A 57,671-nucleotide genomic window follows, 5' to 3' on the forward strand; every position below is an offset into this window, starting at 1 on the left:
AACGTATCCAGATAAAGATGGAAATTCTTTTATTGCTGTAAATTCTTCTCTTTCTAATTTAGGGATAAATTTCTTTTCAATTATATTAGGACGGAGAAGAGCCTTTGTTTCAGAAAGAAGAAGTTGGGGAAGAGTTTTTAAATCCCATGTATGATAATATCGTCCATTTCCCCATTGGGCTATATCTCGAAGAAGAGAATAATTAGCATCCTCGCCAATACCAATAGTTGATATGGTAATCTTATTTTTAGAAAGCCATTTTGTAATTCCATAGAAATCTCCCCCTTCTGTTTGTCCATCGGTAATAGCAATTATATGCTTGTTTTTGAAGGGTAATTTTATTAATTCTTCTCCTGCTGCTTTTAAAGGAGGATATAAAGAAGTTCCCCCTCCTGCCTCAATTCTTGAAATCAATTCCGAGACTTTTTCCTTATCCTTTAAAGGCTGTAATGGAACAACCCATTGGTAAGCATGATCAAAGGCAATAAGTCCGAAATAATCTTCTTCATTCAAAAAGTCTACAACTAAATGGGCGGATTCCTTTGCTAATTCTATTTTAGGTTCTCCTCCACTTAATGCTCCCATACTACCTGAAGCATCTATAACTAAAACTAAAGATACATTAGATCTTTTAAGAAACTGCTCAGGCCTTAAAGTTACAGGCAGAATATCTTCAAGGGGAGTTTGTTGATAATCTCCAGCAGAAAGACTCCTATCTCCTCCAAGAATTAAGAGAGTTCCTCCCTTTTCTAGGACGAAATTTTTTATGAGATTTATCTTAGTCCATGAAAGACTTTTTATTGGTATATTATCTAAGATTAAAACTTGATATTCCAGAAGTTTATTATCTAAGGAAGAATAAGGGTAATAATCATAGGAAAGATCCCAACCTTGAGCTTTAAGGGCTAAACCAAATATTGGTTGAAAATCCTCTCCTGCTAGATAGAGAATTTTAGGTTTTCCCTGTACATATACAAAATTTGTTCCTTTGTTGTTTTCTAAATATGTATCATGGGGGGAAGAGATTTGAACATTTATACTATTAAGTCCAGGATTATTTGCTTTTAAATCAAAAGAATAGAAGTTATCTTCATTTAAATTGTTAAGCATATATTTATAGGTTTTATTCTCCCAAGTTAATTCTAAGATTACTTCCTTAATTCCATAGCTTTTTATATAAACTTCTACAGAAAAATATTGTCCTTGATGTACGATACTAGGAGCTTGTATTTTCATTAAAGCAACTTCATTAAATCCTTTTACCTTTAAAGGATATATATCTATTTGAACTTTTTCTTCTTTTAATTTACTTAACATTTTTTCAGTATTTCCTACATTTTCTTGAAGATCGCTTATTAAGACAATTCTTAAAGGATCCTTCATTTCCCTGAGAGATAGTGCTGAAGAAATTGCAGATTCTATGTTTGTAAAATATGGTATTTCTATTCCTGAAATTTTATCAATATTTACTCTTTCTTTTAAACTTTCTTCAATATTCACATCTCCTGCGAAAGAAATTATTCCTACTTTGTCTTGAGGTTTCTTGAATTTTAAAGAAGAATCAATAAACTGAATGGCTTCTTCCTTTTCTTTTGATGAGATACTTAAAGACTGATCTAATAAAAAGATAACATTTATTTGAGAATATGGGGCAAAGAATTGAAGACCAGAGAGAGATAAAATAAGAAGTAGTAATTGAATATTTCTTAAAAAAGCTTTCTTTATCGAGAATTTTTTGGCGAGTAAAATTAAAAATATAATTAAAATTAAAAAATATGGCCTCTCGAAACCTATCACTTAAATTTTAGACCTCCTAGGAATATGATTATTTCAATTAAAAAAATAAAAAAGCAGAGAAATAAAAGATACGGAGTTAAAGACAGATTTATGAGACCTTTTTCTTTAATTTCAGTTTTTATATTATTATTCAACATAAACTTTGGTTTTATGTCTGATTCTTCTCTCGAAAACATGTTTACAGTAAATACTCTTTCTTTATTTCTGCTTTTAATTATATAAAATCCTAAGTCAAAAGTGTTATTGAACTCAATTATACCTATCTTATTTTCGTGTTCCCTTTCTTCTTTTGGGGTTTTAATAGTGTATATAGGACTACCATCTCTGATTAACACTGTTTCCCCAGCTGATATTTTAAAATTATAGGATAAAGCTTGTTTTATTATATTGTAGATGAAGATAGGAAAAGAATCATAAAGATACCAGTCAGTATCTAGTATTGAAAAAGGTAATATTACTGAGAAAATATCTTTTTTTTCATATATGAATCCAATTGGTCCCTTTTCACAATATAATAAAGGCTTAAAGTCTGAAGATTTTAGAATTAGTGAAGAAAATATATTTACATTTAAAGGATAGATAAGATTCATTATAGGAACGTCTTCCCAACTTATGATTTTTGTTTTTGTTATTTTACCTGTAACTTCAAAATCAAAATTTTTGGGGGCAGAACCGATAAAAAGATAATTTCCTGCAGGAACATATTCGGGAATTAGTCTATCAAATACTATAAAATCATAATCAAGAAAATCTTCCTGGGTAATATATCTTTTTATATCTATATAGGTATTAGGAATTGCTCTCAATGCCTTTTCTAAAAAGGGATTTCCTGGAGATACCAATAGAATTTTAAATTTAAATACAGGTAGAAATAGATAAGCATTATTATCCTCTTCTAATTGATCTTTAAGTCTTAACTTTATTAACAACTTTTGGCTAATATAAGGAACTTCAAAAATTAAGTTCTTTATCTCTTTAGGTTTAATAATTATTTTGGTTGTGGTCCATAGCTTATTGTCATTCCATATTTCCAATGGAAATTCCTTTAAATTTTCAGAAAAATTTGATATTTCGACAAAGAGTTCTGCAATTTTATTATTTTTAGGAATAATCTCTGCTCTTGTTATTCCTACATTATTTCCATCCTTTCCTATAATATGAACGTAATAATTATTTATTGAATTAGAAGGAAATGAAAATTTTGCATTACCATCAGAAAATATATGTATTTCTTTTGGGGTATTTGGAAGCAATGATTCACATAGTTCAATAGCGGATTCTATATTATTTCTTGTATACAATACCCTTAAGGCTTTTATATTTTTTTCAATCAGGTTATGTCTTATAGTAAAAGAAGAAACAATTTCTGGTTTCTTACCTATAATTATTAAGGCAACAGGTCTCCAGAATGGAATTTTCTTTAGAATTTTTAGTGCTTCAATTTTAACGTTTTCAAATCGAGAGGGGAGGATATCTCTAGAAGCTAAACTTGCAGAACAGTCTATTACTAAAATTACAGGTGAATTTATATCTCCTTTAAATATTATCTGAGGCTGAGCTAAAGAGAGAACTAGAAGGATAAGAGCTAAAATTTGAAGATAAAGAAGAATATTCTTAGGAAGCTTTTTAAACCACTTGCCTGTGGGATTTTCTTTAAATATTTTTTCCCATAGTATCAAAGAGGAAATAGTAACTGTAATTCTCCTTGGTCTTATAAGATGAAGAATAATGATTATGGAAACTAATGACAATAGCCATAGAAAATGAGGATTTGTAAAATTTATACTCATGTAAGCCATCCTCTTGATCTTAAATACTTTAGAAGAAGATCCTCTACGGGGAGAGAAGTTACTGTTCTTAAATACTCAATTCCATAATTTGATGTAAATTCCTCTAATTCTTTAAGAAATTTATCTAATTCTCGTTTATAGATTTCTATAAGATTTTCATCTACCAATACTTCTCTTTTTTCGTTAGTTTCACAATCTACTAATAATAAATCTCCTTTAAGTGGAGGATTTATCTCCTCTTCTCCTAAAATTTGAATAGCATAAATAGAAAATTTTTTATATTTTGCCAATGAAAGTCCTTCTTTATAACCTGTAGGAGAAAGGAAATCAGAGATAACTATTAATACCCCTTTTCTTTTTTGCCAACTCAAGTACTGTTTTAATACATTATTTATATCGGTAATACCACTAGGTTTTATAATTTTTAATACTCGAAATAGATTAAAAATGCTCTCTTTCTTTCTTTCTAATGATACAAGATTATTTATACTTTCTTGAAAGGAAGCAAATCTTATTTTTTCCCATGAAGAAAGGCCTAAATATGCAAAAGCTAAGGCTAATTCTTTTCCATATAATAATTTTGAGGGTTTTCCAAATTTCATAGATAAAGAAGAATCTAAGAGAATATGTATATCTAAATCTTCTTCTTCTTCAAAAAGTTTTATAAGAAATTTTTCTAATCTTGCGTAAATGTTCCAATCTATGTATCTTAGTTCATCTCCTATTTGGTAATTTCTATAATCTGCAAATTCGCTTCCTCTACCTACTTTTGGACTTTTTCTTTCACCAAAAGTTCCTGTGATTTTAATTTTTTTAGCAAAAAGTCTTAATTTTTCTAACTTTTCTATTAGAGATAAATCTAATTCTTCTTTCATCTTTCTATTTCAGGAATTTCTTCCAAAATTTCTCTTAAAATCTTTTCTACTGTAATACCCTCCGCCTCCCCCTCAAAGCTTAATATAATTCTATGCCTTAAGGCAGGAATTACAACTTTTTTAATATCTTTAAAACTTACATTACTCCTTCCTTCCCATAAAGCTAAAGCTTTTGCCCCTAATATTATTGCTTGAGCTCCACGTGGACTAGAGCCATATTTCACATATTTTTTAACTATTTGAGGAGATATTTCACTTTCAGGTTGAGTTGCAAGAACAATCCTTATAGCGTAGTCTTTGACCACATGAGAGATGGGAACCATTCTAACCATTTTTTTTAGTTCTTCAATTATAATATCATTAGCGACCTTATTTACCCGTGGCATTTCTATGTTGGTGGTTCTATCTATAATTTCTAAAAGCTCTTCTCTTCTAGGATAACTAAGTTCTAATTTAAAAAAGAATCTATCCATCTGAGCCTCAGGTAGAGGATAGGTTCCTTCCATTTCAATAGGGTTTTGAGTTGCTAATACAAAAAAGGGTTTCGGTAATGGATATACTCTTCCACCACTTGTTACATTTCCTTCTTGCATTGCTTCTAATAGTGCAGATTGAGTTTTGGGAGTTGCTCTATTTATCTCATCAGCTAATAAAATATTTGTGAATATAGGACCCTCTTGAAATTTGAATTGTTTTTGTTCCTTTTCATCAGTAATTATAATATTAGTACCTGTAATATCTGCAGGCATTAAGTCGGGTGTAAATTGTATTCTTGAAAATTTTAAATCTAAGACTTCACTTAAAGTTTTTACCATTAATGTTTTTCCTAAGCCTGGAACTCCTTCTAAAAGAACATGTCCTCCACAAAGTAAAGCAATTACTACATAAGTTATTATTTCTTGATATCCAACAATAATTTTATTTATTTCTTCTTGAATATTGTGAGTAATAGTTGCAAAATCCTCTAAAGTTAATTTCAAGACTAGTTCCCTCCTTCATTCTGAGAAATAAGATTTAATTATTTCTTGTAAGTCTTGGGGAATAATCCTAGGATAAGTGGCATACTCTCCTCTATTGGTCACAGATGGATTTATGGGAGTAATACTCTTATTTTTATCTTCTTTTAGAGAGGGAGCCTCAAAAAGATAAATTTTCTTTTTTGATTCATCCATTCCTTGAGAAGGAACATATATTTTCTCTGTTTCGACATTGAGACGGGGTGTAGGTTTTGAGCCAAGTTTTTCTTTTCTTTCCTCTATTCCTGGAAGAGATCCTCTTGATTCTTGGTTTTTTTCAGACTTATTGTACGAAGAATTAATATTTAAATCTTTAATTCCTTCTTCTTTTATTAAACCTTCTCCAGTTTCTTTATTTTCCATTCCTAAATTTTCTTGAAACTCTTTATTAGTAGTTTCGTTTAAAAAAGCACTCTTCTGATTTGCATAACTTTGAACTACTCCTTCCTGCTTTTTATTTTCTTCTTTAGTTTCAGAAGATATGTTTTTCTCAGAAGAAGTAATTCTTTTTTGTAAAAATTCTTCTATAACTTTTTCCTCTTCAAAGTTCCATTCTGATAGAAGTTTTTCTAAAATTTTATCTTCTCTCTTTTCTGCTACAGATTTTTCTTTTTCTCTTTCTTCTTCTGTGAGTTTTTCACCTTGTATATTCTTAGAGACCTGTATTTTAGAAGGAATATCTTCTTTCTCAGTATTGACTATGTTTTTGGGGATAGAATTATAGAAATTCATTAGATTTAAGATTATAAGGATAATCATTAAGATTGTAAGAATTAATAGAAATTTAGAGGGCTTCCATTTATAAGAGTTTCTTAAAGACTTACTGGAAAGTCTATTCTCAATGTCCGAGACAAGTCTTTCTATTAGCCCATAAGGTTCATTATATTCTCTATATTCCCAAAAAGTGATAAGCCTTTCCTCTAGATTAAAATATATGTCTGAATTTAATATAACTTTTTCGAAGTTAGGTCTTTTTCTTAAGTATTTATACAAAAAATAAGAAAGAATAAAAGCTAAGATTGAAATATAAGGATTACTTAAATTAATATAGTTCAGAAATAAAGTTGTATTTATAGAGAAAACCATAGAGATCAAGAAGCCTTCAAATAAATAGAAATAATTTACCTTTTTCCACAGTTCATTTATTTCTTGAAGAATTTTCATTATTTTTCCTCCATGATTTCAACTTTAGCTGAGAAATAAATAATAAAAGAAAAGAAAAAAATGAATAACTGAGGAGTACTATTAAGAAATGAGAAAGTTCAAAGGTTATATTTAAAGTAAGAAAATGCTGTGCCATTCCTGCCCAAAAGATATTATTTAAAGGAAGATAAGGACTAAGGAAAGGTATTAGAAAAGGAAGAAAGAGGAATAGTAAGTAACTTAACCAATGGGCAGTCCAATTTAATGTAGGATTATATATTGTAGACCATAAAATTCCTAGACTTATAAATATAAAGGAATCTAACAAAGTCAGAAATATAAAATAATGAAATCTAATTTCGAAAGGTGAAGACGCATAGTTTGCCAAAATATTAATGGGAAGAAATAGAAGCAATAAGATGAATATGTAAAAAAACACGCTTAGAAATTTACCTAAAATTATATTCCAGATTTTTTCAGGACCATATTTTACTAAATCAAAGATTTTAAATTCTCTTTCCGCTAGTAGATTTCCAGAAGCTATCAAAGATGAGAGGTAAAAGATAATTAAAGCTTGAATAACAAAATTAACAAGGGAGAGGTTAGCTATACTGAAAGTTTTTAAATTTAATATGGAATCTGGCCAAAAAACTACAAGGAGTAGTGTTAAAAATAGAAATATAGTTATTTCTATTTTAATATATCTTTTACTTTTTAATCTTAATTCTAATTCCTTTATCCACCATATAATCATTAACTATCCCTCTCCTACGAGAGGGGGAAAATAAATATATTCTCAGTTCTTAAGTTATATTTGACCTTATCGATATCTAATTTTACAAGAGACTCTTCAATTTTTCCCCAAAGAAAAATTTTTTTCTTTTTTATTATATCATTTTTAATCTTCCATTTAGAAATTATAGAGGGAAATAAACTTTCTCTCTCTGATCCTTCTAGTAGAATATTCCATGTTTTTGCTTTCCCTTTTTCTAAATCACCAAGGTAAAAATCTTTATTTTCGAAAGTAAAAACAAGATCTTTAATGTTATAATTTGAATTATTTTCTAATTTAATTTTTATGTCTTTATTTTTATGTTCATAGAATACTTTTATAGGAAAGATCAGAATAGATAAAACTTCAATATAACTTATTTTATTCTTTTCCATGGATAAAAATGCTTTTTGTTCTTCGATCCTTAGAGGTCCAATATTTCTCTGAGGTTGATAGAAAGGTTGATATAATTGTATCATATTAGGTTGAATTTGAAATATTAACTCTCTCTTATAAGGCGAGAAAAAGACAAGATGTGAATACAATTCTGCGATTTCTTTATCTGGCGTTAAATAAATTATTCCCTTTTCTCCTATTATTAAAGAATCTTGTCTAAATATAGAACCTATTAAGAAAGAAATAATAATTGTTAACAATAGAAGTATAGACATAGATAAAATTAAATATTTAAATTTTTTTATTAACTTTCTTAATAAATATAAAGAGATTAAATAAATACTAAGGAAGATTAAAATCTGAAACCTATTAGGATAAGAAAAAGATTGCATGTCTATTATTGAGAGATCAGGAGATTCTAGGAAAGAGGGAGGAAAGAATTGAACCTTTGAGGGCTCCAAATTAATTTGGGAAGAAAAATTTTTGATTTCTTCAATGAAGAAAGCTCTACCCTCAAATGCTCTAAATAACCTCAAAGCATTTTTCTTACTAGGGCTTAAGGTTTTCCAAAAATCATATTGAATAAAAATATAATCTGCAGAATCATAAGCTTTATAGTTTGTAGGAAGTTGTTTTTCATTTATTATATTGATAATTCGAGTTTTAGGAGGAAAAGAAAGAGGAATATTTCTTTCTTCTCCTAAAATGAGAACTAAGGGTAAAATTACTTTTTCTATGTTGAATTCTATTTTTTCGTTATATTTTAAATCACCATCCTTTGAAGTTGCTTTTATCTCTATGGGATATCTAAAGTCAAGAGGGGGAAGAAGAAGTTCAATAGTTCGTGTGGAAAGAGGAGGAATTTCAATACTCTGTTTATATATTGTTTTTGAGTTACCTGCAAATCTTAGTCCTTGGGTAAATATTACTTCTAAATCTAGATTTCTTTTTTCTCCGAGATTTTTAAAGTGGATAAATAAAGGACACCATTTATTTATTTTCCATTCGCCAGAAATTCCTAAAATACTTTTTACTTCTATTTCTCCAAAGCTCTTCGAGGAGAGAATTATTAAAAATATAACTAATATCAAAATAAATAAATAAAATTTTCTCATTTTTTCTAATTATAACCTTTATCTTGACACCTTGTATAGGTATTATATACTAATCAAACAATATAGAATTTCAAATTATTTGAGAGGAGGGATAATTTGTTAAAGAAACTGCCGTCGCTTATCAACTTTCCTCAGATGGAGGAAGAGATATTACAATTTTGGAAAAAGGAAGAGATCTTTAAGAAATCCTTAGAGGAAAGAAAAGGGAATCCTAGATTTAGTTTTTATGAAGGTCCTCCTACAGCTAACGGGAAGCCTCATGCAGGTCATGTTCTACCGAGAATTTATAAAGATTTTTTCCCTCGATATAAAACAATGTGTGGCTATTATGTTCCAAGAAAGGCCGGTTGGGATACTCATGGGCTTCCTGTGGAATTGGAAGTAGAAAAGGAGTTAGGAATAAATAGTAAACAAGAAATTGAAAGCTTTGGAATAGATAAATTTAATAAGTTCTGTAAAGAAAGTGTTTTTAGATATGAAAAGGAGTGGAGAAACTTTACTGAAAGAATTGGCTTCTGGATTGATATGGATAATCCTTATATCACTTTAAGTAATGAATATATCGAATCTGTTTGGTGGTTAATTAAAAAAATATGGGAAAAAGGTCTTTTATATAGAGGATATAAGATTGTCCCTTGGTGCCCAAGATGTGAAACTGCTTTGTCGGATCATGAGGTAGCTCAGGGATATGAAGAAGTAGAGGATCCTTCAGTATTTGTAAAATTTCCTCTTTTGGAGGAAGAGAATACTTATTTTTTAGCATGGACTACCACTCCCTGGACTTTAATATCTAATACTGCTTTAGCAGTAAATCCTAAAGAAGTGTATGCTAAGGTTTTATACAAAGGAGATTATTATATTCTTGCAGAGGAAAAGATAAAAGATTTATTTGATGAAGATAAATACGAAATCGTAGAGAAGTATAAAGGGGAAGATTTAGAAAGAAAAAAATATAAGCCATTATTTGAGTTTATACCTCCCGATAAACCATCTCATTATGTAGTTTTAGGAGATTTTGTAAGTTTGGAAGAGGGAACAGGAATTGTTCATATAGCTCCTGCTTTTGGACAAGAAGACTTTCAAGTAGGGAAATTGTATGATTTGCCATTGATTCAAGCAGTAGACCAAACAGGAAGGTTTGTATTTCAAGTAAAACCTTGGGCTGGTCTTTTTGTAAAGAAAGCAGATCCATTAATTATAGAAGATCTTAAAAATAGAAATTTAATATTTAAAGTTGGAACTTATATACATACTTATCCTTTTTGTTGGAGATGTGACTCACCCCTTTTATACTATGCTCGAGCTTCTTGGTATATAAAAACTACAGCAATGAAAGAAAATCTTCTCAAAAATAACGAAAAGATTAACTGGTATCCTGAATATATTAAACATGGAAGATTTGGAAATTGGCTTGCTAATAATGTAGATTGGGCATTAAGTAGAGAAAGATATTGGGGAACACCTTTACCTATCTGGATTTGTGATGATTGCGGATATGAATATTGTGTGGGAAGCTTCAAAGAATTAGGGATAGAAGATGAAAATTTCGACCCTCACAAGCCTTATATTGATAATATTACTATTAAATGTCCAAAATGTGGAGGGACAATGCATAGAGTTCCTGAAGTTATAGATTGTTGGTTTGACTCAGGAGCTATGCCCTATGCTCAATGGCATTATCCCTTTGAAAATGAGGAAGAATTTAAAAATTCCTTTCCTGCAGATTTTATATGCGAAGCTGTAGATCAAACTCGAGGGTGGTTTTACAGCTTATTAGCCATATCTACCCTAATATCTGATGAGCCAGCATATAAGAATGTTTTAGTAACGGAATTGGTTTTAGACGAAAAAGGAGAAAAGATGAGTAAACATAAGGGTAATGTCGTAGATCCTTGGGTTGTTCTTAATAAATATGGTGCAGATGCTCTTCGTTGGTATATATTTTCTGTAAGTCCACCCTGGATTCCATTAAGATTTTCTTCTGATGGAGTAAATGAATCCTTAAAGAAATTTCTTTTGACTCTCTGGAATACTGTTTCTTTCTTTTCTATTTATGGAGAAATAGATGGTTTTAATTTAAAAGAGCATTATGTTACTTTAGAGGAATTAGAAGATTCTTTAGATAAATGGATAATTTCTCGATTAAATTCTTTAATTAAAAAAGTAAGGGAAGAACTTGATAAATACAATGTAACTACCTCTGCAAGGGAAATTCAGAATTTTGTTATAGAAGATCTAAGTAATTGGTACATAAGATTAAATAGAAATCGCTTTTGGAAATCAGAAAAAGATAAAGATAAATGGTCTGCATATACTGTCGTTTACACTGTTATTAGAGAACTCACAAAACTTTTGGCTCCTTTTATTCCCTTTACTACAGAAAAAATCTATCAAGAAGTAGTAAGACCCTTAGAAGAATCATCTCCTATTAGTGTTCATCTTTGTTATTATCCTCAACACGAAGAAAAATTTATAAACGAAAAACTTGAAGAAGAGATGGAGTATATAAGAGAAATTGTAGCTCTAGGAAGAATGTTGAGAAATCAGGTAAACATTAAAATAAGGCAGCCTCTTTCAACTTTGTGGGTTAATTCTCCTACAAAGGATATTAAAGAATTAGCTAAGTATAAAGACTATGTATCTAAGGAACTTAATATTCAAGAGATTATCTTTGGAGAAATTCCTGAAGAAAAGAAAGAAGGTATAGTTTTTGCTGAGACTGACAATTTTGAATTAGCTTTAGATGTTAATTTAACTAAGGAACTTTTAGAAAAAGGAATTTTAAGAGAATTAGAACATAAAATTCAAATGCTTCGAAAAGAAGCAAAGCTGGATTATATTGATAGAATAGTTTTATATTATCAAGGTTCTGAAAAAATTAAAGATATCATAAGAAGAAACGAAAAAGAATTATCAGAAGAAATTTTAGCAGTCTCTATTAATGAAGGGGAAATTCCAGAACATATATTTAAGAAAAAGATAAATATTTATAACGAAGAAATTATTGTTGGATTTAGTAAGGTTTAAAAATTAAAAAGGAGGGAGTTTTCTTACTCCCTCCTAAATTTTTTTATTTAAAGAAGATTGGTAAGAAAACTAGTGAAATTACAGCCATAAGCTTAATTAAAATATTAATTGATGGTCCTGCTGTATCTTTAAAAGGATCTCCTACAGTATCTCCTACTACTGCAGACTTATGAGCATCAGATCCTTTTCCACCATATTTTCCATGCTCAATTAGTTTTTTGGCATTATCCCATGCTCCTCCAGCATTTGCCATAAATACTGCTAAAAGAACTCCAGAAAGCGTTGCCCCTACTAGCATTCCTCCTAAAGCCTCTTTTCCTAGAATAAAAGCCATTATAAATGGTGAACCGATCATAATAACACTTGGAAGAACCATTGCTCTTAATGCTCCTAGGGTGCTAATATCTACGCATTTTGCATAATCTGGGTCTGCTTTACCCTCTAATAATCCTTTAATTTCCCTAAATTGTCTTCGGACTTCTTCTACCATTTTTGTGGCTGCATTTCCTACCGCTCTAAGAGCTAAAGAAGCAAATAAAAATGGAAGCATAGCTCCTATAAGAGATCCTGCGATGACTTCTGCTTTTACTACATTTATTCCAGGAATTTTAGCCCACTCTGTAAAAGCTGCAAAAAGGGCAAGAGCAGTAAGGGCTGCAGAACCTATAGCAAAACCTTTACCCATAGCTGCTGTAGTATTCCCATATGCATCAAGAGAACTTGTAATTTCTCTTACCTTCTCTCCTTGATGGGCCATTTCTGCAATTCCGCTGGCATTATCTGCTACAGGACCATAAGCATCCACAGATAAGCTAATTCCAAGAGTTGCTAGCATTCCAACCCCAGCTAATGCAATTCCCCAAAGTCCCGCTGTCATATAGCTTAATACTATTCCAATTGCTAATATCAATACAGTTATAAAAGTACTTTCCATTCCTACTGCAATTCCTGATATAATATTTGTCGCGGATCCTGTGGTACTGGCATACGCGATATCCTCAATAGGTTTCTTGGATGTATAATATTCGCTAGTAAATCCAATTAAAATTCCTGCAACAAGTCCTATAAATGAAGCCCAAAAGGTTCCAAGATTATTAAGGTAGTATAATGAAAGTAGAAATGTTCCAATAGCAGTTAGAACTGCAGTCAATAAGGTTCCATTCATTAAAGCCTTTGAAGGATCGGAAGTCTTTTTTGTGGCAAGAATTTTCACGTATGCTATACCTATCATCGAAGCAAATAGGCCGACAGTTGCTACTAAGAAAGGATAGATCAAACCTTTTAAGTCTGCATAGGCAAAACCAAGTACTGCAGCTGCATGAATTGCTCCAACATAAGATTCATAAAGATCTGCCCCCATCCCAGCAATGTCTCCTACGTTGTCTCCTACGTTGTCTGCAATTACTGCAGGATTTCTAGGATCATCCTCTGGAATTCCTGCTTCAACTTTTCCAACAAGATCTGCACCCACATCTGCTGCTTTTGTATATATTCCTCCTCCTACACGAGCAAAAAGTGCAATAAAACTCGCTCCTAATGCATATCCACTAATAACTTCTAATTTTAGACGAGGATCAGGCATAAATCCGCTTAAAAGTAAATAAATTAAGCTACTTCCAAAAATTCCAAGACTTGCTTCGATCATTCCCATTACTGCTCCACCAGAAAAAGCAAGATCTAGAGCTTTTCCTGGTCCATATTTTGCTGCTGCATAGGTAGTTCTTCCGTTAGCACGGGTAGCAATTTTCATTCCCACATATCCAGAAGCCATAGAAAAAGTTGCACCGATAAGAAAAGCTAATCCAAGAAGAGGTTGAAGAACTACAGCCATTAAAATGGCAAAAGCTAATACAAAGATTGCTACGGTTTTAATTTCTCTGTTTAAAAAGGCATCTGCTCCTTGTTGGATAGCTCTCATAATTTTTTTGATTTCTTCGGGGCCTTCATCTTCTTTTAGAATTCCTCTTGCTATAAAATACGCGAAGATTAAACCAATAGCTCCTGAGAGGGGTACAATCCATAAGAGATTTTGCATCTTTTTACCTCCATTCTTTTAATTTTTTTTCTCTCTAAATTAATAAGAGGATTAACATAGTTATGTCAAGTTAAAGTTATTTTAAATAGATTCATTTAGTTGCTTTATTCTCTCAATGAAATTTTTTAAGATTTCTTGAGCTTCTATCAGAGATGAAGCCTCTGCATATATCTCAAATGCAGGTTCTTCAGGATGAGGAAGGATCAAAACCCATGCTTCTCCAAGAAATATTTTTATTCCATCAGTGTAATCTATAGATTTATCAATATTTTCTTCTATAATTTTTCTCATGATTTTGCCTTTATTTTCCATAGTACAATCTACTGTTCCTCTTACTTTATATAAATCAGGCAAACCTAAAAATAACTCATCTAAATTTAATTTTGTCTTTGCAATAAGTTCTAATGTTTTTATAAACCCAAAAATACCATCAAAGGATGGCTGAAATTCTGGATATATAATTCCGTCCTCACTGATACCCAAGGTCGCTCCAATTCTCATTGTAGTTTTCATAAACTCCGATGGGGAGGTTTTGCACCTATATACTTTTCCTCCTTCTGAATCTGCTATTTTTTCTACAATATGAGAAACAGTTACAGGCACAACAATTTGGCTTCCTGGAGAATTTTTAAAATTTAGCCAAGATAATACTCCTATAAGTAGATCCTTAGATATATAATTACCTTTCGGGGTTAGAATAGAGAAAATTTCCCCGTCATTGGTGAAAATAACTCCCATATCTGCACCTGAGCTTTGGACAAGTTTTCCTAGAGTCTCTAAATTATTTGAAGATATTTGTAAAGACTCTACTCCATATAGATTTAAAGATATAGGCTCAATTTTTAAGTGGGAAAGGATAGGAGATAAAACAAGAGATATGCTTCCTCCTTGATAATCAACGATTATCTTAAAATTTCCTTTTCTAATACTTTCCTCATCAATTTTTCTAAGTAGTCCCATAGTGTAATATTCAACAACATGAGGAGGGAATTTTATTTCTCCTACCTCTCTTGCGTAGTTTCTTCTAAATTCTTCTCTAAATATAATATTTTCAATTTTTCTTTCTAGGCCTTTGTCAAGAGCGATTCCTTTTTCATCAAAGAACTCAATAAGAATTTTTTCTCTGTCATATGGAGAGATTCTCACATGAACTCCTGCCTTTGCAAATAGATTTCCTACAGAATATTTGACTACAGGTATAGGTAATGTTCTAAGATCTAAGACATTAACTCCAGTAGAAAGAATACCAGTAAGTAAAGCTCTTTTTATCATTCTACTTGAGGGATCTGTATCTCTACTCATTACCACATTAGAAAATTTTGGAAGAATAGTTCCAAAAGAGGCACCAACCTTTGTAGCTAATTCTGGTGTAATTTCAATATTTATTAATCCAGATATTCCCCTTTGCCCAAAGAAGGTTCTCTTATAATGACTTCCCCAAATTATACTTGAATTAACAATACTTCCTGATTCTATGATTTTATTTGGCCATATCTTGACATTATTATTAACAAAAACTTTATTTCCAAGAATAGTATTATCTCCAATTATTGCTCCCTCTTCTATTTTTACGGAATCTTTAAGATTACACCTATTTCCAATTATGGTAGAGAAAATTGCAGTTCTTTTTCCTATATATGTATTATTAAAAATTACACTTCTTTGAATTTTACTATCATGATCTACATATACATTGTCTCCTAAAACTGCAGGACCAATAATTTGAGCGTTTCCTATAATTCTTGTAAATTGTCCAAGATAAACGGGAGGCCTAATATAAGAAGATGGAGATATTTCTGTTCCATCTCTTGTAAATATTCCTGGAAATATTTCTCTTCCAGGGATTTCTATTTTTATTTTTTTATAAAGAATATCAAAGTTTGCTTGTAAAAATTGATTTAAATCTCCTATATCACACCAATAACCATCTGCTTTATAACCATATAAGGGAGCATTTTTAGCTAACAAAAGAGGGAAGAGGTCTTTACTAAAATCGAAAGATGTATTCTCAGGTATAAAATCAAGAATATCAGGTTCTAATATATAAATTCCTGTATTTACATTATCACTAAATACCTCACCCCACCCTGGCTTCTCTAAGAATTTTAAGATTTTACCTTCTTCGTTAGTAATTACCACACCATATTCTAAAGGATTTTCTACGGATTTTAATATTATTGTTGCTAAAGCTTTCTTTTCTTCATGGAACTCAAGAGCTTTATTTAGATCAAAATCTGTCAAAGCGTCACCACTTATGATAAGAATTCTATCTTTTTCTTTATTCTTTAAAGCATATTTTACACTTCCTGCAGTTCCAAGTGGTGTTTCTTCTATAGAATAATCTATTTTTACATTCCACTGGGAACCATCATCGAAATACCCTTGGATTATTTCAGGAAGATAATAGAGAGTTGCAATAATATCTTTAAATCCTTGTCTTACTAAGAGTTCTACTATGTACTCCATAATAGGTTTTCCTACGACAGGAATCATTGGTTTAGGACGAGTTAAGGTTAAGGGTCTTAGTCTTGTTCCTTCTCCTCCTGCCATTATGATGACTTTCATAAATAACTCACCTCACATCCAATTTGATGAAAGATATTCTTTATATACTCTTTCATAAACTTTTAATGTCTTTTCAGAAATTTTATCCCAGGTATACATACTTTCAACTTTTTCTCTTGCTTTTTTTCCTATTGTGTTTGCGAAATTTTCATCTTTTAATAAAAACAATATCTTCTGCCCAAGGTCATAAATATCCCTTGGAGTAAAAAGAAGGCCGTCCTGTCCTGAGTCTATGATTTCTTTAAAACCACCAATATTAGAAGCAATTACAGGTTTTGATAAGGCCATTGCTTCTAAAGCAACTATTCCAAAGGGTTCATATATGCTTGGAAATACACAAATATCTGCAATATTTAATAGGGCATTTCTTAGAGAGTCATCAATAAATCCTGTAAAAACAACCTTATTTTGAAGTCCTAAGTTGTTAGCCTCTTCCTTTAAGGGATTTAATAAATCTCCTGTTCCTACAAAAATAAATTTAACATTTGGATATTGAGAAAGAACTAGGGGAGCAGATCTTAGTAAATACTCTGGGCCTTTTTGATAATACATTCTTCCTATATAAAGGACTATCTTTTCGCTGGGTAAAGCAAAATTTTTTCTAACATCCTTTAAATCTAGATTAGTTTTTAAATTTTCTATATTAACTCCGTTAGGAATTACATCTATTTTATCTTCAGGTAGATTAAAAAGATTTGTAATTTCCTCTTTCATAAAACTACTACATACAATTACTCTCCATGCCTCGTAAGTTAGCCACCATTCAACGCTGTGAATAAAGCTCTGTTCCTTAGTATATATCCCTTGATTTCTACCGTATTCTGTTGCATGAATAGTTGCTACTAAAGGTTTTTTAAAAGAGTGTTTTAAAACATAACCAGCAAAGGCAGATAGCCAATCATGAACATGAATAATATCAAATAAATTTTGTTTAAATAATTCTATACCTTTTATAATCATGGAAAAATTTAAAAAATATACCCAGTTAATAAAATCGGGAGTTTCGATGATTTTATGAGGAACTCTATGAATAGAAAGATTTTTTACATTCTCTTTTTCTTTTGCACCTTCTGAACAACATGTAATTATTGTAATATTTATGTTCTTTTCTGCTAGTGCGTAACTTAGGTCTGACACATGTCGACTTAAACCACCTATAATCCTAGGTGGAAATTCCCAAGTAAGCATCAATATATTCATTTCATTCTCCTTTTTAATAGAAGATCATAAGCTTTCTTTAAAATCTCTTTTTCTAAAGGAAAAGTTAAAATATTTATTGCATCTTCAAATTTTAAAAATTTCCCCTGATTAAATACTTTCTCTTCAACTTTAATATTTGTTGATAAAGCGTACATTAAAAACCAAAGAACCTTTTTATCTTCCTCAGGATGAAATTCTGTTGCAGGAGCATGATATTCTATTTCTCCTATATAATCGATAATCTTAGCCTTAATTCCTGCCTCTTCCTCCACTTCTCTTACAGCAGTATCTTCTATATTTTCATTATTTTCTACATGTCCCTTTGGAAGAACCCAGTTTCCATTTTTTCTTTGAAGGACTAATACTTGATCTTTGTAAAAAACTACTCCTCCTGCGGATATAGCTTTCATAAAACGATACTCCAGAAGTTTTTTACTAATATCTCTAATAATTCCTTTTCTACTCCTGTTCTTAACAGCTCTTCGTAAATTTCTTCTTTTGATTTTCCTTTGTCTTTTAAATTTTTAGAAATTTTTAGAAGAGTTTCATTAACTTCCCATGGGAAAATAATCCATGAAGAGGTTTCTTTTATGTAATAATCAGGTTTAATTATAGACCAAGGTTTATAATAAATTGTCGCTATTTTAACAATTGTTGCTCCACAATGTTCTAAGTGTTCTTTTGCAACTTTCAGACTTTTTCCACTATCCGCTACATCATCTGCTACTAAGACTCTTTTTCCTTCTACCCCTGTAGAAATAGTCTGAGTAATAACAGGTCTTTCTCTTGTTTCTCCAACACCTCTATAAAAATCGATCTTTATATTAGCAGTATAAGAATTCTCTAAAAGATCTGAAAGAATCCTTGCAGGAATCCAACCACCTCTTGCTACTCCTACAATGACTTCAGGTTTAAAGTTGTCATCTTTTATTTTTTTTGCAAGTTCTACACAGAGATTGTAGATTTCATTCCAATTTGGCGAAATATACTCCATATAAACCTCCATAGCCTTATTATGTTTTTTCTTTTATTTTAGCTTATTTCTCAGGCTTTTAAAAGAACTTTAAACAAGTTTTTAATACTTAATGTTATAATAGACATCGAGAATAGTTTAAGGAGGTGATTTTGTGCCAGCAATATTAGACGTAATTGGAAGGGAAGTGTTAGATTCTCGAGGAAATCCTACTGTTGAGGCAGAAGTTTATTTGGAGGATGGTTCTAGTGGGAGAGCTATTGTTCCATCAGGTGCTTCTACAGGGAGTAGAGAGGCTTTGGAATTAAGAGATAAAGATGAGAAAAGGTATAAAGGTAAAGGTGTGATTCAGGCAGTAAAAAACATTAATGAAGTAATTGCTCCTGAATTGATTGGTTTAGAAGCTTTCGATCAGTATATTATAGATAAAACTATGATTGAACTAGATGGGACTGAGAATAAATCAAGATTAGGAGCTAATGCTATTTTAGCAGTTTCCTTGGCAGTTGCAAGAGCAAGTGCAAATTCCTTAGGAGTTTCTCTTTACTCTTATCTTGGTGGAGTTCAAGCAAGGGAACTTCCTGTCCCATTAATGAATGTAATTAATGGAGGAAAACATGCAGATAATCCTTTAGATTTTCAAGAATATATGATTGTTCCCTTAGGACCTTCTTTCAAAGAATCTTTAAGATGGGCAGTAGAGGTATTTCATACTTTAAGAAGTATATTGAAGAATAGAAATTTAAATACTAATGTAGGAGATGAAGGTGGATTTGCTCCTTATATAGAAACTAATGAAGAACCCTTGTCAATTCTTGTTGAGGCTATAAAAAAATCTGGATTTGAACCAGGAAAAGATGTGGCTTTAGCTTTAGATCTTGCTGCAAGTGAATTTTACGAAGATGGAAAATATATCTTAAGGGCTGAAGGAAAAACCTTTTCTTCTGATGAGATGATTTCTTTCTTAGAATATTTAGTAAACAAGTATCCTATTGTGTCTATAGAAGACGGTTTATCAGAAAAAGACTGGGAAGGATGGCAAAAATTGACAGAGAAATTAGGTAAGAAAGTTCAATTAGTGGGTGATGATATTTTTGTAACAAATCCTAAGATTTTAAAAGAAGGAATAGAAAAGGGAATTGGTAATGCAATTTTGATTAAAGTTAATCAAATTGGAACTTTAACAGAAACTTTGGATACTATAAGATTAGCTCAGCAATCAGGATATAAAACTATTATCTCTCATCGCTCAGGAGAAACAGAGGATACATTTATTGCGGATTTATCAGTAGCAGTAAACAGTGGACAAATTAAGACAGGTTCAGCAAGTAGAACTGATAGAATTGCAAAATATAATCAATTATTGAGAATTGAAGAAGAATTAGGAGAATCTGCAGTATACAAAGGAATATTGAATTTTAAAAGGTAAAAAAACTTGGGGGTAGACTGTAGTCTACCCCCTTTTTATCCATGAAGAAAAGAGAAATTTTTATAATTTTCTTTATTTTTCTTTTAAGTATATTCCTTTGGATTTTAAATAAGAATTCATCTTTACCGTTATATATAGTTGTAGAAGTAAACAACAAGGAAATATCCAAGATAGATATAAATACTTTAAAATCAAGAAGAGAATTCTTAGTAAATGGAATATTAGGAAAAAGCTATTTTGAATATAACCCCCAAAAGGGTATAAAAATGATTTCTTCTCCATGTCCTGATAAAATATGTATAAAGCAGGGTTGGATAAATAAAATAGGAGAAACTATTGTTTGCTTACCTAATAGAGTAGTTCTGAGATTAGAAGGTAGAAAATGAGAATAATTTCTATAGAAGAAACTAGAGAACTAGAAAGAAGGATAATAGAAGAGTTTAATATTCCCTCATTACTTCTTATGGAAAATGCAGGGGTATTTACTTACCATTTTATAAGAGACAGATTTAAAAATATTAAAAATTTAAAAATAGCAATTCTTTGTGGACCAGGAAACAATGGTGGAGATGCTTTAGTAATAGCAAGATATCTTTATATCAATGGAAATAGACCTGTTATTCTAACATATGCTTGGGAAAAAGGAATTTCTTCCTTATGCCAAATACAATATGAGATTTTAAAAAAATCTGGGCTAAGATTTTTATCTTTAATAGAAAATTGGAATTTAGCCAAAGATGCAGAAATAATAATAGATGGACTCTTTGGAATTGGTTTGAAAAAACCTTTGGATGAAAATTTGAAAAAGATTATTAGGGAGCTTAATAATTTAAATAAACCTATAATTTCTATAGATGTTCCAACAGGAATTGATGCAGACTCGGGAGATATTCTTGGAGAAGCCATAAAAGCAGATACTACAATTACCATGTTTTTTCCTAAAATTGGTTTTTTTAATTTAAATGCTGTAGATTACATTGGTAAAATAGTTATAAACCCATTGGGTTTTTCTCAAGAATTTTTAGAAAAATTTATTTCTTCAAAGGTGTTTTTAGTAGAAGAAAAAGAAGTTAAGAATTTTATTCCTTCTTTCTCTTTAAATGTTCATAAAGGAAGTAAAGGAAAAGTTTTAATTATAGGTGGATCAGTTCAATACACAGGCGCGCCAATTCTATCTGCAAAAGCTTCTTTGAGATCATCTTGTGGAATAGTTTATCTTGCTTTACCAGAATCTATAAGTAATATTCATAGATCTACAAATCCTGAAATAATATTTATTCCTCTTAAGGAGGAAATGGGTTTTATCTCAGAAGATAATGTTACCTTTATCTTAGATAAAATTGCGGAACTTGGAATTGATGCAATTGGTTTAGGTCCTGGGATAGGACTTTCTGAAACAACTCAGAGATTTGTTAGAGAACTTTCATTAAAATTATCTATACCCTTAGTAATTGATGCGGATGGTCTAACTGCAATTAAACCAATTCTCCATCGACTTAATAAAGGGAATATAATTCTCACACCCCATTTAGGAGAGATGTCTCGATTACTAGATATTTCCCTAGAAGAGATTCAAAGGAATAGATTTAAAATTTCTCAGGATTTTTCTAAGCGATATAATATTAACCTAATATTGAAGGGCCCATACTCTTTGAGTTCTTTTCCTGATGGTGAGATATATGTGAATCCTTTTGCTTCTCCACTTTTAGCCACAGCAGGATCGGGAGATGTTTTGACAGGAATTATTGTTAGTCTTTTAGCTCAAAATTTAGATATCAAGAAAGCATGTATTTTGGGAAACTATTTGCATTCCTTATCTGCTCTAGTTTTTAAAGAGAAGTATGGGGAAAGGGGACTTATTGCAGGGGATATTTTAGAGAATATACCTTTAGCTTATTCTCTTCTTGTCAAACTTTATTAAATATAGTAGAATTCTTATGAAACTTAAATTTTATAAGAAACTTCATGATAGGGAGGAGAAATAATGTCTGGACATTCTAAGTGGGCTAATATAAAACATAGAAAAGCAGCAGCAGATGCAAAAAAAGGAAAACTTTTCTCAAATTTGAGTAAGGAGATTATTATTGCAGTAAAACAAGGTGGAGGAAATCCTGAAACAAACCCACGACTAAGAGCTGCTATAGAGAGAGCTAAAGAGGCAAATATGCCAAAAGAAAATATTGAAAGAGCAATAAAAAGAGGGACAGGAGAAATTCCTGGTGCAACTTACGAAGAAGTAGTATATGAGGGGTATGGGCCTGGTGGTGTAGCTATTATGGTGGAGGTTGTAACTGATAATAAAAATAGAACTGCATCAGAGATTAGAAGAATATTTACAAAGCATGGAGGAAACTTAGGAGAAGCGGGTTGCGTATCCTGGATTTTTGAGGAAAAGGGAAGTATATTCATTGATAAAGATAGTGTAAAAGATGAGGATCAACTATTAAGTGATGCTTTAGAAGCAGGAGCAGAAGACGTGAAGATTGATCCTGATTCTATTGAAATAGTAACTTCTCCTCAAGATTTTTCTTCTGTTAAAAATATTCTAATAGAAAAGGGGTACAAAATTAATAGTGCTGAAATAACTAAAATTCCTAAAAATGTTGTTCCTGTACAAGATGAAGATGCAGAAAAGGTCTTAAAACTTATGGAAGAATTAGAAGATCATGATGATGTCCAGAAAACTTATGCTAATTTTGATATACCTGATGAAATATTGCAGGCATTATCTTAAATGCTGATATTAGGTGTTGATCCAGGAACGGCAATAATAGGCTTTGGCTTAATTGAGTCTAAAAAAGAAAAATTAAAAGTTTTAGAATATGGATATATCGCTACTCCTAAAAATTGGGATGTAGGTAAGAGATTAGATTATTTATACCAGGAGCTTTCTAATCTTATAGAAAAATATATTCCTGATGTGGTAGTAATGGAGAAGCTGTTTTTTTATAAAAATCTTAAAACTGCTATAAATGTTGCTCAGGCTCAAGGTATTATTCTGCTTTCTTCCTATCAGCATAATATTAAGACTTATGCTTTTACACCTTTAGAAGTTAAACAAATTATTGTTGGATATGGAAGAGCAACAAAAGAACAGGTTCAAATCATGGTAATGGAACTTCTAAAGCTTCCTGAAATGCCTAAACCTGATGATGTAGCAGATGCTTTAGCTTTGAGTATATGTTATTCCTTACTTTATGGGGATCAGAATTGAGTTTTTTAAATCATATTCAAGGGAAAATAATAGATGTTTCCAATAATTTCTTAATTCTCTCCTTAGGAGATATAAGTTTCAGAATAAAGGGCTCTAAAGAATTCCTTGAAGCTTTAAAAAGCAAAATAGGAGAGGAAATTAAGATATATATAAGTGAAATATTAGAAGAAAAAGAAATAAGCTTAATTGGATTTATAGATAAGGAAAAAAGGGACTTTTTTGAAGAGTTACTAAGCTTATCAGGAGTTGGGGTTAAGCTAGCATTAAGAATTGTTGAAAATATAACCTTACAAGAATGGAGAGTATCTTTAGAAAGTGACAATTGGGAGATACTAACTATTGTTCCTGGCATAGGAAAAAAACTGGCTCAAAGAATATTTTTCTCTGCCAAAAAGAGTCTACCTATAGAAGAAAGAGAAGAAAAAGTAGACATAGTTATGGAAGCTTTAAATAAATTAGGATATTCGAAAAAACAAGTTAATAAAATTTCAAGGGAGCTTTTGAAAGAAAAAGAGAAATCTCCTGAAGAATTATTAAAAATAGCTTTAGAGAAGCTCAGAAAGGAACTTTAGTATGAAAAAAATAGCAAATTTCTCCCTGACTCAAAGAGAACCTATTTTGGAAAATCTTCTTCGACCTCGCTATTTTTCTGAGTTTATAGGTCAGAAGAAAATAATTGAAAGATTAAGTTTGATTCTAAGAGCGGCAAAAGAAAGAAGAGAAGCAATGGATCATATACTTTTCTGTGGGCCTCCAGGACTTGGAAAAACTACATTAGCTTTAATTCTTGCTTTGGAACAAGGGGTTGATATTAAGATTATTTCTGCACCAGCTTTACAGAAATCGGGTGATTTAGTAGGGATTTTGACGTCTATACCCGAAAGAGGAATTCTTTTTATAGATGAAATTCACAGACTTTCTCCATTTCTTGAGGAGATTTTATATTCCGTAATGGAGGATTCTATAATTAGTATAATTACTGGAAAGGGTCCCTCTGCAAGAGTTTTAAAATTAAAACTTCCACCTATTACTATTGTGGGAGCTACTACAAGACCAGGTTTACTTAGCAATCCTCTAAGGGATAGATTTGGTTTTATTGGAAATCTTGATTTTTATTCCGATGAGGAAATTATGCAAATTCTAGAAAGGTCTCAAAGAATTTTGAATTTAGATCTTTCTTCATCTATATTAATGGAAATAGCAAAAAGATCTCGTGGAACCCCAAGAATTGCGAATAGATTATTAAAAAGGGTAAGAGATTACATCCAAGTAGAAAATAAAGAAAAGTTAAATGAAAATGAGGTTAAAGAGATATTAAAATTTCTTGGAATAGATGAGAAGGGATTAGATGAGACTGATAGAAAAATATTACTCGCTTTGAGAGATATTTTTAATGGAGGTCCGGTAGGAATAAAGACTTTATCAGAATTTTTAAATGAATCTCCTGAAACCTTAGAGGTTGTATATGAACCTTATCTTTTGAGATTAGGATTTATACAAAGAACTCCAAGGGGAAGAATAATAACTCCTGTAGGATTGTTACATCTTATTGAAAATAAAATATGAAAAAAGAGATTCTTTTTCATATATGTTGTTCAGTTTGCCTTGCTTATCCTCTAAAAAAAATGAGAGAGGAGGGATATATTGTTAAAGGATTCTGGTATAATCCTAATATTCATCCTTTTCAAGAATATAAGTTAAGATTAGAAGCTTTAAAGACTTTCTCTGGGCTTCAAAATCTTGAAATTATTTATGAAGATGATTATGATTTAGAGGGGTTTATAAGAGAGGTGGTGTTTAGAGAAAAGAACAGATGTGCTGTATGTTACTACATAAGATTAAGAAAAACTGCCCAAAAGACAAAAGAATTAGGAATTAAGAGTTTTTCAACTACGTTATTGGTGAGTCCCTATCAAAATCATGAACTTATAAAGAATGTTAGTGACTTATTAGCAAAGGAATTTAATTTAGAATTCTTTTATAAAGATTTTAGAGAGGGATATAAAGAGAGTATAAATATTATAAAGGAATTAAATCTTTACAGACAGAAATATTGTGGTTGTATTTATAGTGAAAAAGAAAGATTTTGGAAAGGAGTCAAAAAATGAAATATCATGTTTTCGTAAATCCTACTGCTAATCGAGGAAGGGGTAGAAAACTTTTTTCTTATATTAAAAGAATTTTGGAAAAAGAAAGATTTAATTTTAATATTGAGTTTACTAAGGGAAAGGAAGAAACAACGAGACAAGTAGAAAATGCCTTGGAAAAAGGAGCAGAAGTAATAGTTGCAGCAGGTGGTGACGGAACAGTAAATGAAGTTGTTAATGGATTAAAGGGAAGGGGGGTTTTAGGTATAATTCCTATAGGTAGAGGTAATGATATTGCTATATCGTTAAAAATTCCAAGAAATATTGAGAAAGCTATAAAGATCCTAAAGAATGGGAAATATTTTAAAATGGATTTAGGTTTAGTAGATGGAAGATACTTTGTAGGAATAACAGGAATGGGATTTGACGCAGAGGTAAATATATCAGCTAATAAATTAGCTTTAAAAGGACCGTTAGGTTATATTATTTCTGTTTTTACTACATTGAAAAGGTATCAAGCAAAAGAATGTGAAATTAGCTTTGATGGAAATAGATGGAAAGGAAAAATAACATTAGTGGCTGTTGGAAATACTAAGAATTATGCAGGAGGTATGAAGATACTACCTTATTCTTCTCTCGATGATGGATATTTTGATATTTGTCTTATTGAAAAGATATCTCCCTTTGAATTAATCTTGCATTTTCCTTTGATCTTTTTTGGTAAACACACAATAAATCCTCATGTTAAAATGTTTAGAGCAAAAGAGGTTAAGGTTGAAGGTCCCGATGATTTAATGGCTACAATGGATGGAGAGTTAATACCTGCAAAAAGACTAGTTTTAAAAAATTTACGCCAGTTTCAAAAAGTAATTGTAGGGAGATGATATTATGGCCTTCTTAGGAAAGTGGCTAATAGTCTTAGGTATAATTTTGGTTATTTTAGGTATATTTTTAGCTTATGGTTCAAAGATTTTACCTTTAGGGCGTCTTCCCGGAGATATTAGGATAGAGAGGAAAAATTTTGTCTTTTACTTTCCTATAACTACTTGCTTGCTTATAAGCTTAATTTTGACTTTAATTTTTAGTATTATTTTTTATATTAGGAAATGAAATATCTTCTTTTAATTTTTTTAGCTGTTTTTGTGTTAATATCTATTACTCCTTCTCAGGATATTCCTGTTATTAAAGTAGGACTTTTTAAAATAGATAAAGAAGTTTATTTTACGAAAGTAGGAGAAATTGTAAATTCTAGCATTCGAGTTGAAGTAGGAGGAGAGGGAGAATTTATTCTAAGAATTGAAAAAGGAAATGTAATTTTCAATTTTGGGAAAGATATTTTAGTATTGACATTACCCGTCTTTCTTTATCCTCAAAAAGATAAGTTAATTACTGTAAATTCAATGATATATAAAGGAATACTTGAAATAAATGAAAGTGGATGGATAATCAATATTTTAAATTTAGAAGATTATTTGATGGGAGTTATTCCCGTAGAAATGCCTGTATCTTATCCTTTAGAGGCATTAAAGGCACAAGCAGTATCAGCAAGAACTTACGCCTTATCTAATTTAAATAGACATAAAATCTTTGATCTTTGTGCTAATGTTCATTGCCAAGCTTATAAAGGAGTAAATTTTGAGAGGGAAAAGACAAATATAGCTGTGAAAGAGACTATTGGTGAGGTTATAACTTATAATGGTCGATTAATAAAAGCATTTTATCATTCTTCCTCTGGAGGAATAACAGAAAACTCTGAAGACGTATGGGGTGGATATTATCCTTATTTAAGAAGTGTTAAAGACGTAGAAGAACTTAATAACGATACTTGGATGGTTTTTCTTTCTCTTGAAGATATTAAAATAAAGCTTGCTAATATTAATTTGAATCTTCAAGAAGTTTTTTATATTGAACTAGAAAAAAGTTCTACAGGAAGGGTAAAAAATGTTATTATAAGAAATAATACTGAAAATTGGTTAATAAGAGGAACTCTTTGGAGAGAAATTTTTAACATTCCAAGTACTTTGTTTGATATAAAATTTGAAAATACAGGAATATATATATTGGGAAGAGGAATGGGACATGGAGTGGGACTTTCCCAAAAAGGAGCAAAATTTTTAGCTGAAAGGGGATTTAATTACAAAGAAATAATAAAATATTATTATAAAGGGGTAGAGATTCAAAAATGGTACTAAAATTGTCAGATTATGATTATTACTTACCTGAGGAATTAATAGCACAAGAGCCAGCAAATCCAAGAGACTCTTCAAGACTTATGGTAATTTCTAGAAAGACTGGAGAGATAAGCCTTCATATTTTTCGAGATATAAAGAATTTTTTAAGGACTGGAGATGTCTTAGTATTAAATGATACAAAAGTTATTCCTGCAAGAATTTATGGAAAAAAGGAAACAGGAGCAAAAATTGAAGTTTTACTATTAAAGAAAATAGGGGAAAGAGAGTATGAAGTTTTAATAAGGCCTGCTAAGAGGGCAAAAATAGGAGTAAAGATTTATTTTTCAGACGATATATATGGCGAAGTCATAGAAAGAAGAGAGGAAGGTGTTTTTATAATTAAATTTTCAACTGAGAATTTGGATGAGATTCTACCAGAAATAGGTAAGATTCCTCTCCCTCCATATATTAAAAAACCTTTGGATAATCCCGATAAATATCAAACTATATATGCGAAGAAAGCAGGTGCAGTGGCTGCTCCTACAGCAGGACTACACTTTACCGAAGAATTATTAAATTCTCTTAAAAATATGGGGGTAGAAATTCTTTACATCACTTTACATGTAGGATTAGGAACTTTTAAACCTGTTATTGTTGAAGATATAACAAAACATAAGTTAGATCCTGAATATTTTGAAATATCAGAAGAAACAGCAGAAAGAATTAATCTGGCAAAAAAAGAGAAGAGAAGGGTAATTGCAGTAGGAACAACGGTGACGAGGGTTTTAGAAGGGAATAGAGAAGATAATATACTAAAACCCGGAAAAGGACTAATTTCTCTTTTTATATATCCAGGTTTTGAATTTAAAATAATTGATGGGCTTATTACTAATTTTCATCTTCCAAAATCTACTTTGCTTATGTTAGTAGCTGCATTTATGGGATATGATCTTATGAAAAAAGCATATCAGAAGGCTATAGAAGAAAAATTTAGATTTTATAGTTTTGGAGATGCTATGTTTATATATTAAGTGAAATATGAGATTTGAAATAATTAAAAAAGATATTAAAAGTAGAGCAAGAATAGGAAAAATTACTACTACTCATGGAGAAGTTAATACTCCTGTTTTTATGCCTGTAGGGACTCATGGGGCTGTAAAGACTTTAACTCCTGAAGAAGTAAGGGAACAAGGAGCAGAAATTATTTTAGGAAATACTTATCATCTATTCTTAAGACCAGGTTCTAAAATTATAAAAAATGCTGGAGGGCTTCATAAATTTATGGGATGGGAAGGACCTATTCTTACTGATAGCGGGGGATATCAAGTTTATAGCTTAGCAAGATTAAGTAAGATAGAAAATGATGGAATATATTTTAATTCCCATATAGATGGTACGAAACACTTTTTTACTCCTGAATTAGTTATGGAGATTCAGTTTCATTTGGGCTCTGATATAATTATGCCTCTAGATGTGTGTATAGGTTATCCTGCAAGTTTCTGGGAAACAAAATTTGCCTTAGATCTCACCTTGGATTGGCTTAAAAGAAGTATTGAGTATAAAAAACTTAGAGAAGATCAACAAATCTTGTTTGGAATAGTTCAAGGAGGGTTTTACCCTTCTTTAAGAAAAGAAGCAGTAGAGAAAATGGTTGACTTACCTATCTTTGGTTTTGCTTTAGGAGGTATAAGTGTGGGTGAACCCAAAGAAAAAATGTATGAGATAATTAATTATACTACTGAACTTCTACCTGAAGATAAGCCAAGATATTTAATGGGAGTAGGAGCCCCAGAAGATTTAGTTATTGCTGTTGGATTTGGAATAGATATGTTTGATTGTGTTCTACCTACAAGACTTGCTCGTCATGGTGTATTTTATACAAAAGAAGGAAGAAGGAATATTAAGAATTCAAAATATAAAGAGGATTTTCTTCCATTAGAAGAAGACTGTGATTGTTATTCTTGTAAAAAGTTTACAAGATCATATATAAGACATCTCTTTCTTCAATATGAAACTTTGGCCTATAGACTCTTAACTATTCATAATTTAAGATTTTTATTTAGACTTATGAGGAATATTAGAGAAAGTATTAAAGAAGGGAGGTATGAAAGCTTTAAGAAAGAGTTTTTAGAAAATTATTTGAAATCTGATAGAGAAAATAGAATAAAAAAGGAGGAGCTATGGACCAAAATACTGGAAGTTTGATTAGTATTTTAATATTTTGGGGAGTCTTTCTTGCAATTTTTTATTTTATTGCTATCATTCCTCAAAAAAGAGAAGAAAAAAGAAGGAGAGAAATGTTAGAATCCTTAAAAGCAGGGGATAAGATTGTAACAAAAGGGGGATTGATTGGACAAATAGTAGCTATAAATAAACAAACAAAGATTCTCCAGGTTTCTTTTGGGAAGGGAATAATAATGGAAATGGTTCTTGAAGGTGTTGCCTATGTAAAAAAGGATTAAGAGAAGAAAGGAGAGAAATTTATGAATATACGTTCAGAATATAAAGCTGCCTTTATCCTTATAGTTTTTGCTCTTTCTTTGTGGATCTTTCTAACTCGTCCTTTTAGGTTGGGTTTAGATATCAAAGGTGGTATTAGGGTTACTCTTCAATGTCAAAAGACATCTAATGTAGAAATTACCGATGATGCTATAAGAAGGACTATAGAGGTCATAAGAAATCGTATTGATCAATTAGGTGTTACAGAACCGTCTTTATACAGAGAAGGAACGGATAAAATTGTAGTTGAACTTCCTGGAATCAAGGATCCTGAAAAAGCATTAGATGTTATAGGGCAAACTGCTCTTTTGGAATTTAAAGATGAAAAGGAAAGAACTATTCTTACAGGCTCTGCATTAAAAACAGCAAAAGTTGAATTTGATGAGTTAGGCCAACCTCAGGTTCGTGTGGAAATGAATCCCGAGGGAGCAAAAATTTTTGCAGATTTTACATCAAAGAATATTGGAAAACCCGTGATTATTGTTCTTGACGGAAAGGTTATATCAAGTCCTATCATAAAAGATGCTATTACCGAAGGAGTTGGAGTAATAACAGGAAGATTTACTATTGATGAGGCTCAAAAACTTGCAATTTTACTTCGTGCAGGTGCCTTACCTGTTCCTGTTAAAGTTATAGAAAACAGAACTATAGATCCTACTCTTGGCAGAGATACCATGGAATCTGCATATAAAGCAGGAATTGTAGGAGGAATTTTAGTAATACTTTTTATGATTATTATTTTTAGATTCTTAGGATTAGTCGCGGATATTGCATTAGGACTTTATATTATAATGGTTATAGCTATGTTTAAGCTTATAGATGCAACTCTTACCTTACCAGGAATTGCAGGGTTGATTTTGTCAATAGGAATGGCCGTAGATGCTAATTGTCTTATCTTTACAAGAATGAGAGAAGAATTTGCAAAAAAGAAAACTCCAATGGCCTCTTTAGATGCTGGATTTAGAAATGCTTTAAGGGCTATAATTGATAGTAATGTAACTACAATTTTAGCAGCACTTATTCTCTATATTTTTGGAACAGGGCCTATTAAGGGATTTGCAGTAACTCTTACTATAGGTGTCTCTTTAAGTATGTTTACTGCGATAACTGTGACACGAACTCTTCTTGAAAATTTATTACAGCTTCCTTTTCTTAAGAGATCTACCAAGCTTTTGGGATTATAAAAGGAGGACTTATACTATGAAAAGAGAAATTAACTTTTTAGGAAAGAGTATAAGAAGAATATTTTTTATTATTTCTATTCTTTTTATAATAATAGGCCTAGTCTCCTTTTTTACAAGAGGATTAAACCTTTCTATTGATTTCCAGAGTGGAAGTTTACTTCATTATAAAGTTGAAAAACCCTTAACAACAAGACAAATCTCAGAAGTAAGAAAAATAGTAAATAACCTTTTTGGAAAATCTATGGTTCAAACAAGTTCAGATTTAAAGGAAATATGGATTAAGACAAAACCTCTCGATGAAAAATCTGCAAAGAAATTAACATCAGAGGTAGAAAAAATTATTGGTAATTTTAAAGGAAAAGATTGGACTAGTATTGAACCATCTATAAGTCAGGAGCTAAGAGAAAAAGCTATACTGGCCTCAGTGTTAGCAGTATTCATAATGTTGATATATATAACAATAAGATTTAAGTTTGATTTTGCACTATCTGCTATAATAGGTGAAGCCTTTGTTCTTTTAGCAACTATTTCTTTTTTCTCTATTTTTCAATGGGAAGTAAGTCCCTCTTTTATTGCAGCTATTCTTACTCTTCTAGGATATGCTATAAATAACACTATTATCGTTTTTGATAGAATTAGAGAAAATATGAAAGCATATCCTAAGGAAAATTTTGTAAAAATAGCAAATATGAGTATTAATCAAGTATTAGCAAGAACTCTTTATACTATAGTCACAACCCTTTTAGCAATAACTCCTCTTTTAATAATTGGTGGAGAAGTGCTTCGTTCTTTTATAATTGCTTTGTATTTAGGTATATTAATAGGTACATATTCAACTATTTTTGTTTCTTCAGCAATTCTTGCAGAATGGAGAGAACTACAAAAAATCTAAATGTATAAGTGGATTTTTCTTCAAGGAAATAAAAGACAAGAAGAAGAGTTGATAAAAAGTCTTGGTATTTCTCCTCTTCTTGCGCGTCTTCTTGTCAACAGAGGAATAACAGAAAAAAAATTAGCAGAGGAATTTTTAAATCCTTTTTTAGATAATCTTTATAATCCCTTTCATTTTTTTCCTCAATTGGAGAATGCGTTAGATTACATTATTAAACTGAGAAATTTAAAAAAAAAGATTTTAATTTATGGAGATTATGATGTAGATGGTATTACCTCAACAACTCTTTTATTAAAGGTTCTTAGAAATTGGGGATGGGATGTAGATTATTATATTCCTCACAGATTGATCGAAGGATATGGTTTAAAAAAGGAAACGTTGGAAAAGTTGTACCTTTCAAAATATAGCTTGATTATAACTGTTGATTGTGGAATAAATAATAGAGAAGAAGTGGATTTTTTAAAAAAAAATGGTTTAGATGTTATAATCACTGATCATCATATACCATTAACTGATCTTCCCAATGCTTTATTAATTTTAAACCCTCATTTAAATAATTATCCATGTTCTTATTTGTCTGGAGTTGGTGTTGTTTTTAAGTTTCTTCAGGCTTTAAGTGAAAAAATTGGAGAAAAACTTTACAGTGAAGAAGGAATTTTTGAGCTTGTTTCTCTTGGAACTTTAGGAGATCAGGTGGATTTAAAAAGTGAAAATAGAATTTTTGTAAAATATGGCTTAAATAAAATTTCTGAAACTAAACTTGTTGGATTGAAAGCTTTAATTAAAAAGGCAGGTTTAGGAGGTTATTCTTTTCTTGAGACAAGAGATATATTGTTCTATATTGTTCCACGTCTTAATGCTATAGGAAGACTACGAGAAGTAAAGGATGCTGTTGAACTTATTCTCTCGCAGGATGAGGAGTATGCAGAGAATTTGGCAAATGTCTTGGAAAATGAAAATAGAGAAAGACAGAGAATAAAAGAGGAAGTTACTCTTTCTGCAAATGAAGAGGTGGAGAGATATTTTGAAAAAGAAGGAGAAGATGTTCCCATAATAATTCTCTCTAAAGAAGATTGGCATAAGGGAGTTTTGGGAATATCTGCCTCAGAATTAGCAGAAAAATATAATAGGCCAGTGCTTTTAGGAAAAATAGAGGGGGATTATATAATTGGCTCAGGAAGGAGCATAGAAGATGTGGATATATTTGATTTTATGACAAGACTTTTACCTTTTCTAAGCAAGTTTGGAGGACATAAATCTGCAATTGGTTTTAGTATTAAAAGGGCATTTTGGGATGAATTTTATAGATCCGCGATAAAACTTTCTCGGGAATTATGGAAGGATTTGGACCTAATGCCTAAAATAAAAATTGATAAAGAAATAGACATTAAAGACATAAATTCAAATTTACTTGCAGATATTGAGAAACTTTCTCCATTTGGACCGGGAAATGAAGAGCCATGTTTTCTTATTTCAAATTCAACTATTCAGGAACTTTCTAGCGAAAATGAAAAGAAATTTAATATAAAAATTGTAGATTTATCAGGATCTATGCTCTCTCTCACAGGTTTTGGATTGACAAAAGATTTGACAAATCGAAAAGAAGAGCTTATGGATATGGTTGTAAGGATTTATAAAGGAAATTTTGGTGGAGAAAGTTTTTATAGGTTTTATCTTGAGGATTTTAAAGTAAATATGAAAAATCATATAAAGCTTAACTCTGTAAAAAAGAGAAAATTTAGGTATCTTCTTCACTTAGAAAATGATGTAGAGAAAAATTCAGTTTTAGAGAAGATAAAGAAAAAAAGAAATAATATTATAATAATTACACCTTCTTGGAATCAAAGTTATTGGGAAGATAAGAGCTTAACCTTTATTTCTCCTTGGGAAATTGAGAATAAAATGGAAGAACTTAGGAACTCTTCTCTTATTCTCTGGGAAGATGCGGAATTAATTTTGAGAATTCCGGAATTTATGAATTATTATTGCAAATTAATTAGAGAGTTACCTATTCCTATATTCTTTTTAACATTACTAGGAGACGAAAGAGTATTCTTAGAGCTTTCAAAAATGCTTAATATAAGAGTAGTAAAATATCCTTCAAAAGTTCAAATTCCTTCTCTAAGGGATCTAAGATTTTCTAAAAATAGAGAAAAGGAAGAGAATTTCTTTAAAAAAGTAAATGCGTTTTTTTATCCTTCAAATTTTCCTTTTTTTCATCTTAACCATTTAGTCTTTGCTAAACCTCCAATTTTGTCATCAGAATTAAGGAGATGGATTAAAATATCAAAACACGCATATCTTTTCTTTGGCAAGGATGAAATTATGGAAGGATATAAAAGAAGTCAAGAATTTTCTTTAAATTTAAATCCTTTAGAAAGAGATTTCTTTAGAAAGAGTTCTCAGGACTTTCTTATAATTCTTCAGAAGGCTAGGCTTTCAGAGATTTATTCTCTTCTCTTTCAATATGAATTTTTCGGGCACAAGTAATAAAAGCTGTATGGGCTATCATTCTATGATATGGTCTTACTGATAGATCTTCAATTTGCCAGGGTCTTATTAAAACTTCAAAGGTTTCTATAAAAGCATAGCAAGATGTATTTTTTAAAGCATGGACTGTTTTCTGTGCCTGAATTATAGTTGGTGAATAGGAAAGAAAGACACCCCCAGGTCTTAAAGCTCTTATAGTATAATCCACTACTCTCCAAGGTTCTGGAAGATCAAGGATTATTCTATCAAAATTTTCTTCATCTATACCTTCATATATATCTTTTAACTTTAGAATATGATTTTCCCTCTTTCCTAAAAACCCTTCTATATTTTTTATGGCTCTTATTGCAAAATCTTCCCTAACTTCATAAGAAACTACAACTCCTTTTTCTCCTACCGCTTGTAGTAAAGCTATAGTTAATGCTCCTGAACCTATACCTGCTTCAATAACTCTTGCTCCCTCATAAATGTCTGCCCATATAAGTATTATTCCTATATCCTTTGGATAAATAATTTGAGCAGAACGAGGCATCTCTAAAATATAATCGGAAAAAGTAGGTCTTAGAGCTAAAAGTTTTCCTCCATGCGTTGATGTAAAGATTGTTCCCTCTTCTTTACCTATTATTTCATTATGGGATAGGGAACCTTTGTTGTAGTAGAAAATTTTATCCCTTTCTAATTTTATGAGATGTCTGTGTTTTTCATCCCAAAGAATTATCCATTCTCCTTCTTTTAATTTCCCTATATTCCTTTGCTTCATATATTTTTTTTATTTCTTTTTATTTTCTTTCTTATTTCCTCCCAAGGAAGAGTGTTTAAAATATCTTCCTTCTGGAGCCACGCTCTTCTCGCCACATAAACTCCATATCTTATTAGAGAAAAACTCTTAATATCATGAGCGTCAGTTCCTATGGAAAATAATAATCCATACTTTTCTTTTGCTCTTTTTGCATCTATATCGCAAAGATCTAATCTATCGGGTTGAGCATTTATTTCTAGAATTGTTCCTGTTTCTTTAGATACATGTAATATTGCATCTAGATCTACCTCATATGCTGGCCTTTTATTTATTAATCTCCCTGTGGGATGACTAATAATATCTACCCATGGATTTTTAATTGCAGATATTAACCTTTCTGTTATTTTTTCTTTACTTTGTTTAAATCCAGAATGTAATCCTGCTATTACTAAGTCAAATTTTTCTAATATTTGTTGAGGCAGATCTAAACTTCCATCACTTAATATATTGGCTTCTATACTATGAATAATTTTAAAATCTCTATATTTTTTATTCAATTCATAAATTTTTTCTCTTTGTTTTTCGATTTTTTCAGGAGTTAGACCTCCTGCTACACCTAATGCTTGACTGTGATCAGAAATAACTAAATATTTATATCCAAGTCTATATGCAAAATCTACCATCTCTTCTAAAGTATTTGCACCATCACTCCAATTAGTATGGGAATGTAAATCCCCCAAAATATCTTTTTCTTCTATGAGATTTGGAAGTTTCCCAATACTTGCAAGTTCTACTTCACCCTGATCTTCTCTTAGTTCGGGAGGAATAAATTGTAGACCAAGAATTTCATATATATCTTCTTCTTTTTGTCCTCCAAGTCTTAGGTTATCTTCTAATCTGAAAACTCCATATTCATTAATTTTAAGTCCTTTTTTTAAGGCTAATTCTCTAAGTTTTATATTGTGTGCTTTAGATCCAGTGAAATATTGTAATGCTGCGCCAAAGCATTTATCTTCTACAACTCTAAAATCCACTTGAATTCCAGGTTCCACATTTATACTTGTTTTGGTAGGTCCCGATGCTATTATATCCTTTAAAATAGGTAATTTTCTTAAGGATTCATTTACTTTTTCAATATCTTGTGTAGTTATAAGAATATCTATGTCTCCAATTGTTTCTTTTCTTCTTCTTACACTTCCAGCTGGAGTAATGTTCTTAATATACGGATTATTAGAAAGAAAAGATAAAATTTCTTCTATAATAGGAAGCGCAATCCCAAGAGGAATTCTTTCACTTTTTGAGCGTAATTGCTTTATTCCTTCTAATATATTTTGTTCTACTTTCTCTCCTAATCTAGGAAGTAATCTTATTCTACCCTCTCTTGCTGCTTTCTCTAAACTATCAATATCTTTTATTCCTAGTTCCTGATATAATCTATATGCGAGTTTAGGGCCTATTCCTGGGATTTTTTCTAATTCTAAGAGTTCAGGAGGTACTTCTTTTCTTAGTTCCTCTAAATATGTTACCTTACCGGTAGTAAGATATTCTGATATTTTTTGTGAAATACCTTCTCCTACTCCTTTTATTTCATTAAGTCTTCTTTCTTTAAAAAGTTTTTCAATATCTTCAGAGAGATTTTCTATTCTTCTTGCTGCTTCCGCGTATGCAGCGACTTTATATTTATTTTCTCCCTTTAGCTCTAATAAAGCGGAAATTTCGTATAAAATTTTTGCAACTTCTAAGTTTCTCATACTATATTAATTTTAAAGAAAAAGTTTTTCTTTGAAAAGTTCAAACTATATAAATTTAGACTTGCATCCTTTTTGATTTTGTCATATTCTCTTATATAAGAAGATTACAGATAAAAAGGAAAAAATTAAATGAAAAAAGAAAATATTCCTAAATTTCTTAATATTCAAAATTTAATAATTAGATTAAAGGAAAAAGAAAGAATTTTTAATGACAAAAATCGAGAGTATGAGGAATATAGAAATGAGAAATTTAAGTCTATTAATTTGAAAGAAGAGGAATTAAAAATTCTTGAGAAAACTATAAAAGATTTAAAATCTGAACAAAAGGAAAGAGAGGATAGGATTAGTATTCTAAGAGAAAAATATCAAGCAGAAGAAAAAAAAGCATTATTTCTTAAAAATCCTAAAGAAGCTTTACACATAGAAAAAGAGATGGAGAACTTAAAAAATTTAATAAAAAAATTGGAAGACGAAGTTTTAGAAATCATGATTGAATTAGAAAATAAAAATAATATCTACATGGAATATAAAAAAGAGATAAGTATTCTTAAAGAGGAATTTTATTTAAAAGAGAAGGAATATAAAGAAGAGTTAGATAAATTAAAAGAGGAAATTAACCTAATTTTATTAGAAATTGAGAAGAATAAACAGGAAATTTCTTCAGATGAAATTATGGAGTTTGAGAATCTCATGAAACAAAAGTCAGATAGGGCAATTTCGAGGGTGATAGATAAAGAGATATGTGAAGGATGTAAACTATCATTGCCAAAACTTATATTGGATAGACTAAAGAAAAGAGAAGAACTTATTCATTGTCCTAATTGTGGAAGAATTCTTTGGATAGAGTAATGAGTTTAATTATTTTTATTGCTTTAGGAATAATTATTATATATTTTGTTGATAAGATTTTAAAACATCTTACTACTCCTCGTTGTCCTAAGTGTGGTAAAATATTATTAACAAAATATATTCTTCATAAATCTCCAACTCCTGTAGAGGACGGGATTGAGGAAAAAATTCTATATTGTGAATGTGGGTATGAAAGGAAAATAAAATATGCGGTTCCTTACTGGAAAATAATAAGGAAAGAGGGATTTAGAGGATTTGAGATAATTCCGTGGACAGATCTTTATAAGGATAAGAAAGAGGAAGTGGACCAGACAACCGCAGAATCCTATAAGGATTCTGAGGAAAGTCCGAACACCAAAGGGCAGGGTGCTGGGTAACACCCAGTCAGGGTGACCTGAAGGAAAGTGCCACAGAAAAAATACCGCCCAATTGTAAAAATTGGGTAAGGGTGAAAAGGTGAGGTAAGAGCTCACCAGCAGATGGGTGACCATCTGGCTTGGCAAACCCCACCCGGTGCAAGGCCAAATAGGAGGGGTTGAGGTGGCCCGCCGACCCTCGGGTTGGCCGCTAAAGGTGATGAGTAATCATCACCTTAGATAGATGGTTGTCGCTCTGAGGAATACCTCAGAGAACAGAATTCGGCTTATGGTCCACTTCCTCTTTGGTACTTGGTATGGACATAGGTACCACTCTTAAGAAATATAGATAAATTCTTAGTGAAGAAGCCATAATAGGTAAATAGGTCCTCCATAAGTATCACAGGAAATTCAAAGATATGAGGATGAATTAAGAAATTTCCCATCCATGCTAATCCCAAAGCTTGGTCTTGCTAAATTCCATGTATCTTGCCATCTTTGAGCTTTCTCTAAGAATTCTTCCTTACTTCTGCATCTTTCTGCATGTATCCCTAAGAAATATTCATCATCCTGCCTGTGAGAATTATCTACTATCCTCATAAGATGTTTTGCCCCCTTCGGTATTGGTTTTAACTCTACATCTCTCTTAGCTTTTTCTCACTTCCTAAGCAAAATTCCTCCCCATTATCCCTCCTTATCTCTATTTTATGTCTGATATTATGAGCTCTCAACCATAAACAAAAAAAGACAATAAAAGAAAATCCAAAAGTAGAATTGAGTTCATATGTTCATATACAAAAAGAGGAAGAGAATTTTTATCTAATAGATGTTTAGTATCAAGTTGAAATTTCTGGTAGGGAAGAAGAAGTTATTTCTTTTCAGAATAGCTTTGATAGTATTTTCAGAGAAAGAGAGGGAATATTTTCTTTGAAGGAAAGACTTAAGTCTTCTATAGGAGAATCCAGTTCTTTTAGCCTCAGAGACTATTAAATTTTCAAAGTAAGGAGGAGTTTTGTTAGGAGAGGAAAGAGGTTTCTTGGATAGATCAGATAAAGAACCATCTCTTGCTCTTCTTACTGTTTTTCTTGATATGCCAAGGATTTTAGCAGTTTTAGAGACATTTCCATTATTTTTTTCTAAGACTTTTCTTACAGTTTCTCTTGCAAATTTAAGTTGTTCCTCCATCCTTGAAGATAATTAAGAGATCTGAAAAAGGGAAGGTTCAATTTCTTAATTATATCAAGGATTGAGAGGGCAGCCTCGATCCTTACCTATCTACTGTCTACTTCCTCTTTTATTTTTCATTTTTTAAATCCTATGATATAATTTTTAGTGGTAAAAAGTGGAAATGGGTGGAAGGTATTATTATGTTCATAGGGGAATATTTACATTCCTTGGATGAAAAAGGAAGGCTCACTATTCCTAATATTTTTAGACAAGAACTAGGAGAAAAATTTTATATTACCCGAGGATTTGACAAATGTCTCCAATTATATACTGTTGAAGAATGGAAAAATTTTTCTGCTCTTTTATTAGAGTTTTCTCCTACCGATGAAGCCTCTCTTAACGTAAAAAGGTTTTGGTTTTCTGGATCTGTAGAAAGTACCTGGGATAAATTGGGAAGGGTTCTTATTCCTTCATATCTTCGAGAATATGCTGAATTAGATAGGGATGTTGTTATCATAGGTGTTGGAAGGTATATAGAGATTTGGAGCAAGGAAAATTGGGAGAGATTTAAGAAACAGATAGATCTTTTAGAGAAAATAAAAGAAGTTAATGAGAAAGCAGAGAAACTATGGAAAAAGTAGTACTTCATGTTCCTGTAATGTTGGAAGAGGTTTTAACTTATCTTAATATAATCCCCGAAGGCATATATGTTGATGCAACATTAGGAACAGGGGGACATTCAAAAGAGATTCTTAAAAGATTAAAAGGAAAAGGCTTATTAATTGGATTTGATAAAGATATAGAAAGTATAAACATTGCTGAAAAGAATTTGAAAGAAATAAGTTCTAATTTTATTTTAGTAAACAAATCTTTTCATGAAATTCCAGAAGTTTTAAAAGATTTAAACATAGAAAAAGTAAATGGAATATTGTATGATCTTGGCCTTTCTTCTTTTCAACTTGAAGGAAGTAAAAGAGGCTTTTCTTTTAAAAATCTAGATGAACCATTAGATATGAGATTTTCTTTGAATGAGAGTCTTAGAGCATCTGATATTTTAAATTCTTATTGTGAAAAGGCTTTAGAAAAAATATTTTGGGAATATGGAGAAGAACCTTTTTCTAGAAAAATTGCTAATTTAATAATAAGCGAAAGAAAAAAGAAATCTTTTGAAAAGGTGAGAGATCTTGTTTCTCTTATTGAGAAAAATATTCCAAGAAGGGGAAAAATCCATCCTGCAACTCGTATTTTTCAAGCATTAAGAATAGAGGTAAATAATGAACTCAAAATACTAGAAAATTCTTTAGAAAATATTCTTCCATTTTTAAAAGAAGGAGCGAGAATAATTGTTCTATCTTATCACTCTTTAGAGGATAGAATTGTTAAAAATTTTCTGAGAAATAACGAAAGTTTAGGAAAAATTAAGATAATATCAAAAAAGATACTTAAACCTTCTGAGGAAGAAGTAAAAAGAAATCCAAGAGCAAGAAGTGCAAAGATGAGGGTAGGTGAGAAGATTGGATAGTGTAAAATTGCTTGTAATAGCTATAATATTAATTTTTATTGCTATTTTTATAAATAACGAAGTGACAAGATTAAGACTTGAGAATAAAGAAATCCTAAAAAAGATTAGCATTTTAGAAAAAGAAAAGATATATTACGAAGATCTTCTAGTAAAAAAAGTAAGCCTTACTGAGTTAGAGAATAAAGCAAGAAATATTGGTCTTCTATATCCTGATAATATTTTAGAAATAAAAATAGAAAATGGAAGGATAAAAGAGGTTAAAAAAGAAAAATATTTAATTATTTCATCTCATCATGATAAATTATAAGAGATTAAAAATTTTTGTAATATCTTGGCTTTCTGCACTGGTCTTTGTAGAGATTTTTCTATTTAAAATACAATTTCGACCCATGCTATTGGGATATGAAAAAAATACTTCTATAAAGAGAGGAATTATTTATGATAGGAAAGGGGAAGAATTAGTTTTTAATGTATATAGAAAATCTTTAGCTATAAACCCTTTAAATATTTCAAAAAAAGAAAGAGACAAAATAATAGAAGGATTAAGTAGGGACTTATCTCTCTCGAAGGATACACTTAGAAATAAATTAGCTCAAAATACTAATTTTATATGGATCAAAAGAATATTAAGTCCTTATGAAGTGAATAAAATTAAAAAATATTTATCTAATGATAAAATTTTTTTAGTAGAAGAACCCTATAGGGCTTATCCTTTATCTTTGGCTACTTCTCCTCTTTTGGGAATTGTAGGTGTTGACAATCAGGGTCTTTATGGATTAGAAGCAATTTTAGATCCTTGGTTAAGGGAGGGAAAGAATGTTTATCTTACTCTTGATAAAGAATTGCAAGTTATATGTGCAAATTACCTAAAGAAAGGCATAGAAAATTATAAAGCAAAAGGAGGTATGATAGGAATAATAGATTCAAATACTGGCGAAATTCTTGCTTTAGCAATTATGCCAAGTTTTAATATAGAAGAAGAGAGTTTATGGGATATTATTGAAAATTTTCAAAATTTTTATCCCTTAAATTCTATATATGAACCTGGATCTGTTTTTAAGATAATTACTGCGGTTATCGCTTTAGAAGAGAATTTAGTAGATCCCTTGGAAAAGGTAGAGTGTAAAGGAGAAGAAGAAATAGATGGACATATAATCCGTTGTGTTAAAAATCATGGAAAAGTAAATTTAGAAAGAGCTATTGTGGAGTCTTGTAATATTTATTTTTATAAACTTTCAAAGGGAATAAGCCCCAGTATATGGAGTAAATATATAAGACTTTTTAATTTAGATTTACCTATTCCTGGAGATGTGATTTTAAATCCACGAGATTTCTTAATCTCAAATTTCAAAGAAAGTAGTTTTACTAGAGGGACTATAGGCTTCGGCCAGGGAATAGCTCTTTCTCCAATTAAGCTTTTATGGTCCTTAAGTGCTTTAGCCAACTATGGTTGGTTAAACGAACTTCATTTGATAAAAAGGATTGAAGACTTAGAAGGAAAAATTGTTTTTAAAAATTCTCCAGTAAGATTATCCAAAATAATTTCAGAAAAGACTTGTGAAAATTTATTAAATTATTTACAGAAAGTAGTAAAAGAAGGAACTGCTAATAATCTTAATTTAGATGGGTATAAAATTGCAGGGAAAACTGGAACTGCTCAGGTTTCTAAAGAGAATGGATATGAAAATGAAATATTAAATCATTTCTTTTTGGGGTATTTATTTTTACCCGAAAATACCTATACTATTATAGTTATGTTGCAAGAACCAAAAATAGGAAAATATGCAAGAGAAACTGCAGTTCCTATTTTTGGGGAAATTATAAAAAGATTAGTGATATATGGGAGGACTATAAATTGAAATATTTTAAAGAAGGACTTGAGTACATAAATGAAGAGATTTTACATATTGAAGGTAAAATTCCAGAGAAGGTTTTAGGAATTTCTCTTGATTCTCGAGAAATAAGAGAAGGTGAAATATTTTTTGCACTACCTGGGCAGAAAGAGGATGGAAAAAAGTATATTCCTTCTGCTATTGAAAAAGGAAGTAAAGTGATCTTTTATCAAGGAGATTATCATGGACCTTTTTATGAAGATATTCTTTACATAAAAGTTAGAGATATACATAAAGTCTTAGGAATATTTTCAAGTTGGTTTAATGATTTTCCATCTAAAAAACTTACTATAATTGGAGTTACTGGAACAAAAGGCAAAACTACAACTACTCATCTTCTATATCATATGTGGAGAACAAAGGGAGAAAAAGCTGGATTAATTGGTACTATTTACAACAAAATAAACGATGAAGAAATTCCAACATCTTTTACTACTCCTAGACCTCCAGAGCTTCAAAGTCTTCTTAAAAAAATGGTTGATAATGGTGTAAAGTATGTTGCTATGGAAGTTTCTTCTCATGCTTTAGCATTAGGAAGAATTGAAGGGTTGCTTTTAGAAGGTGCTGTCTTTATAAACTTATCTCAAGATCACTTAGATTTTCATAAATCTATGGAAAACTATTTTGAAGCAAAGAAGAAAATATTTAATTATTTAAAATCTGATGGCTTTTGTGTTTTGAATAAAGATGATTATTGGGTAAGTAAAGTAAATATCTGTGATAAAAAGATATTTTGGTTTTCCTTTGATAAAGTTGCTGATATTTATCCTATTTCTTGGGAAAATAAAAAAGAAGGACTGAAGGCCTTATTAAACACTCCTAAGGGAATTTTAGACTTAAGTCTAAAACTTAGAGGGAAATTTAACTTAGTAAATATAATGAGTGCTGTAGCTGTAGCTATAGCTTTAGATGAGGATCTGGATTTAATCAAAAAAGCGTTTGAATCTTTCTCTCATGTTCCTGGAAGGTTAGAGTTTATCGAAGAAGGACAGGATTTTTCTGTAATAATTGACTATGCTCATACTCCTGATAGTTTATTAAATCTTTTGAAAACTGTTTCTGAGTTTACTGAAGGAAAAAAAATTTTAGTTTTTGGATGTGGTGGTGATAGGGATCCTTATAAGAGACCAAAAATGGGAGAAATTGCTGCTTTATATTCTGATTTTGTAATAATAACTTCTGATAATCCAAGAACTGAAGATCCCATGAAAATAATAAAGGATATAGAAGAAGGAATAAAGACATTAAATTTTAAAAATTATATGATTATAGAAAACAGAGATGAGGCTATAAAAACTGCTATCTATCTAGCAGAACCTAAAGATTGTGTCATTATAGCAGGAAAAGGACATGAAAATTATCAAATAATTGGCTCAAATAAAATTCCTTTTAATGATAAAGAGATAGCAAAAATTTATATAAGGGAGAAAGTTGCTAAATGAGGTTAAAATTAAGTGAAATCTTGGAAGCTGTTAATGGAGAATTGGTGAGAGGTAATTTAGAGACCGAAATATGTTCAATTTCTACCGATTCAAGAAGAATAAAAAAAGGGGATCTTTTTATTCCTTTAAAAGGTGAAAAATATGATGGACATGATTTTATACATTCTGCCATAAAAAATGGTGCAGAAGGAATAATCTTTAGTAAAGAAATAGATGCAAGTATATTAAGAGAAAGTAATTTTGCAATTAAAGTTAAAGATACTCTTACAGCTCTACAAGAACTTGCCCATTATTATAGAGAAAAAAAGGAATTTAAAGTTATTGGTATAACAGGAAGTTCAGGTAAAACCTCAACAAAATATTTTACTGTAGAACTTTTTAAAGGATTAATCTCTCTACATTTTAGCAAAGATAATTTTAATAATGAAATAGGAGTTCCATTAAGTATCTTAGAGGCTGATGATAACTCTGAGTTATTGATATTAGAACTTGCAATGAGAGGATTGGGAGAGATAAGACTATTAAGTAAAATAGCAAGACCTAATTATGCATTAATTACAAACATAGGTACAGCACATATAGGAAGATTAGGATCACAAGAAAATATAGCACGAGCAAAGGCAGAAATTTTTGAATATCTTAAACCTAAGGGATGGGCAATCCTAAATGGTGATAATTTTTGGTGTAATAGAATATATAACTCTCTTTCTTCTGAAGTTCAAAAAATTCGTTTTGGCTTTCAAGAGAAAAATGATGTCAGGGGAAAAGTAAATTATAGAGAAAATAAGTCTGAAATTGAGGTCCTATTTCCTGATGGAAAAAAGATAAAATTTAATTGTCCTTATTATCCTTTAGAAATATATCAAAATTTATTAGCAAGTCTCTCTCTACTTTTTCTCATTTTTCCTAAATTTCCTGAAGAGTTTATAGAAGAAAGAATAAATAATTTATCCTTTCCTCGTCAAAGATTAAATTTAAAAAAGGGAAAAAAGGGAATAATAATTATTGATGATACCTACAATGCAAATCCAGAATCTGTGAAAGTGGCAATTGATTTTTTAAAAAACTTAGGCAAAGGAAATCGAAAAATAGCTATTCTAGGAGACATGTTAGAATTAGGAGAGTATAGCTTTAAATTTCATCAAGAAGTATTGGAATTTGGGATTAAGAGTGGATTGGATATGATCTTTATTTTTGGAGAGGAGATGGGAAGAGTATTTCCATTTTTAAAATCTCTATATCCTGATTATCCATTATTTTATTCGCAGAATTTTGATTCTCTACTGGACATAGTTTTAGAAAAAATTAAGGAAAAAGATCTTATTCTTATTAAAGGATCTCGTGGAATGCAAATGGAAAGATTTGTGAAAGAATTGGAGGTTGAAGATGGATAGTATAATCTTGTTGAGTATTTTAGTTTTTGTATTTTCATTAGGGTTTTTGAAATATTTCATAGGATTTCTTAAAAGAAAAGGAATTGGAAAACATATTAGAAAAGAAGGACCAAAAGAGCATTTTAAAAAAGAGGGAATACCAGTAATGGGAGGAATAATTTTTCTAATTGTTTTATTTCCCTTTCTTTTCTTTAAAGAGACTTTTTTCTTTGCCTTTAGTACAATTTTAATGGGAATTTTGGGACTTATTGATGATATTTTACTTTTAATGAAAAAAGATTATGGAATTAAGCCTATTAAAAAGGTTTTTTTAACCTTTATATTTGCATTTATAGTCTATCTTCTTTGGACTCCAAAGGATTTTAGAATATTTCTAGGAGATTCTTATTTTTATCTTGGTTTTTTATATATTCCTTTGTTTTTAATTCTTTATGTCTTTATGACAAATGCTGTTAATCTTACTGATGGTTTAGATGGACTAGCAGGAACAACCTGTTTTATCTCCATAGTTTTATTGCTTTTACCTCAATTTTTCAAAAATAACTTTATTCTTTCTCTTTCCATATCATGTCTTTTAGCCTCAATCCTAGGATTTTTATGGTATAACATTTACCCAGCAGAAATAATAATGGGAGATGTGGGAGCTTTTTCTCTCGGAGGAGCAATTTCTTCTCTTTTAGTTTTAAATAAAATGGAGAGTTTTTTCTTAATATTGAGTGGAATCTTCCTATTAGAGGCTTTTTCAGTATTTATTCAAGTGGCTTATTATAAATGGAAAAGGAAGCGAATTTTCAAAATGAGTCCTATACATCATCATTTTGAATTATTAGGATGGAAAGAAACAAAAATTGTAGGAAGATTTTGTATTATTCATCTTTTAATGATACTTGGAGGATTGATTTTATGGAATTATCTTTAAAAAATAAGAAAGTCTTGGTTTTAGGTTTGGGAGAAAGTGGATATCATTCTGCCTTATTTCTTAGAAGAAAAGGAGCAAAAGTTATAGTAAACGACATTAAAGAAGAGAAATTTTTTTCAGATATCCTACCTGAGCTAAAAAGTAAAGGTATAGAATATATTTTGGGAAAACATCCTAAAGAAATTTTAGATTCCATAGATCTCATAATAGTAAGTCCTGGTATTCCTAAAGATAATGTTTTATATAAACATGCAATGAAGAGGGATATAGAAATTATAGGAGAATTGGAATTAGCATATAGATACTGTAGAGTGCCTATAATTGGAATCACAGGAACAAAGGGTAAATCAACTACAACAACTCTTGCAGGCGAAATATTAAGAAGGAGTGGACTGAAAGTTATTGTTGCAGGAAATATTGGTACGCCATTTGTTCAAAAAGTTGAGGAGTTAGAAGAGGGATATTTTGTTTTAGAAATAAGTAGTTTTCAATTAGAAGATATAAAAGATTTTCACGCATATATTTCAGCATTTATTAATTTTTATCCTGATCATATGGATAGATATAAGTCTTTGGAAGAATATAAAAAGGCAAAACTAAATATTTTTAAGAATCAAAACAGCTCAGATTGGGCTATTGGATCTTATGATCAAGAGGAAGTAAGAAAGGCTTTGGAAGTTCAAAAGGCACAAAAATTATTTTTCTCCTTATCAAAGTTCTCTGAAGACGGAATTTTTCTTGAAGGGGACAAGTTGATATATAAAATTAAAGAAAAAGAAGGTTTTTTTAAACTTCCTATTAAAGGAATCTGGAATAGAAATCTCTTGTTAAATTTCATGACTGCTTCGTTAATTGGGTTAATTTTAAATATTGATCCTGAGATTATAAGAGTTGTTGGAGAAGATTTTAAGGGTATTCCTCATGCATTAGAGAGAGTTGAAGAAATAAAGGGAAGAGTATTTATTAACGATTCTAAGGCAACAAATCCTATTTCTACTATATCTGCTATAAAGAGTTTTGATAGACCTATTCTTTTGATATTAGGAGGTAGAAATAAGAATTTTGAATTTTATGATCTTTTTGAAGAAATTAGTAAAAGCACAGTAAAAAAGATATATCTTATAGGAGAAACAAGATTTATTATGGAAGAATTAGCCCAAAAATATAAAATTCCTTACTCTCTAGAAAATGATCTTGAGTCTGCAGTAAGACATTCTTACCTAGATTCATCCTATGGAGATATTATTTTGTTATCTCCAGCTTGTGCTAGCTTTGATATGTTCTTGAATTATAAGGAGAGGGGACTAACTTTTTTAAATATAGTTAGAAAAATAAAAGATGAAGAGGGGTAGAAATATTTTTATAATTTCTTTAATTCTTTCCGTTTTTGGGCTAATTGCAATTTTTACTGCGAGTTGGCAATGGGCATACTTATATCTTAATAATCCCTATTATTTTTTAGAACATCAATTTATTTATTTATTCTTAGGAATTGCTTTATCTTTTCTGATTAGTCTCTTTTCATTAGATTTTTTAAGAAAAACTTCTCTTTTTCTTTTAATTTTTTGTATAATTTTAACATACTTAGTATTTGTTAAAGACATTGGAAAAAACATAAGAGGCGTTAATCGTTGGATTGATTTAGGTATAATACAATTTCAACCTGCTCCATTCTTAGCATTTTCTTGGATCCTTTTTTTGGCCTCTTTTCTTTCCAAAAGAAGAAGAGATTTAAGTAATTTACACATTGTTTGGGTTTTGATATTTCTGAGTATCTTTGGAATTGCTTTTTATTATCAACCTAATATGAGTATGCTAATTCTTTTTTCTTTAGCAACATTTACTATACTTTTCTTCTCTAATTTTGATCTAAAGAAGTTAATTCCCATTTTTTTGTTGGCATTTTTAGTGATATTCTTTTTAACAAAAACAGCGAATTATAGAGAAGAAAGAATTAAAAGTTTCTCTATGGAAGGGAAAATTTTTCCTTTATTTTCTACTTATCAACAACTCCAAGCTATTAGAATAATTCGAGATGGAGGAATTATAGGAAAAGGCTGGGGAAGAAATTTTTACAAATTTTTTCTTCCTGAGTCTTACAATGATTTCATTTTTCCTGTCATTTTGGGAGAGGGAGGATGGATTGCGGGATTTATTTTAATAGCTCTTTATTCTTTGCTCATATATAATGTTTTTCTTTTTGCAATGGAAGAAAAGAATATCTTTAATTATTTGTTATTAACAGGAATTATGAGTTTTTGGTGTTGGCAAATTCTTTTAAATATTTTTATGAGTTTAGGCTTTTTACCTGTAATGGGATTACCCTTGCCTTTTGTAAGTTTTGGAGGATCTTCTTTAATTTCTAATTGGATGAAGGTAGGATTAATATTGAAAATAAGTTCTCAGAGAGGATGAATTATGAAAAGTATTGTTTTTGTTTCTGGAGGAACAGGAGGGCACATATATCCAGCTCTTTATCTTGCGGAGTTTATAAAAGATAAAGATCCATCAATACTTATCAGTTTTATAGGAAGAAGAAATGGTATAGAATCTAAGATTTTCTCTGAGAAATTTCCCTTTTATGGTCTTTCTCTTCCAAAAGCTTCTCAGCTAAAACCCTGGAACTATGTAAAGGCATATCTCGAGGGGAGAAAAATATTAAAAAAATTAAAGCCTGATTTATTGATTATTTTTGGAAGTTATATTTCTGTACCTATTTTATTAGAGGCAATTCGAAGGAAATATCCATTCTTTCTTCATGAACAAAATGTTTTTCCTGGAAAAGCGATAAGACTTTTTAATTTCTTTTCTGAAGGAGTTGCTATAAGTTTTTTAAAAACTAAAGAATATCTTCCAAAGAGGAAAATTTTTTATACTGGAAATTTTGTTAGAAAGGAATTGTTGACAATGGAAAAAGCAAGTTGTAAAAAGGAATTAGGATTTGATTTAGATAAAAAACTTCTTCTTGTCACGGGAGGAAGTCAAGGGGCAAAAAGAATAAATGAGTTAGTTAAAAATATTGTTCCCTATCTTATTGATATGAACTGGCAAATTTTACATCAGATTGGAGAAGAAAAATATAAGGAATTTATGAAAGACATAAATGAAGAATGGCTAAAAAAAGGATATCGCCCTGTTCCCTTTATTAAAGAAATTGAAAAAGCAATTTGTGCATCAGATCTTGCTATAAGTAGAGCAGGTGCTACAACTATTTATCAGTTTTTAGTAGGAAAACTTCCTGCTATTTATATTCCTTATCCTTATGCAAAGGATAATCATCAAGAGTATAATGCTAAGTTTGTTGTAGAATGTGGATTAGGAGAAGTTGTTAAAGAGAAGGATTTATCAGAAGAGGTTTTATTAAAAAATATACTTGAATGGAATGAAGAAAAATTCAGACTCTATGCTCAAAAATTTGATTCTTTAGCTCTTCCCGATGCTAGAGAGAGATTTTGGGAAATTATTAAAAGTTATTTGGAAAGGAGGAACTTGGAGTGATCTCTTCGGAAAGGGTTCATTTCATTGGTATTGCTGGGACAGGGATGAGTGCTTTAGCTTATATTTTATCTGAAAGGGGGTATAAGGTCTCAGGTTCTGATTTACAGGAAAATTTATCTACAATAAGACTTAGGTCAAAGGGGGTAAAAATTTATTTTGGTCATAGAGCAGAACAAATTGAAGATGCTCAATTAATTGTAGTTTCTTCCGCAATTCCTGAGGATAATGAAGAGCTTGTAGCAGCACGAAATAAAAATATCCCTATTCTACAACGAGGAGAATTATTGGCCTTATTAACAAAGGAAAAGAAGTCTATTATAATTTCTGGTGCTCATGGAAAAACAACAACAACCTCTATGATTGCTATGGTTTTAGAAAAAAATAACTTAGATCCTACAGTTTTGGTGGGGGGAGAAGTAGAGGATATTGGTGGTAATGCAAAATTAGGAAAAGGAGAATATTTAGTTGCAGAAGCTGACGAGAGTGATGGTTCTATGTTAAAGCTTTTTCCTTATCTTCTCATAGTGACTAACATTGACAATGATCACTTAGACTACTATGGAAACGTAGAAAAAATTAAAGAAGCTTTTCTTTCTATGATAAATAAAGTCCCAGAAGATGGATATGTGATTTTAGGCAAAGAAAGTTCTTACCTAAGAGAGCTTTTGCCAAAAATAAAACGTAGCTATTTTACTTATGGTCTTGAAAGAGATAACGATTTTTATCCTGAAAATATATATTTGAGTTTTAACGGCTCAGAATTTGATGTAAATTTTAAGAAGATGAAGTTAGGGAGAGTAAAATTAAATGTTCCTGGTATTCATAATATTTACAATGCTCTTTCTGCTATAGCTGTTTCAGAGATTTTAGGACTTGATACTTCTGAGAGTATAAAAGCTTTAGAGAGATTTAAGGGTGTTCAAAGAAGATTGCAATTAAAGGGTAGAATCCAAGATATTCTTATTTTTGATGATTATGGACACCATCCTACTGAGATTAGAGCGACTTTGAATGCATTAAAACTTTATAATAGAAGGTTAGTTGTAGCTTTTCAACCTCATAGATATACTCGGACTTATTATTTATTAGAAGAACTAGCGGACTCTTTGAGAAATGCTGATGTGGTAATAATTACAGAGATTTATCCTGCTGGGGAAAAACCTATTTTTAAAGTTTCAGGAAAGAATGTTTATGATATCTTAAGAGAAAAAGAACCGCAAAAAGAAATATATTTTTGTGAAAATTTAACTGATGTTGCTAAAAAAGCTCATGAGGTTTTAAAGGATAAAGATATTTTTCTTACCCTTGGCGCAGGAAATATCTGGAAGGTGGGAGAAGCCTTGTTAACTTATAATATGAAGGAAGATAAGAATGATTTTTCCCATTGATTTAAAATTTAACGGTAAAATTTTAACTAATGCTTTCTTAGCACCATATACTTCTTTTAAAATAGGTGGAAAAGTAGATTATTTAGTTTTTCCTTATACATGGAATGATGTTTTCTTAATCTTAGAATGGGCAAAAAAAGAGGGTATTCCTTTTAAAATAATGGGACAGGGAAGTAATATTTTAGTTCCTGATGAAAAGATGTCTGGAATAGTTATTAAGATAAATCGTAATTTAGGCAAAATTAAAAGAATTTCTGAAGAATATTTAGAAGTAGAAGCAGGATGTCTTTTATCAGATCTTTTATCTTTTTTAATGAAAAATAACTTAGGAGGACTTGAATTCTTAGTAGGAATACCAGGAAATATTGGAGGCTCGGTTTTTGGAAATTCAGGTGCTTTTGGAAATTCTATAGGAGAATTTGTCAAGGAAGTAGTAGTTATAGATGAAAATCTAAATTTAAAAATTTTAAAAAATTCTGATCTTTTCTTCAGTTATCGAAAATCAAATATTAAAGAAGAATATATTATAAAATCTGTATTACTAAAAGTTAATAAACAGAGTAAGGAGAAGACCTATAACTTGTTATTAAAGTATCTAAGAGAAAGACAAAAAAGAATACCTAAATTTCCATCTGCTGGAAGTATTTTTAAAAATCCACCAAATGTTAGTGCTGGATATCTGTTGGAAAAGGTTGGAATGAAAGGAAAAAGAGTAGGTAATGTTATGGTTTCTCATGAGCATGCAAATATTATAATAAATTTAGGAGGAGGAAAAGCCAAAGAAGTTAAGGAATTAATAAATATCATGAAAGATAAAGTGAAAGATCATTTTAATGTAGATTTAGACTTAGAAATAAAAATATGGTGAGAAGATGAGAATTTTTATAATTCTATTGCTTTTATTTGTAATTTCTATGGGATTTATCTTTAGGATTAAAGTTGATCCATTTGATGAAAAATTGTTTTCTCTTTTAAAAGAGAAATATTATAAAAAATTTTATATTCTTTGTAATTTTAGAAGTCTTCGTGAAGATTTAGAAAAAGACAAAATTTTAATTAGAAAATTAAGTTTTTCTCCTTGGACCCTTTATCTTTCCTGGGAGCGGGAACATACTTTAATATATATTAAAACTGAGAAGGAAGAAAAATTTATAAACCAGAAAGGAGAATTGATGTCAGATTATAAACCTGTTAAGAATACTATTAGAGTTAATAATGTTGCTAGAAAATCTTTAAAAGAAATAGTTAAACTGATAGATTCTTTATCAAAGGCTATAGATATAAAAGAAATTATTTTAAAATCGAAATATTTCGAGGTAAAAACCTCTTCTGGGTCTATGCTCATGGGTTACGAGAATATCGAAGAAAAATTTAAAACTTTAAAATACATTTTACTTGTTTTAGATAAAAAATACTTCATAGACCTCAGATTTAAAATACCTGTTATAAAGGGCCTATAATGTCACAAATTTTTGTAGGGATAGATTTAGGATCTACAAAAATTGCAGCTCTCGCAGGAAGAATTGAGGGAGAGAATATAGAAATATTGGGTTTTTCTTTAGTTCCATCCCAAGGAATAAAATATGGGAATATAGTTGACGTTATAGGAGCTAGTAATTGTATTGCTGAATCCATGAAAAGAATAGAAAAAATGATTGGTACAAGGTTAGAACAAAAAGTTATTGTGGGAATTGGAAATGACCAGATGATGGTTACTCCAAGCAAAGGTATGGTAATTATGAAAAGCAGAGATCAGGAAATAAGTCCTGAAGATGTAGAAAGAGCAATAGAAGCTGCAAAAATGGCACCTTTACCTCCAAATAGAGAAATAATTTATACTATAAAAAGAGAATTTCACGTAGATGGACAAAATAGCATTGAAAATCCTGTAGGTTTAATTGGAACACGATTGGAAGCAGATGTTCTATTAGTATCTTATGATAATATTCAATTAAAAAATATTAAAAATGCCTTTGAAAGAGCTAATTTAGAAATAGAAGGCTTCATACCAAAAGAGATTGCAGCTTCTGAGGCGGTTTTAAGCTCTCAGGAAAAAAAATTAGGAGTTGCCTTGGTTGATATAGGAGGAGATTTGACAAATTTAGCAATATATCAAGATGGCTCTGTTCTTGCCACTGGAGTTTTAAGATTAGGAGGAGAAAGAATCACAAGGGATTTAGCTGTCGGATTAAGAATAAAAATCGAAGAGGCAGAAAAAGTGAAAAAAATATTAGGAACATTAAAAGGAGAAAAAGAGGAGTCTTTAGAGGTTATCTCTCTTCAAGAGAAAAAAATAAAAGTATCTTCTTTTCAAGTGAGAGAAATTCTTCAACCAAGGGTTGAAGAAATATTAGAATTTATTGAAAAGAAACTAAGAGATCTTAACTATCCCTTAGAACTTATTCCCGGAGGCTTAGTTATTACAGGAGGAACTTCTCTTTTGGATGGTTTTGTAGAATTTGCTTCGGAATATTTAAAAATACCCGTAAGAAGAGGCTATCCATTGGAACTTTCAAAATATATTCCAGAAAAAGATGCATATTTTTATTCTGTTGCCATGGGACTTTTGTTAAGGGTAAGAGAAGATAAACTTAATCTGAGAGAAAAATATCCTGTTATTAAATCTATAAAAAATAAGATAAAAAAAATTTTTAAACCTTTTAGAGAAATGTATTTTTAACTTAGAAAGGGGTGACTCTCTTGCTACCACAAAAATTTTCAAAAGATGAGCAAGAAAATAAAAAAGGGGGAATAATTAAGGTTGTAGGAGTTGGAGGAGCAGGAGGAAATGCGATAAATCGAATGATTGAATCTGGAGTGCAAGGGGCTGAGTTTATTGCTGTAAATACAGATCTAAGAATACTAGAATTAAATAAAGCCCCAATAAAAATTCAAATAGGTGCAAATTTAACTCAAGGATTGGGAGCAGGAGGAGATCCAAAAGTAGGGGAGAAATCAGCTTTAGAGAGTGAAGATATAATAAGGGATTATCTTCAAAATTCAGATATGATTTTTATAACCGCAGGTATGGGGGGAGGAACGGGGACAGGAGCTTCTCCTGTTATTGCAGAAATTGCAAGAAGTTGTGCAAAGCTAGTAGTTGCTGTGGTAACCCTTCCTTTCAGTTTTGAAGGTAGAAAAAAAAGAGTTACAGCTATTGAAGGTATAGAAAGATTAAAGGAAAAAGTTGATGCAATAATTATTATTAACAATGATAAGCTTTTACAGATATCAGATAAGTCTACGTTCTTTAATGATGCCTTTAAATTAGCAGATGAAGTATTAAAACAGGCAATTCAGAGTGTAACAGAGATTGTTAATGTTCCTGGATTGATAAATATAGACTTTAATGACTTACAAAACATTATGTCAAATGCAGGATCTGCCTATTTAGGTATTGGAATTGGAAAAGGAGAAAATAGAGCAAAAGAAGCTGCAAAAATGGTTTTACAGAGTCCTATTCTTGATGTTTCTATCTCAGGTGCAAAAGGTGTTGTATTTAATGTGACTGGAGGAAATGATCTTACTCTTTCAGAAGTCTCGGAAATTTCAGAACTTATTGTTCAAAATGCAGATCCAGAAGCAAACATTAAATTTGGAGCAGTGATTGATGCATCTATGGAAGGTATAATTAAGGTAACATTAATTGCTACGGGTTTTGATCAGAAGGAGATTTATAAAGAGGATTCCTCAAAAGAGAAAAAAGAGATTTATAATTATAATCTTTCTGAAAATGATATAGAAATTCCTGCTTTTTTAAGAAGAAGACGTCAAATATAAATTGAGCTGGAATTTTAAAAAAAGAATTAGAGAAATTTTAGAAAAAGAAAGGGGATATAAGCTTTCAAAAAGAGGTGGAGATGTAAGCGTTTTATTAATCTTTCCTAATAAATATTCTTTATCTTTAAGCAATTTAGGTTATCTTACCATATATAAACTTTTTAATGAACAAAAGGGAATTTTATGTGAGAGAGCTTTTATACCTGATGATTTTCCAGAAAACTCTGATTTCCCTCTTTACTCCTTAGAGAGTCAAAGACTAGGAAGAGATTTTGATCTTTGGGCTTTTTCTTTAAGTTTTGAATTAGATTACTTTAACGTAATAAAAATCTTAGAAAGCCAAAAAATCCCTCTTTTTTCTAATGATAGAATGGAAAATTATCCCTTAATTATTGCGGGAGGTATAGCAATAAGTTCTAATCCTGAGCCCTTGGCAGATGTATTCGATCTAATATTTATAGGAGAGGGAGAAAATTTTATTGAAAAATTTTCGGAAAAGCTTATTAATAAGAAAATATATAATTGGAACAAAAAAAGATTTCTAGAAGAGGTCTCGGAAATAAATGGGGTCTACATTCCCAGATTTTCTACACCTATTTACGATGAAGATAATAAAATTCTAGGTTACAAGTCGATGCAAAAGTTACCCATAAAGAGAGAGATTAATTTAAATTTTTCAAGAAATTTAGTTTTCTCTCCTATAATTAGTCCTTTATCTTTCTTTTCTAATATGGTACTTTTAGAAGGAGTAAGAGGATGTATTTATCAGTGTAGATTTTGTCTCGCAGGATATTTTTATAGACCGTCAAGAAAATTAGATTTAAAATCTGCAGTTTTAGAAGTTTACAAAAATTTTTCTTTTGATTTTAGAATTGGTTTGATCTTACCTTCTATTGATAAATCTATCTCTTGGAAGGAAATAAAAGAAATTATAAAGGAAAATGAATTACTTATTTCTTTTTCCTCTCTAAGATTAGATCAATTAGATGATGAAATATTGGATATTTTATTTCAATCAAAACAAAAAACTCTAACTTTAGCTCCAGAAGTAGGAACTAATAGATTGAGAAGAGTAATAAATAAAAATTTTACCAATGATGATATATTAAATTTTTTCAATAAAATTCGATCTTTTCCTTTTAACAATCTTAAATTATATTTTATGTGTGGTTTACCCACAGAGACTCAGGAAGATATAGAAGAAATGATAAAGTTAGTGAAGGAGATAAAAAGTATTTTAAGAAAAAAACATGTTACTATAAGTTTGTCTTTTTTTGTTCCTAAGCCACATACTCCTTTTCAATGGGAAAAAATGTTCAAGGAAGAATACTTTGAAAAACAATCGAGACATATAATAAAAAATCTTAAAGAGATTGTGAATGTTCAAACAGAGGATATTCACTTAAGTCTGATTCAAGGACTTTTAAGTAGGGGGGATAGAAGAATATTTAAAATCTTTAGATATAATATTTCTTTGAAGAAATTAACTAGAATGTTAGATTGGGAGAAGGATTTTTTCCTTTTTAGAGAAAGAGAAAAATATGAATTTTTCCCGTGGGATATAATAGATATAGGTGTTAAGAAGGAATATTTATGGAGAGAAAGAGAAAAAGCATATCGAGGAGAAGTTACAGATCCTTGTTTTGAAGGTTGTAAAGTTTGTGGAATATGTTGAGATTTGGATATTGGAAGTCTCAACTATTAGATAGTTTTTCTGAGATATCTCATGGGTTTGCCTCGGAACCTTTTTCTTTTAATCTCTATTTTGATGTAAGAAATATTAAGGCTTTTATTTATCTATATAAACTTACAAAAATTCCTTTTAAAAATTGGATAATAGCAAAACAGATTCATAGTGATAATATCAATTATATAAAAAGAGATAATAATTTGTTCTTTCCTAAACTAGTAAAAAATACTGACGCTCTTTTAGTATCAGAAAAAAACAAAATGATAATAATGTTTTTTGCAGATTGCTTTCCTATATACATATATATTCCCAAAATACCTTTAGTAGGGTTAATCCACGTGGGATGGAGAGGAGCAATTAAAAGATTTCCTTTTAAGGTATTAAAAGAGCTTTTCGAAAATTATAAGTTATCACCAAATGAGATTTATTTGGCAATAGGACCTGGAATTCAGAAGTGTTGTTTTCAAGTTGGGAGAAATTTTATTAATTACTTAGACGAACAGAGTATGAAATATCTAGAAAAAATTAACGATAGCTTATATTTTAATTTACTAGGATTTATACTTTCTCAAATTTTTAAATATAATCTGCCATCAGAAAATTTAGATATTTCA

The 57,671-nt window shown here is 30.4% G+C and carries 50 protein-coding genes, 1 other RNA gene and 1 pseudogene (2 of these 52 cut by a window edge); 37 read left to right on the top strand and 15 right to left on the bottom strand.

What is annotated here, in order from left to right:
• The 7 genes in view from NZ841_03770 to NZ841_03800 are tightly spaced (at most 15 nt apart) and all read right to left on the bottom strand, a layout consistent with a single transcriptional unit that may run on beyond the window.
• Positions 1-1,797, bottom strand: partial view of a VWA domain-containing protein gene (locus NZ841_03770; GenBank protein MCS7201875.1) — the 5' portion only. It extends 879 nt beyond the left edge of the window; only the first 1,797 of its 2,676 coding nucleotides appear in the window; it begins with the start codon at positions 1,795-1,797; its stop codon lies beyond the left edge, outside the window.
• Positions 1,794-3,587, bottom strand: a complete 1,794-nt coding sequence (locus NZ841_03775) for a BatA and WFA domain-containing protein (GenBank protein ID MCS7201876.1) — start codon at positions 3,585-3,587, stop codon at positions 1,794-1,796. The genes NZ841_03770 and NZ841_03775 overlap by 4 nt, the downstream gene beginning before the upstream one ends.
• A complete protein-coding gene (locus NZ841_03780) occupies positions 3,584-4,462 on the bottom strand; it encodes a DUF58 domain-containing protein (protein ID MCS7201877.1) in 879 nt (292 codons plus the stop codon). The genes NZ841_03775 and NZ841_03780 overlap by 4 nt, the downstream gene beginning before the upstream one ends.
• Complete coding sequence (locus NZ841_03785) at positions 4,459-5,442, bottom strand: AAA family ATPase (protein MCS7201878.1); 984 nt, start codon at positions 5,440-5,442, stop codon at positions 4,459-4,461. The genes NZ841_03780 and NZ841_03785 overlap by 4 nt, the downstream gene beginning before the upstream one ends.
• Before the next feature lie 15 nt (positions 5,443-5,457).
• Positions 5,458-6,642 (bottom strand): hypothetical protein, encoded by a 1,185-nt coding sequence (locus tag NZ841_03790; protein MCS7201879.1) that lies wholly within the window; start codon positions 6,640-6,642, stop codon positions 5,458-5,460.
• Positions 6,617-7,375 (bottom strand): hypothetical protein, encoded by a 759-nt coding sequence (locus NZ841_03795; GenBank protein ID MCS7201880.1) that lies wholly within the window; start codon positions 7,373-7,375, stop codon positions 6,617-6,619. Before NZ841_03795 ends, NZ841_03790 begins: the two co-directional genes overlap by 26 nt.
• Before the next feature lie 14 nt (positions 7,376-7,389).
• Positions 7,390-8,904 (bottom strand): hypothetical protein, encoded by a 1,515-nt coding sequence (locus NZ841_03800; protein MCS7201881.1) that lies wholly within the window; start codon positions 8,902-8,904, stop codon positions 7,390-7,392.
• 96 nt (positions 8,905-9,000) lie between these two features.
• Here NZ841_03800 and ileS point away from each other — a divergent pair, with 96 nt between their 5' ends.
• On the top strand, positions 9,001-11,931 hold the full coding sequence (ileS, locus tag NZ841_03805) for an isoleucine--tRNA ligase (protein MCS7201882.1): 2,931 nt from the start codon (positions 9,001-9,003) through the stop codon (positions 11,929-11,931).
• A 43-nt stretch (positions 11,932-11,974) separates the two neighbouring features.
• Here the strand turns inward: ileS and NZ841_03810 are convergent, their stop codons facing one another.
• From NZ841_03810 to NZ841_03830, 5 genes are all read right to left on the bottom strand, one after another.
• Positions 11,975-13,966 carry a sodium-translocating pyrophosphatase gene (locus NZ841_03810; GenBank protein ID MCS7201883.1) on the bottom strand — a complete coding sequence of 664 codons (1,992 nt, stop codon included), beginning with the start codon at positions 13,964-13,966 and terminating at the stop codon, positions 11,975-11,977.
• 81 nt (positions 13,967-14,047) lie between these two features.
• The gene (locus NZ841_03815) at positions 14,048-16,531 is read right to left on the bottom strand and encodes a sugar phosphate nucleotidyltransferase (protein ID MCS7201884.1); all 2,484 of its coding nucleotides are present in this window, start codon (positions 16,529-16,531) and stop codon (positions 14,048-14,050) included.
• Between the two features lie 12 nt (positions 16,532-16,543).
• Positions 16,544-17,731 (bottom strand): glycosyltransferase family 4 protein, encoded by a 1,188-nt coding sequence (locus NZ841_03820; GenBank protein MCS7201885.1) that lies wholly within the window; start codon positions 17,729-17,731, stop codon positions 16,544-16,546.
• The gene (locus NZ841_03825) at positions 17,728-18,141 is read right to left on the bottom strand and encodes an NUDIX hydrolase (GenBank protein MCS7201886.1); all 414 of its coding nucleotides are present in this window, start codon (positions 18,139-18,141) and stop codon (positions 17,728-17,730) included. Before NZ841_03825 ends, NZ841_03820 begins: the two co-directional genes overlap by 4 nt.
• A complete protein-coding gene (locus NZ841_03830) occupies positions 18,138-18,725 on the bottom strand; it encodes a phosphoribosyltransferase (protein MCS7201887.1) in 588 nt (195 codons plus the stop codon). The genes NZ841_03825 and NZ841_03830 overlap by 4 nt, the downstream gene beginning before the upstream one ends.
• Positions 18,726-18,858: 133 nt before the next feature.
• Between NZ841_03830 and eno the strand changes: the two genes are divergently transcribed.
• The 17 genes from eno (at position 18,859) to recJ (ending at position 34,670) form a co-directional block, all read left to right on the top strand.
• A complete protein-coding gene (gene eno, locus NZ841_03835) occupies positions 18,859-20,133 on the top strand; it encodes a phosphopyruvate hydratase (protein MCS7201888.1) in 1,275 nt (424 codons plus the stop codon).
• Between the two features lie 41 nt (positions 20,134-20,174).
• On the top strand, positions 20,175-20,519 hold the full coding sequence (locus tag NZ841_03840) for a NusG domain II-containing protein (GenBank protein ID MCS7201889.1): 345 nt from the start codon (positions 20,175-20,177) through the stop codon (positions 20,517-20,519).
• On the top strand, positions 20,516-22,054 hold the full coding sequence (locus tag NZ841_03845) for an NAD(P)H-hydrate dehydratase (GenBank protein ID MCS7201890.1): 1,539 nt from the start codon (positions 20,516-20,518) through the stop codon (positions 22,052-22,054). The genes NZ841_03840 and NZ841_03845 overlap by 4 nt, the downstream gene beginning before the upstream one ends.
• Positions 22,055-22,117: 63 nt before the next feature.
• Positions 22,118-22,867: a YebC/PmpR family DNA-binding transcriptional regulator gene (locus tag NZ841_03850; protein ID MCS7201891.1), complete on the top strand. Its 750-nt coding sequence runs from the start codon at positions 22,118-22,120 to the stop codon at positions 22,865-22,867.
• Positions 22,868-23,347 carry a crossover junction endodeoxyribonuclease RuvC gene (gene ruvC, locus NZ841_03855; GenBank protein MCS7201892.1) on the top strand — a complete coding sequence of 160 codons (480 nt, stop codon included), beginning with the start codon at positions 22,868-22,870 and terminating at the stop codon, positions 23,345-23,347.
• On the top strand, positions 23,344-23,919 hold the full coding sequence (locus NZ841_03860; GenBank protein ID MCS7201893.1) for a helix-hairpin-helix domain-containing protein: 576 nt from the start codon (positions 23,344-23,346) through the stop codon (positions 23,917-23,919). Before ruvC ends, NZ841_03860 begins: the two co-directional genes overlap by 4 nt.
• 1 nt (position 23,920) lies before the next feature.
• Complete coding sequence (gene ruvB, locus NZ841_03865) at positions 23,921-24,913, top strand: Holliday junction branch migration DNA helicase RuvB (GenBank protein MCS7201894.1); 993 nt, start codon at positions 23,921-23,923, stop codon at positions 24,911-24,913.
• Positions 24,910-25,455, top strand: a complete 546-nt coding sequence (locus NZ841_03870; GenBank protein MCS7201895.1) for an epoxyqueuosine reductase QueH — start codon at positions 24,910-24,912, stop codon at positions 25,453-25,455. The genes ruvB and NZ841_03870 overlap by 4 nt, the downstream gene beginning before the upstream one ends.
• The gene (locus NZ841_03875) at positions 25,452-26,318 is read left to right on the top strand and encodes a diacylglycerol kinase family lipid kinase (protein ID MCS7201896.1); all 867 of its coding nucleotides are present in this window, start codon (positions 25,452-25,454) and stop codon (positions 26,316-26,318) included. The genes NZ841_03870 and NZ841_03875 overlap by 4 nt, the downstream gene beginning before the upstream one ends.
• A gap of 4 nt (positions 26,319-26,322) precedes the next feature.
• Complete coding sequence (locus NZ841_03880; GenBank protein ID MCS7201897.1) at positions 26,323-26,544, top strand: DUF2905 domain-containing protein; 222 nt, start codon at positions 26,323-26,325, stop codon at positions 26,542-26,544.
• Positions 26,541-27,626 carry a SpoIID/LytB domain-containing protein gene (locus NZ841_03885; protein ID MCS7201898.1) on the top strand — a complete coding sequence of 362 codons (1,086 nt, stop codon included), beginning with the start codon at positions 26,541-26,543 and terminating at the stop codon, positions 27,624-27,626. Before NZ841_03880 ends, NZ841_03885 begins: the two co-directional genes overlap by 4 nt.
• A complete protein-coding gene (gene queA / locus NZ841_03890) occupies positions 27,617-28,636 on the top strand; it encodes a tRNA preQ1(34) S-adenosylmethionine ribosyltransferase-isomerase QueA (GenBank protein MCS7201899.1) in 1,020 nt (339 codons plus the stop codon). The genes NZ841_03885 and queA overlap by 10 nt, the downstream gene beginning before the upstream one ends.
• 7 nt (positions 28,637-28,643) lie before the next feature.
• On the top strand, positions 28,644-29,810 hold the full coding sequence (gene tgt / locus NZ841_03895; protein MCS7201900.1) for a tRNA guanosine(34) transglycosylase Tgt: 1,167 nt from the start codon (positions 28,644-28,646) through the stop codon (positions 29,808-29,810).
• The gene (gene yajC / locus NZ841_03900; GenBank protein MCS7201901.1) at positions 29,786-30,067 is read left to right on the top strand and encodes a preprotein translocase subunit YajC; all 282 of its coding nucleotides are present in this window, start codon (positions 29,786-29,788) and stop codon (positions 30,065-30,067) included. Before tgt ends, yajC begins: the two co-directional genes overlap by 25 nt.
• 21 nt (positions 30,068-30,088) lie before the next feature.
• Positions 30,089-31,288: a protein translocase subunit SecD gene (gene secD / locus NZ841_03905; GenBank protein MCS7201902.1), complete on the top strand. Its 1,200-nt coding sequence runs from the start codon at positions 30,089-30,091 to the stop codon at positions 31,286-31,288.
• A 16-nt stretch (positions 31,289-31,304) separates the two neighbouring features.
• Positions 31,305-32,180, top strand: a complete 876-nt coding sequence (gene secF / locus NZ841_03910; protein ID MCS7201903.1) for a protein translocase subunit SecF — start codon at positions 31,305-31,307, stop codon at positions 32,178-32,180.
• Positions 32,181-34,670 carry a single-stranded-DNA-specific exonuclease RecJ gene (gene recJ / locus NZ841_03915; protein MCS7201904.1) on the top strand — a complete coding sequence of 830 codons (2,490 nt, stop codon included), beginning with the start codon at positions 32,181-32,183 and terminating at the stop codon, positions 34,668-34,670.
• Here recJ and NZ841_03920 read toward each other — a convergent pair.
• A complete protein-coding gene (locus NZ841_03920; GenBank protein ID MCS7201905.1) occupies positions 34,612-35,430 on the bottom strand; it encodes a tRNA (adenine-N1)-methyltransferase in 819 nt (272 codons plus the stop codon). The genes recJ and NZ841_03920 overlap by 59 nt on opposite strands.
• The gene (gene polX / locus NZ841_03925; GenBank protein MCS7201906.1) at positions 35,427-37,160 is read right to left on the bottom strand and encodes a DNA polymerase/3'-5' exonuclease PolX; all 1,734 of its coding nucleotides are present in this window, start codon (positions 37,158-37,160) and stop codon (positions 35,427-35,429) included. Before polX ends, NZ841_03920 begins: the two co-directional genes overlap by 4 nt.
• A 129-nt stretch (positions 37,161-37,289) precedes the next feature.
• On the opposite strand from polX, the gene NZ841_03930 reads away from it, so the two are divergent.
• Both NZ841_03930 and rnpB read left to right on the top strand, forming a co-directional pair.
• On the top strand, positions 37,290-38,009 hold the full coding sequence (locus NZ841_03930; protein ID MCS7201907.1) for a C4-type zinc ribbon domain-containing protein: 720 nt from the start codon (positions 37,290-37,292) through the stop codon (positions 38,007-38,009).
• A gap of 299 nt (positions 38,010-38,308) precedes the next feature.
• An RNA gene (gene rnpB, locus NZ841_03935) (RNase P RNA component class A) lies at positions 38,309-38,670 on the top strand.
• A gap of 78 nt (positions 38,671-38,748) precedes the next feature.
• On the opposite strand, the pseudogene NZ841_03940 reads toward rnpB, so the two are convergent.
• Positions 38,749-39,550: pseudogene (locus tag NZ841_03940) on the bottom strand (IS481 family transposase).
• A gap of 182 nt (positions 39,551-39,732) precedes the next feature.
• On the opposite strand from NZ841_03940, the gene mraZ reads away from it, so the two are divergent.
• The 17 genes in view from mraZ to NZ841_04025 are tightly spaced (at most 20 nt apart) and all read left to right on the top strand, a layout consistent with a single transcriptional unit that may run on beyond the window.
• Entirely contained in the window at positions 39,733-40,173 is a 441-nt protein-coding gene (mraZ, locus tag NZ841_03945) for a division/cell wall cluster transcriptional repressor MraZ (GenBank protein MCS7201908.1), read from the top strand.
• Positions 40,161-41,054 carry a 16S rRNA (cytosine(1402)-N(4))-methyltransferase RsmH gene (gene rsmH, locus NZ841_03950; GenBank protein MCS7201909.1) on the top strand — a complete coding sequence of 298 codons (894 nt, stop codon included), beginning with the start codon at positions 40,161-40,163 and terminating at the stop codon, positions 41,052-41,054. The genes mraZ and rsmH overlap by 13 nt, the downstream gene beginning before the upstream one ends.
• On the top strand, positions 41,038-41,361 hold the full coding sequence (locus tag NZ841_03955; GenBank protein MCS7201910.1) for a hypothetical protein: 324 nt from the start codon (positions 41,038-41,040) through the stop codon (positions 41,359-41,361). The genes rsmH and NZ841_03955 overlap by 17 nt, the downstream gene beginning before the upstream one ends.
• Positions 41,348-42,913 carry a penicillin-binding protein 2 gene (locus NZ841_03960; protein ID MCS7201911.1) on the top strand — a complete coding sequence of 522 codons (1,566 nt, stop codon included), beginning with the start codon at positions 41,348-41,350 and terminating at the stop codon, positions 42,911-42,913. Before NZ841_03955 ends, NZ841_03960 begins: the two co-directional genes overlap by 14 nt.
• Positions 42,910-44,388 (top strand): UDP-N-acetylmuramoyl-L-alanyl-D-glutamate--2,6-diaminopimelate ligase, encoded by a 1,479-nt coding sequence (locus NZ841_03965; GenBank protein ID MCS7201912.1) that lies wholly within the window; start codon positions 42,910-42,912, stop codon positions 44,386-44,388. The genes NZ841_03960 and NZ841_03965 overlap by 4 nt, the downstream gene beginning before the upstream one ends.
• Entirely contained in the window at positions 44,385-45,782 is a 1,398-nt protein-coding gene (locus NZ841_03970; protein MCS7201913.1) for a UDP-N-acetylmuramoyl-tripeptide--D-alanyl-D-alanine ligase, read from the top strand. The genes NZ841_03965 and NZ841_03970 overlap by 4 nt, the downstream gene beginning before the upstream one ends.
• The gene (mraY, locus tag NZ841_03975) at positions 45,775-46,701 is read left to right on the top strand and encodes a phospho-N-acetylmuramoyl-pentapeptide-transferase (GenBank protein ID MCS7201914.1); all 927 of its coding nucleotides are present in this window, start codon (positions 45,775-45,777) and stop codon (positions 46,699-46,701) included. Before NZ841_03970 ends, mraY begins: the two co-directional genes overlap by 8 nt.
• On the top strand, positions 46,686-48,053 hold the full coding sequence (gene murD, locus NZ841_03980) for a UDP-N-acetylmuramoyl-L-alanine--D-glutamate ligase (protein ID MCS7201915.1): 1,368 nt from the start codon (positions 46,686-46,688) through the stop codon (positions 48,051-48,053). The genes mraY and murD overlap by 16 nt, the downstream gene beginning before the upstream one ends.
• Complete coding sequence (locus NZ841_03985) at positions 48,040-49,116, top strand: FtsW/RodA/SpoVE family cell cycle protein (protein MCS7201916.1); 1,077 nt, start codon at positions 48,040-48,042, stop codon at positions 49,114-49,116. Before murD ends, NZ841_03985 begins: the two co-directional genes overlap by 14 nt.
• Positions 49,117-49,119: 3 nt before the next feature.
• Positions 49,120-50,199, top strand: coding sequence for a UDP-N-acetylglucosamine--N-acetylmuramyl-(pentapeptide) pyrophosphoryl-undecaprenol N-acetylglucosamine transferase (locus tag NZ841_03990; GenBank protein ID MCS7201917.1), 1,080 nt, complete (start codon positions 49,120-49,122; stop codon positions 50,197-50,199).
• Complete coding sequence (gene murC, locus NZ841_03995; GenBank protein ID MCS7201918.1) at positions 50,196-51,587, top strand: UDP-N-acetylmuramate--L-alanine ligase; 1,392 nt, start codon at positions 50,196-50,198, stop codon at positions 51,585-51,587. The genes NZ841_03990 and murC overlap by 4 nt, the downstream gene beginning before the upstream one ends.
• Complete coding sequence (murB, locus tag NZ841_04000; GenBank protein MCS7201919.1) at positions 51,571-52,455, top strand: UDP-N-acetylmuramate dehydrogenase; 885 nt, start codon at positions 51,571-51,573, stop codon at positions 52,453-52,455. The genes murC and murB overlap by 17 nt, the downstream gene beginning before the upstream one ends.
• 4 nt (positions 52,456-52,459) lie before the next feature.
• Positions 52,460-53,047: a hypothetical protein gene (locus tag NZ841_04005; protein ID MCS7201920.1), complete on the top strand. Its 588-nt coding sequence runs from the start codon at positions 52,460-52,462 to the stop codon at positions 53,045-53,047.
• Positions 53,047-54,267, top strand: a complete 1,221-nt coding sequence (gene ftsA, locus NZ841_04010; protein MCS7201921.1) for a cell division protein FtsA — start codon at positions 53,047-53,049, stop codon at positions 54,265-54,267. The genes NZ841_04005 and ftsA overlap by 1 nt, the downstream gene beginning before the upstream one ends.
• Before the next feature lie 20 nt (positions 54,268-54,287).
• A complete protein-coding gene (gene ftsZ, locus NZ841_04015; protein MCS7201922.1) occupies positions 54,288-55,367 on the top strand; it encodes a cell division protein FtsZ in 1,080 nt (359 codons plus the stop codon).
• A gap of 1 nt (position 55,368) precedes the next feature.
• Complete coding sequence (locus tag NZ841_04020; GenBank protein ID MCS7201923.1) at positions 55,369-57,042, top strand: radical SAM protein; 1,674 nt, start codon at positions 55,369-55,371, stop codon at positions 57,040-57,042.
• On the top strand, positions 57,036-57,671 hold the 5' portion of the coding sequence (locus tag NZ841_04025) for a polyphenol oxidase family protein (protein ID MCS7201924.1). Its footprint extends 90 nt past the window's final position; the window shows 636 of its 726 coding nt (coding positions 1-636); its start codon is at positions 57,036-57,038; its stop codon lies beyond the right edge, outside the window. The genes NZ841_04020 and NZ841_04025 overlap by 7 nt, the downstream gene beginning before the upstream one ends.

The sequence above is a fragment of the Dictyoglomus sp. genome, assembly GCA_025060475.1.
Lineage (GTDB): Bacteria > Dictyoglomota > Dictyoglomia > Dictyoglomales > Dictyoglomaceae > NZ13-RE01.

Bases quoted from the DNA above. Each gene is read 5' to 3' on its own strand.
- NZ841_03775 (MCS7201876.1), bottom strand. From the start codon at position 3,587: ATGAGTATAAATTTTACAAATCCTCATTTTCTATGGCTATTGTCATTA.
- NZ841_03780 (MCS7201877.1), bottom strand. From the start codon at position 4,462: ATGAAAGAAGAATTAGATTTATCTCTAATAGAAAAGTTAGAAAAATTA.
- NZ841_03790 (MCS7201879.1), bottom strand. From the start codon at position 6,642: ATGAAAATTCTTCAAGAAATAAATGAACTGTGGAAAAAGGTAAATTAT.
- NZ841_03795 (MCS7201880.1), bottom strand. From the start codon at position 7,375: ATGATTATATGGTGGATAAAGGAATTAGAATTAAGATTAAAAAGTAAA.
- NZ841_03800 (MCS7201881.1), bottom strand. From the start codon at position 8,904: ATGAGAAAATTTTATTTATTTATTTTGATATTAGTTATATTTTTAATA.
- NZ841_03810 (MCS7201883.1), bottom strand. From the start codon at position 13,966: ATGCAAAATCTCTTATGGATTGTACCCCTCTCAGGAGCTATTGGTTTA.
- NZ841_03815 (MCS7201884.1), bottom strand. From the start codon at position 16,531: ATGAAAGTCATCATAATGGCAGGAGGAGAAGGAACAAGACTAAGACCC.
- NZ841_03820 (MCS7201885.1), bottom strand. From the start codon at position 17,731: ATGAATATATTGATGCTTACTTGGGAATTTCCACCTAGGATTATAGGT.
- NZ841_03825 (MCS7201886.1), bottom strand. From the start codon at position 18,141: ATGAAAGCTATATCCGCAGGAGGAGTAGTTTTTTACAAAGATCAAGTA.
- NZ841_03830 (MCS7201887.1), bottom strand. From the start codon at position 18,725: ATGGAGTATATTTCGCCAAATTGGAATGAAATCTACAATCTCTGTGTA.
- NZ841_03840 (MCS7201889.1), top strand. From the start codon at position 20,175: ATGAAGAAAAGAGAAATTTTTATAATTTTCTTTATTTTTCTTTTAAGT.
- NZ841_03845 (MCS7201890.1), top strand. From the start codon at position 20,516: ATGAGAATAATTTCTATAGAAGAAACTAGAGAACTAGAAAGAAGGATA.
- NZ841_03850 (MCS7201891.1), top strand. From the start codon at position 22,118: ATGTCTGGACATTCTAAGTGGGCTAATATAAAACATAGAAAAGCAGCA.
- ruvC (MCS7201892.1), top strand. From the start codon at position 22,868: ATGCTGATATTAGGTGTTGATCCAGGAACGGCAATAATAGGCTTTGGC.
- ruvB (MCS7201894.1), top strand. From the start codon at position 23,921: ATGAAAAAAATAGCAAATTTCTCCCTGACTCAAAGAGAACCTATTTTG.
- NZ841_03870 (MCS7201895.1), top strand. From the start codon at position 24,910: ATGAAAAAAGAGATTCTTTTTCATATATGTTGTTCAGTTTGCCTTGCT.
- NZ841_03875 (MCS7201896.1), top strand. From the start codon at position 25,452: ATGAAATATCATGTTTTCGTAAATCCTACTGCTAATCGAGGAAGGGGT.
- NZ841_03880 (MCS7201897.1), top strand. From the start codon at position 26,323: ATGGCCTTCTTAGGAAAGTGGCTAATAGTCTTAGGTATAATTTTGGTT.
- NZ841_03885 (MCS7201898.1), top strand. From the start codon at position 26,541: ATGAAATATCTTCTTTTAATTTTTTTAGCTGTTTTTGTGTTAATATCT.
- queA (MCS7201899.1), top strand. From the start codon at position 27,617: ATGGTACTAAAATTGTCAGATTATGATTATTACTTACCTGAGGAATTA.
- tgt (MCS7201900.1), top strand. From the start codon at position 28,644: ATGAGATTTGAAATAATTAAAAAAGATATTAAAAGTAGAGCAAGAATA.
- yajC (MCS7201901.1), top strand. From the start codon at position 29,786: ATGGACCAAAATACTGGAAGTTTGATTAGTATTTTAATATTTTGGGGA.
- secD (MCS7201902.1), top strand. From the start codon at position 30,089: ATGAATATACGTTCAGAATATAAAGCTGCCTTTATCCTTATAGTTTTT.
- secF (MCS7201903.1), top strand. From the start codon at position 31,305: ATGAAAAGAGAAATTAACTTTTTAGGAAAGAGTATAAGAAGAATATTT.
- recJ (MCS7201904.1), top strand. From the start codon at position 32,181: ATGTATAAGTGGATTTTTCTTCAAGGAAATAAAAGACAAGAAGAAGAG.
- NZ841_03920 (MCS7201905.1), bottom strand. From the start codon at position 35,430: ATGAAGCAAAGGAATATAGGGAAATTAAAAGAAGGAGAATGGATAATT.
- polX (MCS7201906.1), bottom strand. From the start codon at position 37,160: ATGAGAAACTTAGAAGTTGCAAAAATTTTATACGAAATTTCCGCTTTA.
- NZ841_03930 (MCS7201907.1), top strand. From the start codon at position 37,290: ATGAAAAAAGAAAATATTCCTAAATTTCTTAATATTCAAAATTTAATA.
- mraZ (MCS7201908.1), top strand. From the start codon at position 39,733: ATGTTCATAGGGGAATATTTACATTCCTTGGATGAAAAAGGAAGGCTC.
- rsmH (MCS7201909.1), top strand. From the start codon at position 40,161: ATGGAAAAAGTAGTACTTCATGTTCCTGTAATGTTGGAAGAGGTTTTA.
- NZ841_03960 (MCS7201911.1), top strand. From the start codon at position 41,348: ATGATAAATTATAAGAGATTAAAAATTTTTGTAATATCTTGGCTTTCT.
- NZ841_03970 (MCS7201913.1), top strand. From the start codon at position 44,385: ATGAGGTTAAAATTAAGTGAAATCTTGGAAGCTGTTAATGGAGAATTG.
- mraY (MCS7201914.1), top strand. From the start codon at position 45,775: ATGGATAGTATAATCTTGTTGAGTATTTTAGTTTTTGTATTTTCATTA.
- murD (MCS7201915.1), top strand. From the start codon at position 46,686: ATGGAATTATCTTTAAAAAATAAGAAAGTCTTGGTTTTAGGTTTGGGA.
- NZ841_03985 (MCS7201916.1), top strand. From the start codon at position 48,040: ATGAAGAGGGGTAGAAATATTTTTATAATTTCTTTAATTCTTTCCGTT.
- NZ841_03990 (MCS7201917.1), top strand. From the start codon at position 49,120: ATGAAAAGTATTGTTTTTGTTTCTGGAGGAACAGGAGGGCACATATAT.
- murB (MCS7201919.1), top strand. From the start codon at position 51,571: ATGATTTTTCCCATTGATTTAAAATTTAACGGTAAAATTTTAACTAAT.
- NZ841_04005 (MCS7201920.1), top strand. From the start codon at position 52,460: ATGAGAATTTTTATAATTCTATTGCTTTTATTTGTAATTTCTATGGGA.
- ftsA (MCS7201921.1), top strand. From the start codon at position 53,047: ATGTCACAAATTTTTGTAGGGATAGATTTAGGATCTACAAAAATTGCA.